Raw genomic sequence first — 54,887 nt, forward strand, 5'->3', positions numbered from 1 at the left:
AGCCGACGCAGCCGGCGCACAGCACCGCCGCGATGACCAGCCCGGCGACGGCCTTCCCGATCCGCTCGTCGGCCACCCGCCGCCCGCGCTGCGCGCCGAACAGCACGGCGTCGCGCATCCGGCGCCGCCGCACCGCGACGGACTCCAGCAACTGGCTGTCGTAGTCCTCAGCCGCCACCCCGGCCTCCCTTCTCCCTGTCGCCCCGCACGCTAGTACGCCCCCTCACGACGCCGAAACCGGTGGCACCGGTTCCGTCATGCTCCTGCCATGTTCGCAGCCGCGGATCACACCATGCCGCCGATCCGCCGGGCCGCCTCCAGGTGGTCGACGGCGGCCAGGCCCGCGGTCCCGGCCGGCAGGTCCACCGGCTCCCAGCGCAGGTCCGGGCGGAGCACTTCGCCGGCCCGGACGCCGTCTCCGAGCACCCGGCTCCGGAACAACGGCCCTTGGCCGTACTCGTCCTGGTGGTACGTGACGCGCCCTTCGCCCTCCAGCGCGTCGAGCACGGCCTCGTCGAGCACGCCGACGGGCCGGCTGCCGAGGTAGCCCGCGAGCTTACCCGGCCGGCACATCACGCCGACGAGGTCGATGAACACCCCGGAGCAGTCACGGCTGAAGGACCCGCCGCGCTCGTAGAACAGCACCAGCGGCTCGTACAGGTCCGGCAGCCCGGCCACCGCCTGCGGCGTCCGCTCCCCGAGCCCCGCCAGCCGCACGGCCCCGGCACAGGTCTCGCGGAGCTCGGCCCCAAGCAGCGTGCGCCGGAGCTCCTCCAGTTCGGCCGCCTGCGCGGGCGGCAGCCCGAAGCCGGGGTCCACGTACGCCGTGACGTCGTAGAACGGCCACGCCTCCTCGGCCCCGCAGGCGTTCGCCCACACGGCGGCCCGCCGCAGGTACTCCCACATCAGCACCCGCCGGGACCCGCAGCGCTCGAACGCGAGGTCCCACCGCATGTCCCAGTCCACGGCCCGCAGCCGCCCCAGCATCCGCGACGCCGACACCCTCAGCCCCTCCCCGACAGCTCCTGGAGCGCGTCCAGCGACGGCGCCCGCCGTACGACCGCTCCGACGGTGACTCCCGCCTCGATCCGCCCGAGGCAGCCCTCCAGCGCCTCCGACGCCCCCGCCCCGGCACTCCGCGCGGCCCGGAACCGCAGCAGCCAGGGCACGCCCGCCCCGAAGGCCGCGTCCCCCGCCGCGCCGCGCGGCTCGTAGCCGGCCGCGCCGTCGGCGGACGCCCAGAGGAACCCGAGGAGCCGCTCCCCGCACCGCACTTCGGCGTACCGGACCGGCTCCTCGGTGGTGCACTCGTAGTCCTCTTCCTCCCCGTATCCGCCGGGAAGGAGCTTCACGAGCCGTCTCCATCGGGCGGGGACCTCGAAGTTGTCCCAGGAGTCGTCGTACTCTGCGCCCTCCACCAGCAGATCGGCAAAGCCATCGGCCGTGGGCCTGGCGTGCCAGGTCGGGTCCCCGGGGTCGGTCTCCGAACCGGTCAGCTCGGAGATCTGCTTCAGCGCGGCGGCAAGCCGGGGCGCGTTCTCTGCGGCGACCTCCGGCTGCGGTCGCTCGCGGAGGTCCAAGGTCATCCAGGCATCCGCGTGAGCGGCCAGCACGAGCAGCACCGCACCCCTGCCCCAGACATGGACCCGGAGGACGAACAGCTTCTCGGCCCGCCGCCGGACGCCGGCCTCCATCCACTCACCGGGGAACCGGAGAGCCACCGTCAGGTGCTGGTCGGGCAGCAACCGCAGGCCCGACGCCTGCCCGGCCAGCACGTCGAGCGGCACGTCACGCCGCTCGAACAGCGGCCGCCCCATGGCCGACAGCTCACAGACCTCGACCGAGCCCGTACCCCCGTCGGCGACGAGCCCGAGGGAAGCCAGGACGTCCCTGACGTCCCCCACCAGCCCGAGGGCCCACGCCACCCCGCTCGCGGGAGCATCGAGCACGGGGGCGGGCTCCCAGAACCACTCCCCCACGGGTTCGGACGTAATCACAGGAAGGCCACGCGCGCCTCACTCAAGAAGAAAGCACCCTCACCTTCGCACCCTTGCTGTTCAGCCACGACTCCAAGTCGGCACCGGAGAGTTCCCGCCGGCCTTCGGCATCCACGACGACGGCCGGCCCGAAGACCGTGCCCGTGAGGCCGTCCACCACCGTCCGATCGTCGAGGACCACCTGCATGAAGGTCTGCGCCACCGACGCATCGCTCAGATCGGCGCCCCGCAGATCCACGGCGTCCAGCGACGCCTCCCGTGCGTCCACGTCGTACATCTCGACGCTCCCGAAGTCCGCACCGTCGAGCCTGGCACCGCGCAGCGAGGCCCCGTCCAGCTCGGCCTTCACCAGGGAGGCACCGGTGAGATCGGCTTCGTCGAGAACCGCAGCTTCGAGATGCGCGCGGTAGAGGTCCGCGCCCGGCATACGGGCTCCCCGCAGAACCGCCCCGCTCGCGACCGCACGGAGCACCCGGGGGTGGCTGCCAGAACCACCCCCGACGGCCCAGTCGTGATCACCCGTCTTCGCGACGCCATTCGCGGACGAGGTTGCCCTGCTCGTCCCAGACGCTCTCCTCCTTGAGGGAGTAGATGTCGTCGTCGAAGAACTTCCGCGACTTGAGAACACCGTTGGGATGCCATTCCAGGAACTCACCCAGAGCGGAACCATTGACGACGGTTCCCTTGAGCTTCTGCGCACCGTCCGGGTACCACATCTGCGACAACCCGTTCCGGACCCCGTCGAGGTACACGTCGAGGCAGACGATCTGTTCACCCTGATATTCGGCTACCTCCCCCGTGAACAACTCGTCCTGGTAGAGCATCCGATTTCCCATATCGATGTCGACATCGGGATCGTCAGCGTCGACGCGCCGCATCGAGCTCATCACGGAATCCAATTCTCGTCAGACGGCGGATACCCAGTGAACCGGCCGTGGGGCGACGGAACTCCGGGGAGCATATGGTAACAGTTCGAGCAGAAGGGAGCGCCCCTGCCGATAACGCCCGTCTCCCGGTCCTTCATGAACGGGAATTCCACGGACGCCCGGATTTCCTTGAGCACGCTCGCGTCGTCCGGCAGCCCGAGGCGGGTACGGGCCCACAGCAGCTCATTGGTGGCCTTCACTTCCGCATGACCGAGGGGCTGGTCCGGGTGCGGCTTGGTCGGAGCCATCTTCTCGTAAATCGCGCGGAGGGTGGGGTGAACCTTTTCCTTGGGAATCACGTTGTCCGGCCGGCCGTTGATTCCTTCGATCACGATTCCGGTCCGGGTGTCCATGACGGCACCCACACACGCACCTACATCGCCCTTGACGAATTGCTTGGCGTCCTTGGCATCCCGGTAAACCTGTGCCCTGGACTCGGCGAGCGAGTCGAGATACTGGTCAACGGGCTTGCCGTCAATGTGGGTGATCATGTCATCCACCACGGTGACCCGAGGGCTGTTCCGGTCGAACAGATCCAGCAGCTTCTCGCCGTGACCGGCCGGGTGCGTTCCATTCGCGTCCGGCAGGCGGGTTTCCGGAGAGATCGCATCAGCCGGGGTGCTCGCGGTTCCGTGCTCCCTCTGCCACGCCTCGTCACCGTGGCCCGGGTTGTCGGGAAGTCCGCCGCCCTGGTGCGGCACGGTCGGGCCGTCGCCGTGGCCGCCGCCACCCGTGGAAGGGCCGTCGCCGTGGCCGCCCGTGGAGGGCGTGTCCGTGTGGCCGCCGGTGGGGGTGGTGTCGGTGCCGCCGTGGCCGGGGGTCGTGCCGCCGGGTTCGGTGTGGCTGTTGTGCGGGAGGTTGTCGGCGGTGCCGCCGGGGGTGTGGGACGCGGTCCCGCCGGGGGTGTGGGTGGCGGTGCCGCCCGGGGTGTGGGAGGTGACGTCCGCCGTGTGGGCGCCGACACCGACCGGGACTTCCTGCTTCTTCGGGACCTCGGCCAGGGGGTGGTCGGGGCCCTTGGGGACCGAGGTGAGGTCCTGCTTCGGGAGGCCCTTGTGGTCCAGGAGCTGGTTCGTCGTCTTGTCGAAGTACTGCGGACGGCCCAGCGCGTCGTCCGGGAGACGGACCGTGTCCTCGGGGTGCGGGAACTTGATCCCCGGGGCGTCGGCCTTCGGGAGGTCCTTCCACACCACGTCGTCGATCTTCGGGAACGCCCCGTCGACCTTCCCCAGGTTCGCGAACAGGTCACCGATCTTCAGCTTCGCCAGGGAGCCGGCCTTGCCGATGTAGGTCATCGGGTCGATGATCCTGCCGGCCTTCCCGGCCACCGAGAGGACCTTCGCGATCCCGCCCGTCTTGGCCGCGGTGCCGGCGCCGCCGGTGAAGACGGTGGTCAGGACGTTGAAGGTGACCGCTCCCGCGGCGCGGGCGGGGTTCTTGCCCCACTCGTCCCAGGCGACCAGGGCCTTGCCGGTCTCCTTCATCGCCGTGCGGGAGTCCTTCAGCCAGCCCGGGAGCTGCTTGTCGTCCGCCGCCCAGAACGCGGCCCCGACACCCGGCATGGAAGTGATCACGAGGCCGGTGGCGAGTTTGGCCAGGCCCGTCCAGGCCTGGCCCGCGGCGTCCCAGCCGTCGACGCCGACCAGGGTGCCAAGGCCCCGGATGGTGCCCCAGATCCCGTCGACGATGATCCCGTCCCACACGAAGGACTTGACCCAGTAGCCGACCTCCCACGCCCGGTGGGTCTCCTCCAGCTGCGAACCCCACGGCAGGTCCTGGACCTTGTTCAGGTCATCGGCCTTGTAGCCGTACATGTTCGCGCCGTTGGAGCCGTCGTTCACGGTCAGCGGCGGGGCGCAGTACAGGGCGCGGATCTTGTTCGCGCAGGTGCGTTCGGCCGCCCAGAACGCCTCGGCGGCCGCGTTGACGTCGTGGATCAGATCGTTGTTCTCATCGATCTTCTTCCCGTCGTCCTTCCAGTGCTCGTCCCCGGCGATCTTGTTGGAGAACGTCGTCGCCTTCGCCTGGAGCGCCTTCAGACGCGCCACGATCGGGCGGGCCTCGGTGACGTACTCGCCCAGCGCCTTCGCCGCCGACTCGAGCTGGTCGGCGAAGAAATCACTGTCCGTCTTCACCGGCTTCGTCGTGGCGAACAGCTTCGCGGCCTCGGGAGCGGCATAGAACGCCGACAGGCCCTGGAACTCGCTGTCCACGTTCTCGCCGGCCGTGCGGAAGGTGCCCGCTGCCGCCGTGATCGCCGCGTGGTCCTGCTCCAACGCGTCCAGGTCACCCGTGAACTGCGGGATCGTGCACGGATTGATCGGTACGTGGTCGGTCACTTCTGACCCGCCCCCGGAAGCTCGACCTTCGGCTCCTTCAGAGCCTGGTTCTGCGCGTTCTGCGCCTGCTCGATGTTGCCCTGCACGTACGCCGTCGTCGCGTTGATGGCGCCGTTCAGCGAGGCCTCCGTGCGGGCGCCGATGAACGCGAGGCGGTACTCGTGGGCCTTCATGAGTTCACCCAGCGCGCCCGCGATCGGGCCCATTCCGCCGCCCTCGCCCGCGCTGCCGCCGCCCGGCGTGATGGTGCCCGCGTGCTTGGCGGCCTCCGGCAGCTCCGTCTGGAGCGACTTGCCCGCCTTCTGGAAGCCCTCCGCTGCCGTGATCGTCTTGTTGACGACCCCCTGCACGCCGGACGGTTTGATGTCCCAGTCCATGCCCTACCCCCGTGTCCTCGCGTCCTCGCGTTCCTCGTCCGGCGTCAGCCGATGTTGTCGACCGCCGCCTTGGCCTTCTGCAGCGTGGCCTGCGCGGTGGCGTCGTTCTGCTCCAGCGTGGTGCGGACGAGGCGGATGATGTCGCGCACCTCGTTCGCCGCCTTGTTCCAGCGGACTTCCTTGCCGTGGTACTCGTCGGAGACGCCGTCGGCCTGGAACTCGGCCATCGCGGCCTTCACCGCGTTGTCACGGTCGCCGAGCACCCGCTCCAGCTGGCCGATGATCCCGCCGAGTCCGCCCTGGACCTCGACGGAGGCGGCGATGTCGTACGAGGTGCGGTCCTGGTTCGCCATGTCTGTCAGTCCCCCGGGTGTCAGCGCGCGCCGAAGCGAGCGGCGTCGAAGTTCGCGGAGCCCATGTTCTGGTGGGCGTTGTCACCCTGCTCGTGGGCACCGGTGGTGAACGAGGTGTCCATCCCGGACTGACCGCCGAGGATGGCGCGCAGCGAGGCGTTCAGCTCGGCGGTGATCGCGTCGGAGCGCCGCTTGAAGGAGTCGAACGCCTGGCGTCCGACGCCGTTGAACTTGCCCTCCAGCGGGTCCGCCGCGGCGACCAGCAGCTTGATCAGCGTGCCGAGGTCGTCGCTGGAGCCGCTCGTGGCCTTGCCCAGTTCGGACAGCGTGGTGCTGCCCATGTCGAACTTCATTCACCCACCCCTGACGTGTTGTTCCGTCACTTGCGTGCGTACCTGTCTACCGAAGGGACGTTGCGAACACAAACACGGTTTCATCCAGCCTCGACGTCTGGCCGAAAATCGCCGTCGGCCGGTTCTCGTTGCCCGAGGACCTCCCGTACGTAGTCGTCCCCGGCTTCCCGGAGCCAGGATGCCAGGGCCTTGCCGGCCGGGCCCCGGCAGCGGGACACCGGGCCCGCGGCGTGCCGGAGGGCGCGACCGGAGGGCTCGTCGCCGAGCAGCGTCCGCAGCAGTTCCACGGCGAGTTCCTCGTCGACCAGGGTCACCGCTCCCGCGAGGCCGACGAGTTGGGTCTCCACGTCGAAGCGGTAGCGCTGCCCCGCCCGCATCCCGGCGAGGCCCCGTTCGACGGCGGCGCGGATCCCGGGCAGGCAGTCGCGTACGGACTCGGCGTCCAGGCAGTCGCCGAGCCGGTCGCCGAAGCCCTCGCGGTCGGCGAGGCCGACCAGGGCGCGCAGGGTCGCGGCGCGCAGCCGTGAGGTGCCCTTCTCCTCGGCCAAATCCCGGCTGCGCACGGCCGCTTCGCAGAAGTGGCCGTAGCTGTCGTCCTGCGAGAACCAGCGGTCGGTCGACCAGCCGTACCAGAAGGCGCCGCGGGGGTCGGTGGTCGCGGCCCGTACGACGGCCTCGTAGCCGGCGGGCTCGGCCCAGTGGACCAGGGCGATCAGGGCCAGGAGGCGTTCGCCGCAGGGCGCGGCGGGGTCGTCCAGGAGGGCGGTGAGCCCGGGGACGCGGTCGCGGTGGGCGGGATCGTCCTCGCCCTCCCAGATCACGTCGTACGGGTCGCCGGCGGGAGTGCCGTCGAAGCCGGTGCCGAGCAGCCGCTCGTAGGCCGTCGTCATGTCAGGTCATCCACCGGTCGGGGCGGGCCGCCGCGCGGGAGGTGCGGGAGCGGACCGCCTGGTCGTGCAGCAGGCCGGCGGCCTCGGCGGCGGGGCGCAGCCGGGCGGTGACGGTGGTGTTCGCGCCGGTGTCCACGTGGACGTCGGCCACCCCGCGGGCGCGCTCCCAAGGGCCTTGCGTGCGGCGCACGCTCTGTACCTTCGCATGCGGAACGATCTCCGTGCGCCGGCACAGGCGGCCCCGGCGGGCGGCGAAGACCTCGTCGGAGACGGCCAGGCCGTACCCCTTCCACCACACCGGCACCACCCACCGCGAGCCGGTGCGCGGGGAGGGGCTGAACTCCAGGCCCGCCGGGTCCGCGCCCGGCAGCACGCGGGCGATCAGGGCGTGGGCGGCCTCCCGGGTGGCCACGGGGACCAGCACCCCGTTCTTGGAGCCGGCCACGGCCAGCTCCACCCGGACCCAGCCGCGCCGCCGCCACAGCAGCGGCTCCACGATCCGTACGGCCTGCACCCGGCCCGGCGGGACCGTCTCGTGGGCCCGGTCCAGCAGCCCGTGGTCCAGGCGCAGCCCGTCGGGGGACTCGGCGACGGTCCAGTCGTACCCGGCGAGGAACCGGCCCGCGGTGCCGCTCCACGCGGCGCCGAGCAGCGGTACGAGGATGACCGCGGCCGCCCAGAGGCTGTCGCTGAGCCGCCAGACGACCACCGGCGCGACGAGCCCGCCGACGAGGGCGGCCCACACGTCGAGGCCGAGCAGCAGGGAGACCACCAGGTCACGGACGGACACGCGCAGCAGCACCCGCTCGGGGGCCTGGCCGACGGCGACGGCATCGGCGGGGGCGAAGCCGGCGGCGCGGGCCAGCAGCTCGGCGCGCAGGGCGACGGCCTCGCGTTCGTCGAGGAAGGCCAGCTCGTCCTTCGCCTCGGTGCCGATGACGTCGAGCCGGAGCTTGGCCACGCCGGCGACGCGGGCCAGCATCGGGCGGGTGACGTCCACGGCCTGGAGGCGGTCGAGGCGGATGTGGGCGGTGCGGCGGAAGACCAGGCCGGTGCGGATGCGCAGCTCGGTGTCGGTGACGGCGTAGTGGGTGAACCACCAGCCGAGGAAGCCGTACGTGCCGAAGACGAGGACCAGCCCGGCCAGGATGAGCACGCGCACGCCGGGGGTGAGGCCGCTGACCCACTGCTGGGCCCGCTCGCCCTGCTGGATCACCACACCGCCGAGGGCGGCCCCGGGCACCCACGCCCGCCGCAGCGGGGTCAGCACGTGCAGCCGCCGCTCCCCGCCGGGTGCGGGGGTGCCCCGGTCCGGGTCCCCCGCGGAGCGGCCCGTCACAGGCCTGCCGACCTTGCTTCGCCCAGGGCGGTCAGGCGGTCGCGGAGGCGTTCCGCCTCCGCGGGGGCCAGGCCCGGGATCTTGGCGTCCGTCGCCGCGGCCGCCGTGTGGAGCTGGACCGAGGCCAGGCCGAAGCGGCGCTCCAACGGGCCGGAGGTCACCTCCACCAGCTGCATCCGCCCGTACGGGACCACCGTCTCCTCCCGCCACAGCACCCCCCGGCTGATCAGCAGGTCGTCGGCCCGTTCCGCGTAGCGCCAGGACCGCCAGTTCCGCCCGATCAGCACCCAGCCCCAGACCAGGACCGCCGGCCAGAACGCCGCGAGGACCGCCCACCCGGGCCCGGCGGCCAGGCCCAGCGACACGGCGGTCACCACCGTGAGCGGAACCGTCCAGAGCACCAGCAGCAGCCGCCGGACCCCGCGCAGCCCGCCCGGCAGACCGACCCACTCCGGGCGGTCCGTCTCACCCCTCGTCCCCGTATCCATGCACCCACCCTAGGACTGAGACAATGCGGCCATGACGGAGACCACGGTCGGCATCGGCGGTGCGGCGGAGAGCACCGACATGGTGCTCAACATCGGACCCCAGCACCCTTCCACCCACGGCGTGCTGCGCCTGCGGCTCGTCCTGGACGGCGAGCGCATCGCCAGCGCCGAGCCGGTGGTCGGTTACATGCACCGGGGTGCCGAGAAGCTCTTCGAGGCGCGCGACTACCGGCAGATCGTGATGCTCGCGAACCGCCACGACTGGCTCTCCGCGTTCTCCAACGAGCTCGGTGTGGTCATGGCCGTCGAGCGGATGCTCGGCATGGAGGTGCCCGAGCGCGCGGTGTGGATGCGTACGCTCCTCGCCGAGCTGAACCGGGTCCTGAACCACCTGATGTTCCTCGGGTCGTACCCCCTCGAACTGGGCGGCATCACCCCGATCTTCCACGCGTTCCGCGAGCGCGAGGAGCTCCAGGCCGTCATGGAGGAGATCTCCGGCGGCCGCATGCACTACATGTTCAACCGGGTCGGCGGTCTCAAGGAGGATCTCCCGGCCGGCTGGCTCGGCCGGGCCCGCGCCGCCATCGCCGACGTCCGCACCCGCATGGACGTCTACGACAAGCTGGTCCACGGCAACGAGATCTTCCGGGCCCGCACCCGCGGCGTCGGCGTCCTGTCCGCCGAGGCGGTCCACGCCTACGGGGTGTCCGGCCCGATCGCGCGCGCCTCCGGCGTGGACTTCGACCTGCGCCGCGACGAGCCGTACCTGGCGTACGGCGAGCTGGCCGACGTGCTGAAGGTCGTCACCCGCACCGAGGGCGACTGCCTGGCCCGCTTCGAGGTGCTGCTCGACCAGACGCACAACGCCCTCGACCTGGCCGTGGCCTGCCTGGACCGGATGGCGGAGCTGCCGCCGGGGCCGGTCAACCAGCGGCTCCCGAAGGTGCTGAAGGCCCCCGAGGGCAGCACGTACGCCTGGACGGAGAACCCGCTCGGCATCAACGGCTACTACCTGGTCTCCAAGGGCGAGAAGACCCCGTACCGGCTGAAGCTGCGCAGCGCCTCCTTCAACAACATCCAGGCGCTGGCCGTGCTGCTGCCCGGGCAGCTGGTCGCGGACATGGTGTCGATCCTCGGCTCGCTCTTCTTCGTGGTCGGCGACATCGACAAGTAGGGCGGCCCGCCCCGGGGCGGGTCCGCGCGACCTGACAGGCCGGGGGAATTCCGCCCGGGCCGTGTCGGCGGGGCGTCCTAGGGTGCCCCCATGACCACTGGCACGTACCCGGACTACCTGCGCCGACTCGGGCTGACCGACCCCGGTGCCCCCTCGGCGGAGGGGCTGTTCGCGCTCCAGCGCGCCCATCTGGAGCGCATCCCCTACGACAACGTCGACATCCACCTCGGCCGGCCGCCCGGCATCGACCCCGGGCTGTCGGCGCGCCGGTTCGCCGAGGGGCGCGGCGGCTACTGCTTCCACCTCAACGGCGCCTTCGCCGCGCTGCTGGAGGACCTGGGCTACGACGTGACCCGCCACCTGTCCGGGGTCGAGGCCGAGGACGGGTCGCGGGTGGTCAACGGCCAGCACCTGACGCTGACCGTGCGCGTCGGCGGGGCGGCGTACTGGGTGGACGCCGGGCTTGGGGACGGCCCGTACGAGCCGCTCCCGCTGCGCGAGGGCTCGTACGAGCAGGGCGGCTTCCGCTACGCGCTGCGGCGGCTGGACCCGCTGGAGGGCGAGGGCCCCGGCTGGAGCTACCTGACCCCCGACAGCGGCATGCACCGGGTGAACTTCCGCGACGCCCCCGCGGAGATGGCCGACTTCGAGGAGGCGCACACCTGGCTGTCGACCTCCCCGGACTCCTCCTTCGTACGGACCTTCGCGCTGTTCCGGCGCGACGCGGACGGCGTGGACATCCTGCGCGGCCGCGTCCTGTCGCGCCGGTCGGGGGGCGGGAAGGTGACGGCCGAGCGGGAACTGGCCGGGCGGCGGGAGTTCTTCGAGGTGCTGGAGGGCGTCTTCGGGCGCCGGCTCGACGACCTGACGGGGGCGGACCGGGAGGTCCTGTGGGCCCGGGTGGACGAGGCGCACCGGGCCTGGCTCGCGTCCAGGGCGGAGAAGGCGGAGAAGGCGGAGGAGGAGGCCGCGGCCGTCTCCTGACGGCTTCGCTGTCGGTGCGGCAGGGCAGACTGGGGGCATGTCCCACTCCCCCCGACGGGCCTGCCCCTCCTGCGGCCGCGACTGCGCCGTGACGGCCGGCCGGATCGCCCGCCACGACCCGCCGGCCGGGCGCGGCCGGGGCGACCTGGTGTCCTGCCCCGGCTCCCGGGCCCGGGTGGTCCTCGGTGCCTCCGCCCCGACGCTGGACGGCTTCGTCCTCGGGCCGCATCCGGGCCAGTTGCCGCTGTTCTGAGCCGCCCCGGCCGCCGCCGTCTGGGTACGGGGCCCGGACGGACTGAGTACGCGTACGGATCCCCGGGCCGGCCCGCCGGGACAGGATGGCCGCATGACCTGGAGCCCTCAGCCCCCGACCGTCGCCGCGCCCCCGTCCGCGGGGGCGGGGCGCAGCCGCGTGCCCGCGGTGATCGCCGCCGCGCTGTTCGTGCCCGCGCTGGTGGCGGCGAAGATCCTGGTCCTGATGACGGAGAAGGGCGGCCGCTGCCTGATGTACGGCGGCTGCGCGCCGTTCCCCGGGGCCGTCTTCCTGGTGCTGTGCGGGGCGGCGGCGCTGGCGATGCTGCTCGCCCTGGCCGCGCCGGCGAGGCTCCGGGGCCCGGCACTGGCCGCCCAACTGGTGCTGGAGCCGTCCGCGGTGGCCCTGGTCCTCGCCTTCCCCTGACCCGGCCCGTCCCCGGGCCCGCCGTTTCGTGCACAGGCTGTGGACGATCCGTCCGGCCGGGCCCCCGGCGGGTGCCTAGGAGATCGCCGTGCGGAGGCGGACGACCTCGATGGGCTCGGTCTCGTCGTGGGCCGTGAGGTCGATGACCTGGCCTGCCGCGTCCTGCTCGGGGGTGGCCTCCGTGGCCTCCGGTTCGGCTGCGGCGCCCGCGGTCTCCGCCTCGTGGACGGCGAGGGCTTCGGCGCCGACCACGTCGGCGAGGTCCTCGTTCTGCACGGACTCGATCGCGGCGCGGGCCTGCGCGGCGTTCTTGGTGCCGAAGAAGTCGAAGCCGCCCTCGGCGCGGGAGGCGGTGCGGCGCTGGGCCGCGTACGGGGACACCGCGGCCGCCTGCCGGCGGGCCGGGACCGCCGCCGCCCGGTCGGGGGCGGGAACGGCGGGGCGGCTGTGCGCGGGCGCCGCGGCGGCAGCGGCGGCGGACCGTTCCTCCGCCTTGCGGGCCAGGGCCGCCATCGCGGCGTGGGCCCGGGCGTAGCCGACCGGGGTGGGCGCTCCGGCGCCGGTGCGCTCCTCGGAGACGGCGGGGAGCTCCTTGGGGCCGCCCGCCGGGGCGGAGGAGGCCTCCAGCTCCAGGAGCCGGCGCTTCTCCAGGGCGCTGGCGCGCTCGGTCTCGGCGGTGGCGTACCGGCGCAGCAGCGCGGCGTGCTCCCCGCGCAGGCCCGCCAGTTCGACGCGCTTGGCGCGCAGCTTGGCGTCGAGGCGGGCGCGCAGCAGGCGGGCCTCCTCGATGTCGGATTCGAGCTCGGCTATCCGCTCGTCCGTCTTCCACTCGTCCTTGACCCGTTCGCGGGCCAGCTCCGCCACCCGGCGGCCGGCCGCCCGGTCCCAGGAGCGCATGAGGACGGCACCGCCCACGCCCGCGGCCGCCGTGAGGGCCACGAGCAGGCGCAGTGCGAGGGGTTCCGCGAGGAGCCAGGCCGCACCGGCGCTGGCCACGGAAACCCCGGCGACGGCCGTCGGCGTGAGAAGTCGGTGCAGGGGCTCGGGATTGCGGTGGCGTCCACGGGGCATGGCCTGAAATTTACAGGGCGTGGACCGCGTGTGGGGTACCCGCCCGGCAATCCGTTTCCGGGCAGTTACCCCACCATTGGCCGTCAAAGACGTGACTACTGCTTCTTCAGGAGTCCCTTGGACTCCAGATAGGCCTTCGCCACGTCGGCCGGCTTCGCGCGTTCCGCGTCCACCTTGCGGTTCAGCTCGACGAGGTCGGCGGTGGTCAGGGCCTTGGTGAGGGCGTCGAGTGCGGTGGCGACCTCGGGGGCCCCGGCGTCCTTGGCGTTGACGACGGGCAGCACGTTGTCGGCGTTCTGGAGCTTCTTGTCGTCCTCCAGCAGGACCAGGCCGTAGGCGTCGAGGGTGGCGTCGGTGGTGGTGGTCAGCACCAGCTGGTCCACCCCGTCCTTGACGGCCTGCTTGGCCTGCGGGGTGCCGACTCCCTTGGGGTCAATACCGGAAACGGCGATTCCGTACGTCTTCTCCAGTCCGGGCGCGCAGAAGGGGCGGACGGCGCATTCGTCACCCGCCGCGATCTTCACCTTCAGGCCCGACTTTCCAAGATCGGAAAGGGACTTGAGGTTGTTCTTCTGCGCGAATTCCCTGCTGACGGCGAAGGCGTTCTGGTCGACCGCCGAGCCCGCCGGGAGGGCCTTGAGCCCGAGCGGCGCCGCGAGCTTCTCCAGCGCCGCGACCGTCGCCGCCGCGTCGCTGGAGGCGACCGGCTTCTCCTTGGGCGCGTTCGGACCGTTCACCTTGGCGTTCAGGAACTCCGCGAGCGTGGCCGCGTACTCCGGGACGACGTCGATCTCGCCCTTCTCCAGCGACGGCTCGTACAGCTCGCGGTTGTTGACCGTGGTGATCGAGGTGTCGTAGCCGGCGCCGCGCAGGACCTGGGCGTACAGCTCCGCCAGCACGTTGGACTCGGTGAAGCCCGCCGCGCCGACCACCAGCTTCCCCTTGCCGCCGCCGGCGGGGGCCGAGGCGGAACCGCCGTCCTTCGCCTTCTCCAGGCTCTCGCCGCCGCACGCGGCCAGCGAGACGGTCAGGGCCACCGCGCCCAGGGTCGCGCCGAGGATGCGCGTGGACTTGCTCATCATGCTCCTTAGGGATCGGTAAGAGGGAGGGACGGCGGCCGGCCGCGCCTCAGCGCGACGGGGCCCCCGGCAGCAGCCGGTCGGCCGCCACCAGCGCGCCCTCCACCACCAGGGCCAGCAGCGCCACCAGTACGGCGCCCGCCACCACCTGCGGGGTGTTGTACGTGTTGAAGCCGGCGGTGATGATCCGGCCCAGGCCCCCCTGGCCGACCATCGCCGCGATCGTGGCGGTGGCGACGACCTGCACGGCGGCCGAGCGCAGCCCGGTCATCACCAGGGGGCGTGCGAGGGGAAGTTCCACGCGCAGGAACAGCTGGCGGCCGGACATGCCCATCCCCCGGGCCGCCTCGACCACCGACCGGTCCACCTCGCGCATGCCGACGTACGCGTTGGTCAGCAGCGGCGGTACGGCGAACAGCACCAGCGCGGCGATGGTGGGCAGGTAGCCCGCGCTGCGCAGCGGCGAGACCATGAACAGGGCCAGCACGGCGAACACCGGCACGGCCCGCCCGGCGTTGGAGACGTTCACCGCGAGGGCACCGCCCTTGCCGACGTGGCCGAGCCAGAGCCCCACCGGCAGGGCCACCGCGCAGGCGACGGCCAGGGCGATCCCGCTCACGTAGACGTGCTCGCCGAGCCGGTGCCACACCCCCGCCTCGCCGGACCAGTTGGCCCCGTCGGCCAGCCAGTCCCAGGCCCGCGCCATCACGCCCACGCCCTCACGCCCCCTTCGCCTTCACGGCCGCCCCCGCGGCACGGCGGCCGGGCCGCGTCCACGGGGTCAGCAGCCGCTGCACGGCGAGCAGCAGCAGGTCGGCGACGAGCGCGAGCAGCACGCACAGCACGGACGCGGTGAGCACCTGGGCCTTGAAGGAGCTGTTCACGGCGGGGGCGATCAGGTTGCCCAGCCCGCCCTTGCCGACGATGGAGCCGACGGTGGTCAGCGCCACCGTCGACACGGTGGCGATCCGCACCCCGGCCAGCAGCGCGGGCAGCGCCAGGGGGAGTTCCACCTGCCACAGCAGCCGGCCCGGGCCGTAGCCCATGCCGCGCGCGGCCTCCCGTACGTCCTCGGGGACGGCCTCCAGGCCGGCCAGCACGTTGCGGACCAGGATGGTCAGCGAGTACAGCACCAGACCGGTCACCACGAGCGCCGCCGACAGCCCGAAGAAGGGCAGCAGCAGGGAGAACATGGCGAGGGAGGGGATCGTGTAGAGCAGGGTGGTCAGCCCCAGCACGGGGGCCGCCCAGCGGCGGCCGCGGCGGGCCAGCAGGGCGAGGGGGACGGCCACGGCGACGCCGACGAGCACCGACACGGCGGTGATCCAGACGTGTTCGACGGTGGCGTCGGTGAGCTCCCGGGAGCGCGAGGTGACGTATTCCCAGCAGATCCAGTCGTTCGCCACCAGGCAGCCCTGCCCGGCCAAGCCGCTCACCCCTTCCCCCCTCGTACGGACGTGCCGCACAGCGGCCTCCGGGCGACCATAACCCCCGGTGCCCGCGATGGCCGGAATTATTCGCACAGCCGCAACACTCCCCTGACGAACCCTTCGCCCATCCGGGCAGGCCCTTGGGGGAGGATGGCGGGGTGATCCGATTCGAGCGAGTGACCAAGCGCTACCCCGACGGGACGACGGCCGTCGAGGAGCTGTCCTTCGAGGTCGCGGAAGGCGAGCTGGTCACGCTGGTCGGCCCGTCCGGCTGCGGCAAGACGACCACGATGAAGATGGTCAACCGGCTGATCGAGCCGACCTCCGGCCGCATCCTGCTGAACGGCGAGGACATCGCCGCCGCCGACCCGGTCGAGCTGCGCCGCCGCATCGGCTACGTCATCCAGCAGGTCGGGCTGTTCCCGCACAAGACGGTCCTGGAGAACACGGCGACCGTGCCCCAGCTGATCGGCACCCCCAAGGCCAGGGCCCGCGCCCGCGCCGCCGAACTGCTCGAACTCGTGGGGCTGGATCCGGCCGTCCACGGGAGCCGCTACCCGCAGCAGCTGTCCGGCGGACAGCGCCAGCGCGTCGGCGTGGCCCGCGCCCTCGCCGCCGACCCGCCGGTACTGCTGATGGACGAGCCGTTCGGCGCGGTGGACCCGGTGGTCCGCGAACGGCTCCAGAACGAGTTCCTGACCCTCCAGAAGACCGTCCGCAAGACGATCCTGCTCGTCACGCACGACCTGGAGGAGGCCGTCCGGCTCGGCGACCGGATCGCCGTCTACGGACACGGCACCATCGAGCAGTTCGCCCGCCCGGCCGCCGTCCTCGCCGCGCCCGCCACCGAGTACGTCGCCTCCTTCGTCGGCGCCGACCGCGGCCTCAAGCGGCTCGCCGTCACCCCCGTCGGGGCGGCCGACCTCACCGACCCCGACGGCGGCCCCGGCCCCGCCGTCACGGTGCCCCTGGGGGCGTCACTGCGCGAGGCCCTCGCCGCCCTGCTCCAGGACGACTCCGGCCGCATCGGCGTCACCGACCCGGACTCCGGCGCGCTGGCCGGCGTACTCACCCCCGGCGGCGTCCACCGGGCCCTGCGCCGGGCCGGCCTCCAGGACTCCTGACCGAACCCGGACACGCGGAAGGGCCCGGCCGGAGCCGGGCCCTTCGGATGCGCGACGCGAGCACGGGCTCAGGCCTGGAGGCGGCCGCTCAGCCACACCAGCATCGGCGGGATCTCGCGGCGCCAGGTGTTGAAGTTGTGGCCGCCGCTGTCGAGGACGATCGAGGAGACCCGGTCCGGGCCCTTGACCAGCTTGATGAACTTGCGGGTGTCGTTCAGGTTGTCCTCGCCCTTCTCACTGGTCGTGACCAGGAAGGACGTACCCGCCGGCTTCTTGTCCTGCATGCTCTGCAGCACGTCCGCGCGGGCCTTCAGCTTGGCGTCGCCGTGGAACAGGTCACCGGTCGTCGCGTCGTCCGCCGCCTTGTAGTAGGCGGACAGGCCCACGCCGGCACCGAAGGTCTGCGGGTGGTGCGCGGCGATCTTCAGGGCGCAGTAGCCGCCCGTCGAGTTGCCGATGAAGCCCATGTTCTGCGGCTTCTTGCCCACCCGGAAGGTGGACTGGATCGCCTGCGGCAGGTCCTGCGCGAAGAACGTCTCGGTCTGCGGGCCACCGGGTATGTCCACGCACTCGGTGTCGCGCGGCGGCGCGATGGTCGGCCGCAGCATGACCAGGATCATCGGCTTCATCTTGCCCGCCTTGGCCTGCTTGAAGGCCGTCATCGGGTAGTTCAGCCCTTTGATCAGGTTCTCGGCGGTGCCCGGGTAGCCCGTCAGGACGATCGAGGCCGGAAAGTTCTGGTCCTTGTGCTGCGGCTGGAAGTACTCCGGCGGCAGCCACACGTAGCCGGGGCTCGTTATCTTCGACTTCTGCCCGGTTATGGCCACTTTCAGGATCTGCCCGCCGACCTGCGGCTTGCCCCCGCCGGGCACGTCCAGCTTCTGCTTGTCGAGGACCTTGATGTCCTTGCTGCTCATCGAGTGGTCGACGACCTTGCCGATGGACGTCTCCTGGCCGAACAGGTCCGCCCACGAGCCGTAGAAGAGGAACGACTTGTTCGCCGCGAGACCGACCGCCGAGAACAGCGCCAGCTGGGTCGCGAGCAGCAGGCCGATCCGGCCGAGAACCGCGCGCACGCCGCGCCCCGAGAGCTTCGGCCAGGCCCAGACCGTGACCGCGAACAGGGCCACGCCCGCGATGATGGCCAGGACCAGAACCGTATTACTGGTGAGACCCATGAGCAGTCAGTCGACTTTCTGATGGCAGGACCGGATTTTTCCGACGGAAGAGTGAACCCGCTCCCCGCCGATGTCGTCCTAGTGGACGCACCACACTCCGGAGGCTGTCACGGCCTTCGGCCACATGATCTCTCGCAGAGCAACGGGAAGCGATGTCTAGCAGGATAGATGGCGATAAGTCGGGACAGGTTCCGAGTACGGTCCGGCGAATCTTCCGCGGACCACGACCGGAGTCGGTGCCCGGTCTCGTAGGTACGGCCGTCATGATCGTCGGCCTTCTGGACATCGCGGCGGGCGTCTTCCCGCGATTCCGCCACAGCCGGATCCACGCGGTCACCGAGGTGCTGCCCGGCTCCCTGGGCCCCTTCGCCGCGGCCCTCTCCATCAGCGCGGGCGTGCTCATACTGCTCCTCGCGCACGGTCTCAAGCGCCGCAAGCGCCGCGCCTGGCGGGCCGCCGTCATCCTGCTGCCCGCCGGCGCCGTCTCCCAGTTCGCGTACCGCCACTCCGTCATCGGCGTGGTCATCTCCGCGGTGCTCCTCGCGCTGCTGGTCCGCCACCAGGGCGAGTTCAAGGCCCTTCCGGACCCGCGCAGCCGCTGGAAGGCCCTCGCCAACTTCGTCCTGATGAGCGCCGGCTCCATCGGCCTCGGCCTCGTCATCGTCAACGTGCACCCGGGCAAGGTCGTCGGCCGCCCCAGCCTGTACGAGCAGATCACCCACGTCGTCTACGGCCTCTTCGGCTTCGAGGGCCCCGTCGACTACGCCGGCCGGGTCTCCTGGACCGTCGGCTACTCCCTCGGCGCCCTCGGCATGCTGACCGCCGTCACCACCATCTACCTGGCCTTCCGCCCCGAGCACCCGGCCGCCCGCCTCACCCCCGCCGACGAGGACAAGCTGCGCGAGCTGCTCACCAAGCACGGCGGCCGCGACTCCCTCGGCCACTTCGCGCTCCGCCGCGACAAGGCCGTCGTCTTCTCCCCCAGCGGCAAGGCCGCCGTCACCTACCGCGTCATCTCCGGCGTCATGCTCGCCTCCGGCGACCCGGTCGGCGACGTCGAGGCCTGGCCCGGCGCCATCGAGCGGTTCATGGAGGAGGCCAAGGCCCACTCCTGGACCCCCGCCGTCGTCGGCTGCAGCGAGACCGGCGGCGAGGTCTGGACCCGCGAGACCGGCCTGGACGCCCTGGAACTCGGCGACGAGGCCATCGTCGACGTCAAAGACTTCTCCCTGGCCGGCCGCCCGATGCGCAACGTCCGCCAGATGGTCAAGCGCATCGAACGCAACGGCTACACCACCAAGGTCCGCCGGGTCAGCGAACTGAACGAGTTCGAGCTGTCCCAGATCCGCAAGGCGGCCGAGGCCTGGCGCGGCACCGATACCGAGCGCGGCTTCTCCATGGCGCTGGGCCGCATCGGCGACCCGGGCGACGGCGACTGCATCATCGCCACCGCGCACCGCGTCGAGGAGGGCGACACCAGCCCCTTCGGCGACCTCAAGGCCATCCAGCACTTCGTGCCGTGGGGCAAGGACGGCATGTCGCTGGAGATGATGCGCCGCGACCGCGCGGCCGACCCCGGCATGAACGAGCTGCTGATCGTCGCCTCCCTCCAGCAGGCCCCCGAGCTGAAGATCGAGAAGGTCTCCCTGAACTTCGCGATGTTCCGCGCGGCCCTCGCCCGCGGCGAGAAGATCGGCGCCGGACCGGTCCTGCGGGCCTGGCGCGGCCTGCTCGTCTTCCTCTCGCGCTGGTTCCAGATCGAGTCGCTGTACAAGTTCAACGAGAAGTTCCGCCCCCGCTGGGAGCCGCGCTTCATGGTCTACCGGCACCACCGCGACCTGCCGCGCATCGGCTTCGCCGTGATGCAGGCGGAGGGCTTCGTCACGCTGGCCCTCCCCCGCCTCTTCGCCAGCCGGCGCCCTCCCAAGCCGGTCCGCACCTGCGCCCACGCCGTCCACGAGGCCAAGGTCCCGGCCCAGCAGGACCGCGAGGTCCAAGCCGCGTAGCCCCTCCCGGGGGGTGGGGGACCCCTGCGGAGCTGGTCCCCTACCCGCCCTTCACCCTCCCCCAGACTCCGTCCGGGGGGACCCCCAGGCCTCACACGCCGGCGGGGCTGGAAGATCCAGCCCCGCCGGCGTTCGGCTGTTCCGGCGCCGCCGGCACCCTCAGCCTCGCCGGCGCTTGAGGCGCGGGGTCCGGGGCGGAGCCCCGGGAGGGGTCCGGGCGCAGCCCGGGGAACGGGCGAAGGGCGGGTAGGGGACCTCGCCCCGCGCAGCGGTACGCCCGGCCGCACACGCCCACCCGCCCCGGCCCCGTCAACGGCCCGGCCAACTAGGCTGGAGCCCATGAACAGCAACCTCGGGCCGGCCCCCAGGGGCATCGTCACAGGGCTGCCCGACTGGGACCGCTGCGCGGTCATGGGCGTCGTCAACGTCACCCCGGACTCCTTCTCCGACGGCGGCCGGTGGTTCGACACCACCGCAGCCGTCAAGCGCGGTCTCGAACTCGTCGCCCACGGCGCCGACCTCGTCGACGTCGGCGGGGAGTCCACCCGCCCCGGAGCCACCCGCGTCGACGCCGAGGAAGAGCTCCGCCGGGTCGTGCCCGTCGTGCGGGGCCTGGCCTCCGAGGGCGTCGTCGTCTCCGTCGACACCATGCGCGCCGCCGTCGCCGAACAGGCCGTCGCCGCCGGCGCCCGCCTCGTCAACGACGTCAGCGGCGGCCTCGCCGACCCCGGCATGATCCCCGCCGTCGCCGACGCCGGCGTGCCCTTCGTGGTCATGCACTGGCGCGGCTTCAGCGACAACATGAACAGCCTCGCCGTCTACGACGACGTCCTCGCCGAGGTCGGCGCCGAGCTCCGCGCCCGCATCGACGCCGTCGTCACCGGCGGCATCGCCCCCGAGCGGATCGTCGTCGACCCCGGCCTCGGCTTCGCCAAGAACGCCGAGCACGACCTGGCCCTCGTCGCCCGCCTCCCCGAGCTGCGCGCCCTCGGCTTCCCGCTGCTCGTCGCCGCCTCCCGCAAGCGCTTCCTCGGCCGGGTCCTCGCCGGCACCGCCGACACCGCCCCGCCGCCGGCCCGCGAGCGGGACGCCGCGACGGCCGCCGTCTCCGCCATCGCCGCGCACCAGGGCGCCTGGGCCGTACGGGTGCACGAGGTACGGGCGACCGCGGACGCGGTTCGGGTGGCCCGCGCCGTGGAAGGGGCTCTGTGACCCGCCCGACGCACACCCGCCGGACGTACAGGGAAGGGGCACGGTGAGCCGTACCGACATCGAAGCCGTCGAAGAGGCCAACACGGCGTTCTACGCGGCCATGGAGCAGGGGGACTTCGACACGCTGTCGGCGCTCTGGCTCGAGGACGAGATCTCCTGCGTCCACCCCGGGTGGCCGGTGCTCTCGGGGCGGGGCGAGGTGCTGCGCTCGTACGCGCTGATCATGTCCCACACCGAGTACATCCAGTTCTTCCTGACCGACACCAAGGTGGCCCTCATAGGTGACACCGCACTGGTGACGTGCACCGAGAACATCCTCAGCGGGGGCCCCTCCCAGGAGGCCGGCGAGCTGGGTCCGCTGGTCGGCCAGCTGGTCGTCGCCACGAATGTGTTCCGACGCACACCGGAGGGCTGGCGCCTCTGGTCCCACCACGGTTCTCCGGTGCTCACGGACTCCGATGACGAGGAAGAAGAGGGCTCCGACTGACCCCAAGGGCGGGGCCCCGGGTTCGTCGCAGGTAAATTCGAAGGTGGACGACGCCGACCGCACTCGGCGTAGGCCCATGGCCCCGGGGAGTCCCGGGACCGGAAGCACCTACGAAAGCAGGAGTGATTCGCGTGGATCGTGTCGCGCTGCGCGGCCTCAAGGCTCGCGGGCACCACGGCGTCTTCCCCCGGGAGCGCGAAGAGGGCCAGACCTTCATCGTCGACCTCGTGCTGCACCTGGACACCCGCCCGGCCGCGGCCGGCGACGACCTGGCCAAGACCGTGCACTACGGCGTCGTGGCCGAGGAGGTCGTGGACGTGGTCCAGGGCGAGCCCGTGGACCTGATCGAGACCCTCGCCGAGCGGATCGCCCAGCAGTGCCTCAAGCACGAGGCGGTGGCACAGGTGGAGGTCGTCGTCCACAAGCCGGACGCGCCGATCACCGTCCCCTTCGACGACGTGACCATCACGATCACCCGGAGCCGCGCATGAACAACGGACTGAACGCCCAGAGCGACCCCACCGTCCAGCCGGTGCCCGCCTCCGTCGTCGAGGCGGTCGACGCGGCGGACACCACCCTGTCCAACCCCAAGTGGGCCGTCGTCGCGCTCGGCGCGAACCTCGGCAACCGCCTGGACACCCTCCAGGGCGCCATCGACGCCCTCGGCGACACCCCGGGGCTGCGGGTCAAGGCCGTCTCCCCGGTCTACGAGACGGAGCCGTGGGGCGTCGAGCCCGGCTCGCAGCCCTCGTACCTGAACGCCGTCATCGCGCTGAAGACCACCCTGCCGCCCTCCTCCCTGCTGGAGCGGGCGCACGCGATCGAGGAGGCCTTCGACCGCGTCCGCGAGGAGCGCTGGGGGCCCCGCACGATCGACGTCGACATCGTGACGTACGCCGACGTGGTCTCCGACGACCCGGTCCTCACCCTGCCGCACCCCAGGGCGCACCTGCGGTCCTTCGTCCTGGCCCCCTGGCACGACATCGACCCCGAGGCCCAGCTGCCCGGCCGCGGCCCCGTCGCGGAACTGCTGGCCACGATCGGCCTCGCCGGTGTCACGGCACGCACCGACCTGGAACTCCGCCTGCCGGAGTAGCCGTTAGCGTGTTCAGGTAGCAGCGACTGAACAGGGGACGGGCAAGTGAAGCAACTGAGGCCGGCGGTCCTGGCGGGCATCTTCGCGATCGCCGGGGTGCTGTCCTGGGCGGGTGCCCGCCTGTGGAACGCGTACGGCACCCTGCCGGGCGTCCCACTGGCCGCACCGATCGTGCTGGCGGTGATCGCCGTCGTCCTGCTGGCGACGGCCCTGTCGATGCGCGCCCGCCTCAAGGCCCAGCGGGAGCGCCGCCCGGGGGCGAAGGGCGTGGAGCCGCTGATGGCGGCCCGGGCGGTGGTCTTCGGCCAGGCGAGCGCCCTCGTCGCCGCCCTCGTCGCGGGCATGTACGGCGGCGTGGGCGTCTTCCTGCTCACCGACGCGATGGACGTCCCGGCCCGCCGCGACCAGGCCTGGTACGCGGCCGGCTCGGTCATCGCCGGCGCGGCCGTGATCGCCGCCGCCCTCTTCCTGGAGCGCGTCCTGAGGCTCCCCGAGGACGACGACCCGCCCAAGGCCCCCGCCACGGCCTAGACGGGGTCCAGCCGCTGCCACAGGGGCGGGACCAGCGGTCCCAGGTCCTCCCAGTGGCAGACTTCCAGCGACACCATGAGGCCCTCGTCGGCGAAGAGCAGCGCCTCGCCGACGTATCCGCCGTCCGGGGACCGCAGGCACCGGCTCGCCACGATCGGGGCGGGCTCGGCGCCCGCCGCCGGCACGCCCCCCGGCCCGACCAGCAGGTACTGGCTGGGGCAGCCGCAGGTGCAGCCGGCCTTCATCCGGGTGTGCGGGATCTGGGCCCGGTAGCCGGGGGCATCCCCCGCCTCCCCGTCCAGCAGGATCTCCAGCGTGCGCCGGACGTCCTCGCTCAGCGGCTCCCAGCCGGCCTCCGCGGCCGCCCCCGGCTCCGGCACGGGGTCAGCGCGCCATGATCAGGCTCATGGCCTCGTTGCGGGTCGCGGGGTCGCGCAGCTGGCCGCGGACCGCCGAGGTGATGGTCTTCGCGCCGGGCTTGCGGACGCCGCGCATGGTCATGCACATGTGCTCGCACTCGATGACCACGATGCAGCCGCGGGGGTCGAGGATCTCCATCAGGGAGTCGGCGATCTGCGTGGTCAGCCGCTCCTGTACCTGGGGCCGGCGGGCGAAGACATCCACGAGGCGGGCCAGCTTGGACAGGCCGGTGATCTTGCCGTCGGTGGACGGGATGTATCCGACGTGCGCCACACCGTGGAACGGGACCAGGTGGTGTTCACAGCTCGACATGACCTCGATGTCCTTCACCAGGACCATCTCGTCGTGGCCGAGGTCGAAGGTCGTGGTCAGGACCTCTTCGGGCTTCTGGTAGAGGCCGGCGAATATCTCCTTGTACGCCCGCGCGACGCGCGCCGGGGTCTCCAGGAGGCCTTCGCGGTCCGGGTCCTCGCCGACCGCGATCAGGAGCTCGCGGACGGCCGCCTCGGCGCGCTTCTCGTCGAACTCGCCGATCGTGCCCTCGCCACCGGTCAGGGTCACTGGGTCGGTCATCTCATCCTCGTTCCTGTGCGCACGCGCGGCTTCGTACAAATGTGCCGCGCCCCCCAGGCTAGAACCTGGGGGGCGCGGCTTCCATTCCGGGTGGTCAGGCCTCGGGGCGGTCCTCCGGGGCCACCTCGATGCCCTTCTCCGTGGAGACGGGCGCCGCGGCTGCCGCCGAGGTGCCGTTCGCGGAGTTCGTCAGCTGGAGCTCCTTGGGAGAGAGCACCGGCGGACGGGTGGAGGGGGTACGGCGGGAGGAACCGGTCCACGCCGGGCGGGCCGGGCGCTTCACGATCGTGGAGAAGATCTCGGCGATCTCCTCCTTGCCCAGCGTCTCCTTCTCCAGCAGCGCGAGGACGAGGTTGTCCAGGACGTCCCGGTTCTCGACCAGGATCTCCCAGGCCTCGTTGTGCGCGGTCTCGATGAGCTTCTTGACCTCTTCGTCGACCAGCGCCGCGACCTCTTCCGAGTAGTCCCGCGGGTGCGACATCTCGCGGCCCAGGAACGGCTCGGTGTTGTCCCCGCCGAACTTGATCGCGCCGAGGCGCTCGGTCATGCCGTACTGGGTGACCATCGCGCGGGCCGTCGCCGTGGCCTTCTCGATGTCGTTCGCGGCGCCGGTGGTCGGGTCGTGGAAGACCAGTTCCTCCGCCGCGCGCCCGCCCAGCATGTAGGCGAGCTGGTCGAGCATCTCGTTGCGCGTGGTCGAGTACTTGTCCTCGTCGGGCAGGACCATGGTGTAGCCCAGGGCCCGGCCGCGGGACAGGATCGTGATCTTGTGGACCGGGTCGGAGTTCGGGGAGGCCGCCGCGACCAGGGCGTGTCCGCCCTCGTGGTACGCGGTGATCTTCTTTTCCTTGTCCGACATGATCCGGGTCCGCTTCTGCGGGCCCGCCACGACGCGGTCGATCGCCTCGTCCAGCATGTGGTTGTCGATCAGCTTCTTGTCCGAGCGGGCCGTGAGGAGCGCGGCCTCGTTGAGGACGTTGGAGAGATCGGCACCCGTGAAGCCGGGGGTGCGGCGGGCGACGGCCGAGAGGTCGACGTCCGGTGCGACCGGCTTGCCCTTCTGGTGGACCTTGAGGATCTCCAGACGGCCCTGCATGTCGGGGCGGTCGACCGCGATCTGCCGGTCGAAGCGGCCCGGGCGCAGCAGTGCCGGGTCGAGGATGTCGGGGCGGTTCGTGGCGGCGATCAGGATGACGCCGCCCTTCACGTCGAAGCCGTCCATCTCGACCAGGAGCTGGTTGAGGGTCTGCTCGCGCTCGTCGTGGCCGCCGCCGAGGCCCGCACCGCGGTGCCGGCCGACGGCGTCGATCTCGTCGACGAAGACGATCGCCGGCGCGTTGGCCTTGGCCTGCTCGAACAGGTCGCGGACGCGCGAGGCGCCGACGCCGACGAACATCTCGACGAAGTCGGAACCGGAGATCGAGTAGAAGGGGACACCGGCCTCGCCCGCGACGGCACGCGCGAGCAGGGTCTTGCCGGTGCCGGGCGGGCCGTAGAGCAGCACGCCCTTGGGGATCTTGGCGCCGACGGCCTGGAACTTCGCCGGCTCCTGGAGGAACTCCTTGATCTCGTGGAGTTCCTCGACGGCCTCGTCCGAGCCCGCGACGTCGGCGAACGTCGTCTTCGGGGTGTCCTTGGTGATGAGCTTCGCCTTGGACTTGCCGAAGTTCATGACCCGGGAGCCGCCGCCCTGCATCTGGTTCATCAGGAACAGGAAGACGACGACGATGAGGACGAAGGGCAGGAGCGAGAGCAGCACGCTCAGGAACGGGCTGGTCTTGTCCGGCGTGACGGAGTAGCCGTCGGGGATCTGACCGGCTTCGTACTTGCTCTGGAGGTTCTGGGCGAGCTGGACGCCCTGGTCCCCGATGTAGTTGGCCTGGAACTTGGTGCCGCTGTTGTTGCCGAGCTTCTGGCCCTTCTTCAGCTCGATCTTGATCATCTGGCTGTCACCGGTGGTCAGCTTGGCGCTGTCCACCTGGCCACTGTTGATCGCCTTGATGACCTCGCTGGTCTCCACCGACTTGTAGCCGCCGCCGGAGCCGACGACGTTCATCAACACGACCACGGCGAGGACGGCCAGCACGATCCACATGACCGGCCCACGGAAGTATCGCTTCACGTCCATCCATACGGGGTGCCGGGCACCCCGTCCCTCCTGCCCGTAGGTAAATGCTGCTGTGAGTAAAGACTGTTCTTCGGAATGTACCTCTGTATTGTCACCCGCGGCCTCAAGGGACGGCTGACAGACCCGCCTTCCCCTGCTCCAACGTCGGGAACCGCCCCCGGGTTCCCCCGGGGGCGCCGGCGGTGACGGCGTCCGCGAAGGACGCGGTCAGCCGCCGTAGACGTGCGGGGCGAGCGTGCCGACGAACGGCAGGTTGCGGTACTTCTCCGCGTAGTCGAGGCCGTAGCCGACGACGAACTCGTTCGGGATGTCGAAGCCGACCCACTCAACGTCGATCGCGACCTTCGCGGCCTCGGGCTTGCGCAGCAGCGTGACGACCTTGAGGGAGGCCGGCTGGCGGGAGCCGAGGTTCGACAGCAGCCAGGACAGGGTCAGGCCCGAGTCGATGATGTCCTCGACGATCAGGACGTGCTTGTCCTTGATGTCGGTGTCCAGGTCCTTGAGGATCCGCACCACGCCCGAGGACTGGGTCCCGGCGCCGTACGAGGACACCGCCATCCAGTCCATGGTGAGCGGGGTGGACAAGGCGCGCGCCAGGTCCGCCATCACCATGACGGCGCCCTTGAGCACGCCGACGATGAGCAGGTCCTTGCCCGCGTACTCCGCGTCGATCTTCGCGGCCAGCTCGGCCAGCTTCGCGTCGATCTCTTCCTTGGTGATGAGCACCGACTGGAGGTCGTTGCCCATGTCCTTCTCGTCCACCCGCATCACTTTCGTTGTCGGCCGGGGCTCCGGGGGGTGCCCCGGAGGACTCAGCCGTGTTTCAGCACCAATCAGCCCTGCCGGATGACAAGTCTGCCACCCTGCCGCTGGGCCTCGACGCGGCCGGGCAGGTTGATGGCGCCCTGGCCCCGCCATCCGGTGATGAGGCGGTCGACTTCCTCGATGTGGCGGGCGAAGAGCGAGCCGGCGGGGGAGCCGGCGGCGACCACGGCCCGGCGCAGCACGCGGCGGCGGACGGCCGGGGGCAGCGCGTAGAGCTTGGCGCACTCCAGGCGGCCGTCCTCGTCGCGCACGCCCGCCTCGGCGTCGGCGGCCCAGGCGTCGAGGGCGTCGGCGTCGTCGCGGGAGAGCTGGGCGGTGCGGGCGAGCGCTTCCACGACTCCCTTGCCGAGCGCCTTCTCCAGGGCGGGCAGTCCCTCGTGGCGCAGCCGGGAGCGGGTGTAGGCGGGGTCGAGGTTGTGCGGGTCGTCCCAGACGGGCAGGGACTGGACCATGCAGGCCTTGCGGGCCGTCTGCCGGTCGACCTGGAGGAAGGGCCGCCGGTAGCGGTTGGTGCGGCCGGGGCCGCCGGAGACTTCGGCCATGCCGGACAGGGAGCGGATGCCGGAGCCGCGGGCGAGGCCGAGCAGGACGGTTTCGGCCTGGTCGTCGCGGGTGTGGCCGAGCAGCACGGCGCAGGCCCCGAGCCGGTCGGCCGCCTCGTCGAGGGCGGCGTAGCGGGCGTCGCGGGCCGCGGCCTCGGGTCCGCCCTCGCGGCCGACGTGCACGGCGACGGACTCCACCGGGTCGAGGCGGAGCGCGGTCATGCGGCTCACGACCTCCGCGGCGCGCAGGTCGGAGCCGACCTGGAGGCCGTGGTCGACGGTGATGCCGCCCGCCCGGATGCCGAGCTTGGGTGCCTCGAAGGCGAGGGCGGAGGCGAGCGCCATGGAGTCCGCGCCGCCGGAGCAGGCGACGAGGACGAGGGGCTGGCCGCCCGCCCCGCGGGGGCGGGGGATGTCGGTGAGGTCGGTGAGGACGTCGTGGAGTACGCGGCGGACCGCCAGGCGTATCGCCGCGACCGCAGGATGGGGACCCATGTCCGGTGCCCTTCGTGGAGTTCGGATGCTCGGAGGCTTCGGGTGTTGCGCGGGGGAGATGCGGAATGTCACTCAGAGTGCGTCGATGGTGACAGAACCGAGCCGTTCCCCGAGCATCGCACGCCCTTCCACGGCTCACGGTCCCTCGGAAGGGTGATGCTGCTTCCCCCAGTGAGACACGTTTACGCCTCCTGCTTCACCTTTCTTCGCTCTGCGTGCCGCCCTTGCGGTGGACCCGGGCCACCCAGTCCGCGGGGCGGGCGATCTCGGCCTTGGTGGGGAGGGTGTTGGGCGAGGTCCACACCCGGTTGAAGCCGTCCATGCCGACCTGGCCGACGACGGCCCGTACGAAGCGCTCGCCGTCGCGGTACTGGCGCAGCTTGGCGTCAAGGCCGAGGACCTTGCGCAGGGCGGCGTCGAGGCGGCCGGCGCCGCTGGCCCGGCGCTGCTGGAACTTCTCGCGGATCTCGGCGACGGAGGGGACGACCTCGGGTCCGACGCCGTCCATGACGAAGTCGGCGTGGCCCTCCAGCAGGGACATGACGGCGGTGAGCCGGGCGAGGACCTCGCGCTGCTGGGGGGTCTGGACGAGTTCGACGAGGGAGGGGGCCTCGTCGCCGCGTTCGCCTTCGGCGCGGGCTCCGGCGAAGGACTGGACGGCCTCGCGGATCCGCTCCAGGACGGCGCCGGGTTCCAACTCGGTGGCGCCGAGGAAGGTCTGGATCTCGCCCTCCAGGTGGGCGCGCAGCCAGGGGACGGCGGTGAACTGGGTGCGGTGCGTCTCCTCGTGCAGGCAGACCCAGAGCCGGAAGTCGTGCGGGTGCACCCCCAGCTCGCGTTCGACGTGCACGATGTTCGGCGCGACGAGCAGCAGGCGGCCGCCGGTGGCGGCGCCGCCCGGCAGGTCGGGGCCGGCGGGCGCGAAGGTCTCGTACTGGCCGAGGACGCGGGAGGCCAGGAAGCTGAGCAGCATGCCCAGCTCGACGCCGGTGACCTTGCCGCCGACGGAGCCGATGACGGCGCCGCCGGGGGTGGCGGAGCGGCGGTCCTGCATCTTGCCGAGGAGGGGGCCGAGGAGTTCGCGGAAGCCCGCGACGTTGGCCTTGATCCAGCCGGCCCGGTCGACGACGAGGACGGGGGTGTCGGGGAGGGGGGAGCCCTCGGGGATCATCCGGGTGAACGCGCGCACGTGCTCCTCGGAGGTCCTGGCGTGCCGGCGGAGTTCCGCCACCACGGCCCGGGCCTCGTCGCGGCTGACTTCCGGACCCGGCCTGACCAGCCGGGTCGCGGTCGCCACCGCGAGGTTCCAGTCGACCATCTCCGCACCACCGATGCTCGTCATGCGTCAACCGTACGTGGACCGGCGCCGTTGGGGGTCCCCCCGGACGGAGTCTGGAGAGGATCCCCCCGTGGGTCAGGGGGTGGCGGCGACGGCGGCGGCCAGTTTGTCGAGGCCCTTCTCGGCAGCGGTCTTGTCGGGGGTGTTCGCGGCCAGGAAGGCGAAGGCGAGGAGCCGCCCGGACGGGGCGACGACGGTGCCGGCGAGGCCGTTCGCCACGGTGAGGGTGCCGGTCTTGGCCCGGACCAGGCCGGCCGCCGCGGAGTCGCCGGTGTTGCGGGCGCGCAGGGTTCCGGTGAAGCCGGCGACGGGCAGGCCGGTGAGGACCGGCCGCAGCTCGGGGTGGCGGGGGTCGGCGGCCTTGGCGAGGAGGGCCGTCAGGAGGCGGGTGCTGAGCCGGTCGGCCCGGTTGAGGCCGCTGCCGTCGGCGAAGCGGGCGCCCTTGAGGTCGAGGCCGAGGGAGGCCAGCTTCTCGGTGACGGCCTGCTCGCCGCCCTCGAAGCTGGCGGGCCGGCCGGCGGCGAGGGCGGTCTGGCGGGCGAGGGCCTCGGCGATGTCGTTGTCGCTGTTGGTCAGCATCCGCTCCACGAGCCCGGCGAGGGGGGTGGAGAGGGTGGTGGCCAGCGGCTGGGCCCCGGCGGGGGCCTTCGCCCTGGCGGGTTCGCCGCCCACCTTGATGCCGCGGTCGCGCAGCAGGGCGGCGAAGGAGCGGGCGGTGTCTCTGGAGGGGTCGTCGGAGCGGTCCACGGGCCCGGAGGTGGAGTCGTCGGGGCGGCCCTCGTCGGCGGTGAGGGCGGTGACGGGGGCGATGTTCTCGTCGCGGCCGATGGGGTGGCGGACGGGTCCGGTGTAGAGGGAGTCGTCGTAGCCGAGGGTCACGGTGTCGGTGCCGGCGGCCTTGAGGGCCTGGGCGGTGTCGGCGGCGAGGGCCACGAGGCTGCCGCCGGAGCCGGCGGGGCTCTTCTTCTTGGCGGTGAGGGACGGGTCGCCGCCGCCGACCAGGACGATCTCGCCGGGGCCGGCTCCGGGCGTCACGGTGGTCCGGATCCGGTGTTCGGGCCCGAGCGCGGCCAGGGCGGCGCTCGCGGTGGCGATCTTGATGGTGGAGGCCGGGGTCATGGGGTCGCCCGCCCCGGACTCGTAGAGCACCTGGCCCGTCGCGACGTCGATCACCGAGGCCCCGCGCGCGGTGCCGAGCGAGGGGTCGGCGAGCAGCGGGGTGAGGGCCCCGGCGAGCGCGGCGGCGCCGGTGTTCGGGCGCGGGGCGAGGGCGCCGAGTACCCCGGGGGCGCTGGGTGCGGCCTGCGGGAGGCCGCCGGCGGCGTGATCTGCACCACCCGTCCGGCTCCAGGAGGCAGCCCTGTCCCGCTCGGCCTTACGCTGGCCGGAGTCCCAAGGACCGGCGGTGGCGACCATCGCAGCCGACAGGGCGAGGCCGGCGACGGCCGACCCTGCGATGAGCTGCCACGTCTTGACCAATGGCACCTCGGACCAGCCCCTTTCGCGATCACACATATGCGTGAGGGACACTTAATCACTGCGTCTTGCCGCGAGCATGGCACCCCACCCGCAGGGCTGGGCCGGACGCGCGCGCATTTGAATCAAATGCCGTCTCGAAGCAGTCAAGCTTCGGCACTGGGCCGGAGCTGATCATGGAGGAGCAGGACGTGGAGTTCGACGTCACCATCGAGATCCCCAAGGGTTCGCGGAACAAGTACGAGGTGGACCACGAGACCGGCCGGATCCGTCTGGACCGTCGCCTCTTCACCTCGACCAGCTACCCGACGGACTACGGCTTCGTCGAGAACACCCTCGGCGAGGACGGCGACCCGCTGGACGCGCTGGTCATCCTGGACGAGCCCACCTTCCCGGGCTGCCTGATCAAGTGCCGCGCGATCGGCATGTTCAACATGACCGACGAGGCGGGCGGCGACGCCAAGCTGCTGTGCGTGCCGGCCTCCGACCCGCGCGTCGAGCACCTGCGCGACATCCACCACATCTCCGAGTTCGACCGCCTGGAGATCCAGCACTTCTTCGAGGTCTACAAGGACCTGGAGCCGGGCAAGTCCGTCGAGGGCGCGAACTGGGTCGGCCGCGCCGAGGCCGAGGCCGAGATCGAGGCCTCGTTCAAGCGCCTGGAGGCCCAGGGCGGCCACCACTAGGCTCCGCCGGTACTCCGGACCTCCCGCGGCGGGCGGCACCCCTCAGGTGCCGCCCGCCGCGGCGTTCCCGGCCCGCCCGGGGGCCCACCCGGCGCCGGCACGGGCTCGCTTCGCCACGGATGAAACGATTCCGCATACTGATACCGCCAGGTGATCAAGGGTGGGAGGATGCGTGGCGGAGGCCGAAGGAGCCGGTCCCGAGGACCGGAAGCCGAAGTCCGACGAGGCGCGCAGCGCGTTCACTCCGCCGCCCGGCATGGAGCCCGAGGTTCCGTTCGAGGACCAGCCCACGTCCGAGTTCGCCATGCCGGAGGGCGCCAGCCCGCCCCCCGCCGAGGCCGGGGGTTCCGCCTTCGCCGCCCCGGCCACCTACAGCGCGAGCCAGTCCCCGCCCGCCCACACCCCCCTCCCGGCCCCCGGCTTCCCCGCCTCCTCCCCCTGGCAGGACCGGATGCGCACGATGCTGCGCATGCCGGTGGACGTCCGGCCGGTCCCCGAGCCGGCCCAGCGGCAGAGCGAGTCCGGCCCCGCCGTGGGCCGCGTGCTCGACCTGACCCTGCGCATCGGCGAGCTGCTCCTCGCGGGCGGCGAGGGCGCCGAGGACGTGGAGGCCGCGATGTTCGCGGTGGCCCGCTCCTACGGGCTCGACCGCTGCGAGCCCACCGTCACCTTCACCCTGCTGTCCATCACCTACCAGCCCTCCCTGGTCGGCGACCCCGTCTCCGCGAACCGCACCGTGCGCCGCCGCGGCACCGACTACACCCGCCTGGCCGCCGTCTTCCGGCTGGTCGACGACATCAGCACGCCCGAGGTCGAGGTCTCCCTGGAGGAGGCCTACCGCCGGCTCGCCGTGATCCGGCGCAACCGCCACCCGTACCCGACCTGGGTGCTCACCGCCGCCGCCGGGCTGCTCGCGGGGGCCGCCTCCACGCTGGTCGGCGGCGGGGTGACCGTCTTCTTCTGCGCCGCCCTCGGCGCCGTCCTCGGCGACCGCCTGGCCTGGTACTTCGCCGACCGCGGGCTGCCCGAGTTCTACCAGTTCGTCGTCGCCGCGATGCCGCCGGCCGCCATCGGCGTGGCCCTGAAGATCGCCGAGTTCGACGTCCGCGCCTCCGCCGTGATCACCGGCGGGCTGTTCGCGCTGCTGCCCGGGCGGGCCCTGGTCGCCGCCGTGCAGGACGGGCTCACCGGCTTCTACATCACCGCCTCCGCCCGCCTGCTGGAGGTCATGTACCTCTTCATCGGGATCATCGTCGGCGTCCTCGCGGTGATCTACGTCGGCCTCCAGTTCGGGCCCTCGCCGAACCCGGACGAGGTGCTCCAGATCCCGCACCGCCCCGTGCTCCAGATCCTCGCCTCGATGGTCCTGGTGTTCACCTTCGCGATCCTGCTCCAGCAGGAGCGCTCCACGGTGTGGATCGTGACCCTCAACGGCGGGGTCGCCTGGGCGACCTTCGGCGCGCTGCGCGCCGCCGAGCTGCCGCCGGTGCCGTCCACGGCCATCGCCGCCGGCCTGGTCGGCCTGTTCGGCCAGCTCTTCTCGCGCTACCGGTTCGCCTCCGCCCTGCCGTACGTGACGGCCGCGATCGGGCCGCTGCTGCCGGGTTCGGCCACGTACTACGGGCTGCTCTCGATCGCCGAGAACCGGCTCGACAGGGGGCTCGCCTCGCTCACCAACGCCGCCGCCATCGCGCTCGCGATCGCGATCGGGGTGAACCTCGGCTCCGAGGGCTCACGGCTCTTCATGCGGATCCCGGGCGCGCGCACCGCGGCCAGGCGCCGGGCGGCGGCGAAGCGCACCCGCGGCTTCTGACGCCCTCCGGCGCCCCGCGGCCCCGGATGCGCGTACGCCCCGGGGACGGGGACGTCTCCGGGGCGTACGGGGTGGTTCCAGGGGCTCGGCAGGGCCGGGGCGCCCGGCGGGGCCTCAGCGCTTGGCGTGGCGGCCGCGCTGGCCGGGGGCCGGCGGCTGCTGCTGGTCCTGCTGCGGGTAGCCGGGCTGCGCCGGACCGGCGGCCGCCTCGGCCTTCTTGGTCTTGCGGGCCTTCAGCACCTCGAAGATCACCGGGATCACCGAGATCAGCACGATGCCGATGAAGATCGGCTCGACGTTCTTCTTAATGACCTCGAACTGGCCCAGCTGGTAGCCGAGGACGGTGACGCCCGCGCCCCAGAGGACACCGCCGATGATGTTGAAGGTCAGGAAGGTCCGGTACTTCATGGCGCTCGCCCCGGCCACCATGGGCGCGAACGTGCGGATGATCGGCACGAAACGGGCCAGCACGATGGCCTTGGGGCCGTGCTTCTCCATGAAGTCGTGCGCGGCGTCCAGGTTCTCCTTCTTGAAGACCTTGCTGTTCGGCCGGTTGAAGAGCTTCGGGCCGAAGAACTTGCCGAGCAGGTACCCCACCTGGTCGCCGAGGATCGCGGCGGCCGCGATCATCGTGCAGACCAGCCACAGCGGCTGGCTGATGTCGCCGCTGGCGACGAACAGGCCCGCCGTGAACAGCAGGGAGTCGCCGGGCAGGAACGCGAAGAAGCCCGATTCCGCGAAGACGATGACCAGGATGCCGATCAGGCCGAAGTGCCCGATCAGGTACTCCGGGGACAGCCACTCGGGGCCGAGGGCAAGCGTGTAGAGGGGTTCCACGTTTCCGGGCTCTCCTGGATCAGGGGGACGTCTGCGGTGGGGGACGAGACTTGGCAGGCGGTCTCAATTATGAACGCACACCGCCCCCACCGGGTTCCAGGGACCGGAGGGGGCGGGAGGCGTGGAGGTTCCGCTACGCCTTGCTACGGGCGGCTACGCGTTGCGCACGGCGTTCGCCGTGATCGCGTCCCGCAGGTGCTCGGCGACGCCGGGACCCATCGAGTCGTAGTACGCCTTGAAGCGCTCGTCCGCGACGTACATGTCACCGAGGCAGGTGTGCATCTCGTACGGGCAGTCGTAGTACCAGTGCCCGATGTGCAGCCGGTGCTCCTCGGCCATGGCCATGGCCGCCTCGCCGTCCGCCGGCTCGCCCGCCGCGACCAGCGCCGCGTACCGCACGCCCCAGTCGGCGGACTCCTCCTGGACGCGCTTCCAGTCGTCCTTCGTGTAGCCGGCGGCCCGGCGCTGCGACTCCGCGTAGGCCTCCGTGCCGCCCCAGCGCTCCTCGGCCTCCTGCGCGTACTGCTCGGGGTCCTTGTCGCCGAAGACCTCGAACCGTTCCTCGGGCGTGAGGTTGATGCCCATCTTGTTCGCCTCCATGGCGTGCTCAACGGCCTTGGCCATCTGCTGGAGCCGACCGATCCGCTCGGACAGGAGGGCGTGCTGCCGGCGCAGGTGCTCCCTCGGGTCCGCGTGCGGATCGTCCAGCAGGACCGCGACCTCGTCGAGCGGGAAGCCGAGCTCCCGGTAGAACAGGATCCGCTGCAGCCGGTCCAGGTCGGCGTCGTCGTAACGCCGGTGTCCCGCGCCGCTGCGGCCGCTCGGGGAGAGCAGCCCGATCTCGTCGTAGTGGTGCAGGGTGCGCACCGTGACTCCGGCGAAACCGGCGACCTGGCCCACGGAGTAGCCCATCGCCTTCCGCTCCTTCCGGTGGGGTACGCCCTCCACTGTGGTTCCTCACGCCGCGTGAGGTGCAAGCCCGTGTCCCGGGGAAAGCCGGGAAGCCGGGACCGCCGGGGTCAGCCCATCGCCTTGGTGCCGTCCAGGCTCTCGCGGATGATGTCCGCGTGACCCGCGTGCCGGGCGAACTCCTCGATCAGGTGCAGGAGCATCCAGCGCATGGAGACCTTGCCGTTCTCGGGGAACCACGGGGCCGGCGGCAGCGGGAACGTCTGGTCCAGGCTGGGCAGGTCGGCGACGAAGGCGGTCAGCTCCTCGGTCACCCCGTCCCAGAAGGCCTGGACCGCCGGAATCGTCTCCTCGCCGGTCAGCCGGAAGCCCTCGGAGTAGTCCTCGCGGGCGCCGGCGACCTCGTTGTCCCGCTGCTGCGCCATCCGGAGCCAGCCCAGCTCCACCTCGGCCACGTGCTTGAGCAGGCCGGACAGGGACAGCTCACTGGCGCTCGGGCGGCTGGCGGCCTGCTCCTCGGTCAGACCCGCGACCGCCTCGCGCACCGCCGCGCGCTGGGACTCGATGAAGGCGAGCAGGGTGCCGCGCTCGTCGCCCAGGACCTCACCGGAAATCTCCGCCATGACCATCCACCTCTTCGTCCCCTGTGCGGGGGCTCTCCCCGCTGACAAGGAACACGCTACGGAGCCTTGCGGTCAGGTTCTGTCCGCAACCCCGCTCTGGGTGGAAAAGGTCAGAAGCTCTGGGTGGAAAAGGTCAGAAGGGGAACTGGGTGCGGCCGTGCTGGACCGAGATCCACTTCTGGGTGGTGAAGGCCTCCACGGTGGCCTCACCGCCGAGCCGGCCCAGACCGGAGGCCTTCTCGCCGCCGAAGGCCGAGAGGGGCTCGTCCACGATGGTGGAGTCGTTGACGTGGAACATGCCGGTCTCGACCCGCCGGGCGAAGCGGACGCCCCGCTCCACGTCGCGGGTGTGCACCGCGCCGCTGAGCCCGTACGGGGTCGCGTTGGCCAGGCGTACGGCCTCCTCCTCCCCGTCGAAGACCACCAGCAGGGCGACCGGCCCGAAGATCTCCTGCCCCAGCAGCGGGGAGTCCTCGGGGAGGTCGGTGAGGACGGTCGGCTCGACCAGGTTGCCGCGCGTAGATCCCCGTACGAGCGCCCGTGCCCCGGACTCGACGGCGCGGTCCACGAGCGCGGTGAGCGCGTCCGCCTGGAAGGAGTTGATGAGCGGGCCGATGTGGGTGTCGGCCTCGCGGGGGTCCCCGGTCTTCAGGGCGCGCACGCGGGCGGTGAACTTCTCGGTGAACTCCTCGGCCACGCTCGCGTCGACGAGGATCCGGTTGGCGGCCATGCAGACCTGGCCCTGGAAGACGAAGCGGCTGAAGACGGCCGCGTCCACCGCGTAGTCGACGTCGGCGTCGTCGAGGACGACCAGGGCGCTGTTGCCGCTCAGCTCGAGGACCGTGCGCTTGAAGTGGCGCGCGGCGACCGAGCCGACGTGGCGGCCGGTGCGGTCGGAGCCGGCGAAGGAGATGACCTTGGGGACGGGGTGGGTCAGGATCGCGTCGCCTATCTCGGCGATGTCCGTGACCAGCACGTTCAGCAGTCCGGCCGGCAGGCCCGCGTCCTCGAAGATCTTGGCGATGATCCCGCCGCCGGCGACCGGGGCGTTCTGGTTGGGCTTGATCACGACCGCGTTGCCCAGCGCCAGCGCCGGGGCGACCGACTTCAGGGTCACCAGGAAGGGGAAGTTGAAGGGGCTGATCACCGCCACCACGCCGACCGGGAGGCGCTGGACCCGGTTCTCCTTGCCGGCGACGGGCGAGGGCAGGATGCGGCCGTCGGGGCGGACGGCGAGCTGGACCGCCTCGCGCAGGAACTCCATCGCGAGGTGGACCTCGTACTCGGCCTTGGGACGGGTCCCGCCGAGTTCGTCGATCATCGCCTCGACGATCTCCTTGTGGCGCTCCTCCGTGATCCGCAGGGCGCGCTCCAGGACGGTGCGTCTCGCGTAGGGTCCGGTGGCCGCCCAGTCGCGCTGGGCCCGCTCGGCGGCGCGGTAGGCCCGGTCGACCTGCTCGACGGTGGCCACGGTGACGGCCGCGAGCTTCTCCCCGTTGTAGGGGTTGACGTCGATGATGTCCCACGAACCGGTGCCGGCCAGCCATTCGCCGTCGATGTACTGGTGAGCCAGGTCGGTGAATATGGACATGCCATCCCTTACTGCGAGCGCGCACCCTTGCGCTGCACCGGAGACCGATCGGTCATCTTCATGCACTGATCAGACGTCATAGTACGTGCGGTTCAAGACAGTTGGAGGAGTCCGCGCAGGAGATCGCGGGTCTGTCCCGGATCCGGGCAGTCGGCCTGGAGCCGTTCCATCGCCCGCGCGTACTGGGCCACTTCTTCTTCTTTGTCCAGGTAGAGCGCGCTGGTCAGCTGTTCCAGATAGACGATGTCCTGGAGGTCGGACTCGGGGAAGCGCAGCAGGGTGAAGGCTCCGCTCTCTCCCGCGTGTCCGCCGAAGGAGAAAGGCATCACCTGGAGCCGCACGTTGGGCCGCTGGCTGATCTCGATGAGGTGTTCGAGCTGACCGCGCATCACGTCCCGGTCGCCGTAGGGGCGGCGCAGCGCGGCCTCGTCGAGGACGGCGTGGAAGACGGGGGCGTTCTCGGAGACCAGCACCTTCTGGCGCTCCAGGCGCAGCGCGACGCGGCGGTCGATCTCGGCGGCGCTCGCGCCGGGCATGCCGCGGCGCACGACGGCCTGGGCGTACGCCTCGGTCTGGAGCAGGCCGTGGACGAACTGGACCTCGTAGATGCGGATGAGGGAGGCCGCCCCCTCCAGTCCGATGTACGTCTGGAACCACCCGGGCAGCACGTCGCCGTAGCTGTGCCACCAGCCCGCCGCGTTCGCCTCTCGGACCAGGCCGAGCAGGGACTCCCGCTCGGCGCCGTCGGTGACCCCGTAGAGCGTCAGGAGGTCCTCCACGTCCCTGGCCTTGAAGCTCACCCTTCCCAACTCCAAGCGGCTGATCTTCGATTCGGATGCGCGGATCGAGTAGCCGGCCGCCTCACGGGTGATGCCGCGGGATTCTCGGAGTCGCCTGAGCTGTGAGCCCAGGAGGATGCGGCGCACCACAGAACCGCTGGCTTCTGCGGTCACTAGTACTGCCCTCCCCATCGCAATGGTGTGCGCGTGGTGTGCGCGTGCCTCGTCGGGACCCCCGTACCCCGGTGCCGCAGTCTGCCACCAAAACGCATCGGCCCGTACTCGTTCTGTAACGGAATCCGGCGTCCCGGAAAAGAAGTCCGTAAGTATGCGTAGGAAGAAATGAGCAAGAACCGTCACGTGAGTGGACGGGTCGGGCGCGTGCACGTGCATCTGCCCTTGCATCCGGCTTCGGCATTCGGAACGATGGTGCCGCGCACCTGCGTGCTCTTCGCGCCGGCGCGGGACCCACCCCGCAGTTCTCTTTGGACGGAGCCGCCCGCTTCGCCCGCGAATCCCGGGAGTGCCTCGCATGGGGACGAATGGATCGGTCATGCTCGAGCCGTTACGGCAGGGGCTGCCCCCGGTCGACCCCACGGCTGTCTCCGGTTCCGCCTCCTGCGCCCTGCCGGCCCGTTTCGACGCGGTGCGCGGCGCCCGCTCCTTCACCAGGTCGACCCTCTCCCAGTGGGACCTGGACAACCGCTTCGACGACGTCTCGCTCGTCGTCTCCGAACTCGTCACCAACGCCCTGCGCCACGCCCTGCCGGACGAGGCGCGGCCGTCCGGCGAACCGGAGGCGCCGGTACGGCTGCACCTGATGCGGTGGAGCACGCGGCTGGTGTGCGCGGTGCGGGACCCCAGCGAGGACCGGCCGGGCGGATCCTTCGCGCCCGAGCGCACCGACGAGAACTGCGACCTGGAGTCGGGGCGGGGGCTGTTCCTGGTGGACGCCTACAGCGACAGCTGGGGCTGGCACCCGCTCGCGGGGCGGCTGACCGGCAAGGTGGTCTGGGCGCTGTTCATGCTCCAGGACCCGCGCTCCGGGGCCTGAGCCGCCGCGCGCCACGCCCCCGGGGCGCTCTTTCGGACCACCGGCCGGGACCGATCACTGCGATCGGTCCCGGCCGGTGCACGTGCATGGCGTGATCTTTGCGCCGTTCCGTCAGCCGACCAGGTGGTCGAATTCGCCGTCCTTGACGCCCGCCAGCAGCGCCTCTATCTCGGCCGGCGTGTAGACGAGCGCCGGTCCGTCGGGAAAGCGCGAGTTGCGCATGGCGACATCGCCCCCGGGCAGTCTGGCGAACTCCACGCAGGATCCCTGCGAGTTGCTGTGTCTGCTCTTCTGCCAGGTCAGCTCGTACAGGGAAGTGAGTTCTGCAGCTGCCATCCCGTTGTACGCGTGGTCCACAGGAAGCCCCCGATAGCAGATGTCAACTGCACCGGATCATAGCTGTGTTCACCACCGCATGCATGGGCAGATGCACGTGCACGCGGGGTGTTCCGACCGTCACTGTTGATCACCATTGGTGGCGGTTCAGGACCCCGGCACTCCGTTTCACCGGCGCGGGGCCCTGGTCAGGGGCGCAGTGCCTCCGACGCCTCCTCGAGCGACTCCCGCAGCTGGCCGGCGGCCCCGCGCAGCACGCCCGGACCGGAGGCCTCCCAGTCCGCCAGCAGCTCGCGCACCCCGTCCCACCGCGGGACCCCGCCCTCCCGCACCGCCTTCGCCCCCGCCCCGGTCGCCTCCCGCACCGCCCGCGCCAGCTCCGCGGCCCCCGGCACCGGCTCGCCGTCGTGGTCGGGGAGGTGGGCCTCCAGCAGCATCGCGCCCCGGCCCAGCGCCGCCAGCGCGTCCCCCGCCCCCTCGGCGGCCGCCCGGGACAGGCCCCGGTGGCGCACCGGCTCACCCTCCGCCCGCGCGAGCGCCTCCTGCCAGGCGAGCCGGGCGTCCCGGACCTCCAGCAGCGCCTGACGCACGTCCGCGCGCCGGGCCCCGGCAGGGTCGGCGTACTGCTCGAGCACGGCCGCCGCGTACCGCCCGTCGGCGGCGAGCCAGTCGGCGAGGCGGGTGCGCAGCCGCGGGGTCTCCCAGGCCGGGTAGAGCGCGTACGCCAGCATCGCGAGGACCCCGCCGACGAGGGTGAGGGCGATCCGGTCGGGCACCGTCTGGTCCCAGCGGACGCCGCCCATGCCGAGCAGGAAGACCACGTACGCGGAGGCGAAGACCTGCGTGACGGCGTACCCGGTGCGCATCAGCACGTACATCAGGCCCGCGCTGACGACGGCCAGCAGCCCCGACAGGTACATGCCCGGCTGCGCCAGCTGCACCACCGCCGTGGCCGCGCCCACCCCCACGAGGGTGCCGCCGAAACGGGCGACGGCGCGGGACCAGGTCTGGGTGAAGTCGGGCCGCATCACCATCACCGAGGCCATCGGCGCCCAGTAGGCGTGCCCGAACGGCAGCGCGTGCCCCACGAGGTACCCCGCGCACGCCGCCGCCGTCACCCGCACGGCGTGCCGCAGCACGGGCGAGCCGGGCCGCAGCTCGGCCCGTACGGCCTTCAGCGCCAGCGGCACCAGGGCGGGCACGGTGGGCCGCAGCATGGCCTCGGCGGGGTCGGCGGTGCGCCCGGAGCCCGGTTCGGCCGTCTCCAGTACGTCGTCCAGCAGGGCGGCGAGCCTGCGCGCGGCCCGTAGCGGCGCGCCGGTGAACACCTCCGGCAGGTCGGGCGCCTTCAGCACGGCCAGCGCCGGCGCGGGCAGGCGTACGGGGTCCCCGTGGCGGATGGCGTGCGCGGCGGCGTCCAGCACCGCCCCGGCGGCGTCCAGCAGCTCCCGCACCCGGTCGCGGGCCGGCCCCTCGGCGGGGGCGCCGACGGCCGGGTCGGCGAGGGAGGCCAGCACGGGCCGGACCCGCTCCGCGAGCCCCCGGGCCCCGTGCAGCTCGGCGGGCCGCCGCCGGGCCTGCCGGACGGTGACGGCGGCCGCGTCGCGGGCCTTCATCAGCGGCTCGGGGTCGAAGGAGCTGACGGGGTCGTGCCGCAGCCGGCGGGCGTAGTCGGCCTCGGCGGCGAGGGCGTCGGCCAGGGCGTCGCGCCGGGCGCCCCAGCGGCGGACCGGGAACAGCACGATCAGCAGGGCCTGCACCACCCCGCCGGCGGCGATCATCGCGGCGTGCCCGGCCGCCTGCGGGACGGAGGTCGGCAGGGTGACGGTGACCAGCATGATCGCGACGTTGCCGGAGGCGATGATCCCGGCGGTGGGCCCGGCCGCCCACATCAGCCCCGCCGCGAAGGACCAGACGGCGAGCATCGGCAGGAACAGCCCGACGTCGGCGGACCCGACCAGGTACCCGGTGAAGGTGGAGACGGCCAGGGTCAGCCCGGAGGCGAGGGCGAGTACGGGACGCGGGCGCCAGCTCTGCTGGAAGGTGGCCACGGCCGCCATGAACGCCCCGAACGCGGAACTGGCCGCGGCGCCCGGCCCGAGGAGCGCCAGCCCGGCGGCGATGACGACCGCGAGCCCGACGGCGGCCCGGAGGGCGACGAGGGGCTCCAGGCGGGTCCGCTCGACCTTCATGCCCGCGCGCGCGGTGTCCCTCAGCGCGCGCAGCCAGCTCATGGCGTCGAGCGTAGCCTTTCGTACCGGCTTTTCAGGTTTCCTTCAGGTTTGCGGAGTACGGGGGCGCCCCTGTTCCATGGGCCGCACCCGCTACGCGAAAGGGGGGCACCCGATGCTCCGCAACGGCCTCGAACCCTGGCACCTGTTCATCGTCCTGGCGGTCGCCCTGCTGGTCTTCGGCTCGAAGAGGCTGCCGGACATGGCCCGTTCGCTGGGCAGGTCCGCCCGCATCCTCAAGTCGGAGGCCCGCGCCCTGCGCACGGAGGACACCCCCTAGGGCAGGGACGGGCGCCGCCCGCCGACGTGGGCGGCGTCGGCCGCCGCCGTGCCGTCCTCCCAGCCCGCGTGGTCGGTGGCGCCCCGCAGCCGGGTGGTCGTGGTCCGGGGGAACATCTCCTCGGCCCGCGCGCCGACCGCCACGTCCCGGGCGACCAGGGCGGGCAGGTAGTCGGGGGCCTCGGTGGCCGTGTGCTCGGCGGTCTCGGCGAGCCGGCGGCCGAGACGGCTGGCGTAGGCCAGCAGGAAGGACTGCCGGAAGGTCTTGGTCCGCTTGCGCCCGCCGGCCCGCTGGGCGGCCTCCGCCCGGGTCATGGCGGCCGTGCCCTGCACGAGCAGCGAGGTGTACAGCAGCTCGACGGCCTCCAGGTCGCTCTCGAAGCCCACGACGGTGGAGAACTCGAAGGCGCCGTTCCACACCGCACGGCAGCGGTTGGCGGTGGCCACCGCGTCCAGCAGCACCGCCTTGGCCTCCTCGTACGGGGGCTCGACCCCGATCCGGCAGGCGCCGGGCACCTGTGCCGGAGCACCGCCACGCACCGCGAGCAGCGCCTCGTCCACCGTGTGCCGGGCCATCAGCTCCTGCGCCTTGGCGCTGAGCGCCTCGGCCTCCTCGGGGTAGGTCGTCGCCTCGGCCTTCGCGAGCAGCGCCCGGATCCGCCCGAGCATGCGGGGCTCGATGTGCGCGTGCTCCGCGAGGTCCCCGGCGGGGTCCCCGGGCACCGGGCCCACCGGCTCGATGGACGGCAGCCGGACCAGCAGCCGGTACAGCTCCAGGACGGCGGTGGCCAGGGTGAACCGGTCCGCCCGCTCGCGGCGCGCGAGCCGCTCGGCGTACTCCTCGTCCGCCGGCCACCACACCTGCGCCGCGCCCCACCCCTCGGGCAGCCGGGCGTACCGGCGGGCCTCGGCGGCGATCACGTCCCCGGCGACGGCGAGGTGCACGGCGTCCAGGTCCCGGCGCACCAGCCGCAGCACGTCGGCGGGGCGCCACCCCCGCTCCCACGCCTGCCGTACGTACGCCTCCCCGCGCGCGAGCAGCTCCCGCCCGACCCCGCCCCAGGCCGCGCCGTCGGCGGCGAGCACGGACGCCCCGACGTCGAGCCCGGCGTCGTCCTGGGCGTAGAGGGCGGCCGCGAAGGCCCGGTCGACGGTCTCGGCACTCTGACTCACCCCTTCAGCTTTGCATGCCGTTCCCGACGCGGGTCGGGGCGGTTCCCGTGGCCGGGGCGGGTGGGCCCGTGCGGCCGGCTGTGCCGCTGCGCGGGCTGCTCCCCTCCCCGCCCTTCACCCGTTCTCGCCTCAGACGCCGACGGGGCTGGGGCGCTGGCGCTGCGCGCCGGGCGCGGCCCGGGGGCCGGCGCTGCGCGCCGGTGCGGGTCAGCGCACGGCGCTACCGCGCCCGCGCCTCAATCGCCGGCGGGGCTGATTTCAGCCCCGCCGGCGATTGAGGCGCGGGGGCCGGGGCGGAGTCCCGGGGAACGGGCGAAGGGCGGGGAGGGGCCGGCCCCGCGCAGCGGCGCGCCGACCCGCCCGGCCAGGGCACCGGCACTGTCAGACCCCGGTGGGACACTCGCACCCGTGAGCGACCACCCCACCACCCCCTGGGCCCTCGCCGAGACCGCCGGCGGCCAGTGGCACGCCACGCCCCTGCACCCCGGTGCGGAACGCGTCACCACCGCCACCCCCGCGGAGGCGGTCCGCTGCGCTCCCCCCGGCACCCGCTGGATCTGGCGGTCCACCGCCGCCGTGTACCCCCGCGTCCTCGCCGCCGGCACCCGCGTCGAGCGGTGCTACGACATCGAGGACGCCGAGCTGCTGCTCCTCGCCCACGAGGGCCGGTCCGGGGAACCCCGTTCGGCGGCGGCGGCCTGGGCGCGGCTCAACGACGCGCCCGTCCCGCCGGATCCCCCGCAGCGCGCCGCCGAGCCCGCGCGGGCCGCCGCGCAGGACTCGCTCTTCGACGTCGACCCCGGGGCCACCGCGCCGCTCCCCCTCGACGCCCTGCTCGCCGTGCACGCCGACCAGGCCCGCCGGATCGCCGCCACCGCGCACCCCGACCGGCTGCGCCTGCTCACCGCCTCCGAGTCGGCCGCGTTCCTCGTCGCCGCCGAGATGCACCGGGCGGGCCTGCCGTGGCGGGCCGACGTGCACCGGGCCCTGCTGACCGAGCTGCTGGGCGAGCGCTACGCCGGCGGCGGCGAGCCCCGCCGCCTCGCCGAACTCACCGACGAGATCTCCGCCGCCTTCGGCCGCCGGGTGCGCCCCGACCTGCCCGCGGACGTCATCAAGGCCTTCGCGCAGGCCGGGATCCGGCTCGGGTCCACCCGCCGCTGGGCGATCCAGGAGATCGACCACCCCGCCGTCGCCCCGCTGCTGGAGTACAAGAAGCTGTACCGGATCTACACCGCCCACGGCTGGTCCTGGCTGGCGGACTGGGTCCGGGACGGCCGCTTCCGCCCCGAGTTCATCCCCGGCGGCACCCTCACCGGCCGCTGGGTCACCAACGGCGGCGGGGCCCTGCAGATCCCCAAGGTGATCCGCCGCGCGGTCGTCGCCGACCCGGGGTGGCGGCTGGTCGTGGCCGACGCCGACCAGATGGAGCCCCGGGTGCTGGCCGCGATCTCCCGGGACCCGGCGTTCATGGAGGTGGCCGGGCGCCCCGAGGACCTGTACACGGCCGTGTCCCGCCAGGGCTTCTCCGGCGACCGGGACAAGGCCAAGATCGCGGTGCTGGGCGCGGTCTACGGCCAGACCTCCGGGGACGGCCTGAAGAACCTGGCCGCGCTGCGCCGCCGCTTCCCCCGCGCCGTCGCGTACGTGGACGACGCGGCCCGCGCCGGCGAGGAGGGGCGGCTCGTACGCACCTGGCTGGGCCGTACCTGCCCGCCGCCGGTCGGCGCCGCCGAGGCCGACGAGGCCGGGATCCCGCAGGAGCCGGGGCAGGAGCGCGCCGACTCCGAGGAGACCGGGTGGACCCCGTCCTACGCCTCCGCCAACACCCGCGCCCGCGGCCGGTTCACCCGCAACTTCGTCGTGCAGGGCAGCGCCGCCGACTGGGCCCTGCTGATGCTGGCGGCACTGCGGCAGGCCACCGCCGGGATGCGCGCGGAGCTGGTGTTCTTCCAGCACGACGAGGTGATCGTGCACTGTCCCGCCGAGGAGGCGGAGGCCGTCGTCGAGGCGGTGCGGGCCGCCGGGGACCGGGCGGGCCGGATCACCTTCGGGGACACCCCGGTCCGCTTCCCGTTCACCACGGCGGTGGTGGAGTGCTACGCCGACGCCAAGTGAGCCCGGCCCCGCCCCCGTCGGGGGCGGTCAGCGAGCGCCGGCGTCCTTCCAGTGCCGGTTCAGCGCGACCTCCCTGACCTGCTCCAGGGTGAGCGCGGGGGTGGCACGGCTCGCCGGGCCCGTCTGCTTGGGGGCGTTGTACGCGGAGACCGTGATCCGCCTCCCGTCGGGCCGCAGGGTGTCCACGGACCAGCGGACCACGCCCGGGGCGTTCTCGCCGGCCGGGCCCTGCGTCACCTTCGCGCGGACGCCGTCGGCCTGCGCGGTGGCGTCGGCGGGGAAGCCGGTGCCGCCCCTCTGGACGCGGAGTTCGACCAGGGAGCGGCCCTTGCCGTCGTCGAGGACGACGTAGCCGTAGCCGCCGTCGCCGCCCCTGTCGGCGACGGGGATCTCGGTGCCGCGCAGCAGGGTCGCCAGGAACATCTCCGCGTCCTCCTCGGGGCCCTTGGCGGAGCCGCCCTCGGCGGGTGCGGGCGGCAGGTCCTCCAGGGCCGGGCGCCACTTGTCCGACAGCACCAGGGCCTTCATCAGGTCCATGGCCAGCGGAGGTTCGGCGCGGGTGGGGCGGGCCTGCTTGCCCTGGGGCGCGTTGTACTCCGAGGCGTCGAGGAGGTGGCCCTGCGGGGTGGCGAGGGTGGCCCGCCAGTCCTTCACCGATCTGCGGGAGTCGTCGTAGTCGTAGGACTGGATGAGCAGGAGCCGGGAGCCGTCGGGCAGCTTCTCCTCCTTGCAGGAGTCGAAGGCCACGTTCTTGCGGTCGGGGCAGGTGGTCATCTCCCTGGCCATCGCGCCGGCCGGGTCGATCCGGGTGAGCAGGACGCCGATGCGCGCCTGTCCCTTCCCGTCGTCGAGGAGTCCCGCCGCCATGGGGGCCTGGTCGTCGGTGCCGCGGCTGTCGGACGGTGTGAACTGCCCGGCAGGGAGCAGGGACTTCAGGATCTGCGACATCTGCGCGGCGGTCACCGCCCCGGTGCCCGGCCGTTCCCGCGAGCCGTCCACCGGCGGCCGGGCCGGTCCCCGGCTGGGCAGGGCGGGTGCCGAGGCGGCCTCGCCCCGGCCGTCGCCCCCGATCAGGCCGCCCGTCCAGGCTCCGGCCGTACCGACCAGGGCCAGGGCCAGTACGGAGCCCCCGGCCACGGCGGCCCGGCGGCGGGCCACGAGCCGGCGGCCGCGCCGTTCGCCCGCCGCCGCCAGGGCCTGGGGGTCCGGCGTGAAGGCGGCACCCGCGCTCCGGAGGGCTTCGCCGAGCTCGTCTTCAAGGGGCATGGGGGGCATGCGGAACCAGACCTTCCACTTGGTGGGCGGGGAGAGGGACAGGGCGGGGGGGGGAGGACGGCGCCGGGGAGGGCGGCACCGGGGCCTCAGTGGCCCGCGAACTCGGCGAGGCTGCCGCCCAGCTGCCCCCGCAGCCGGGACAGCGCCCGGGAGGTCCGGGTCCGTACGGCCGCCGAGGTGACCTTCATCGCCTCGGCGGTCTCCTCGACGCTTCGGTCCTCCCAGTACCGCAGCACCAGCACCGCCCGGTCCTTGGGCGCCAGCCGCCCCAGCGCCTCCAGCAGCGTCAGCCGCAGCGCCGGATCCGTACCGCCCGCCACCGGCTGCGCGCCGCCCCGCGGCCCGTCGGCGCCGGGGAACTCCCCGAACGGGCGCTCCCCCGCCGAGCGGCGGCGCTGGTGCGTCAGGAAGACCCGGACCAGCACCGTCTGCGCGTACGCGGCCGGATTCTCGATGCGCGAGATCCGGCCCCACAGCAGGTACATCCGCCCCAAGGTCTCCTGTACGAGGTCCTCGGCGAGGTGGGTGTCCCCGCTGGCCAGCAGACAGGCCGACCGGTACAGATGACCCGACCGGCCCGCCGCGAACTCGCGGAACCCGTCTCTGCGACCCTGCCGCATGCACTCCCCCTCGCGTCCGTCTCACCCCATCGACGCGACGGCCCCCGGGAAATGTTTCAGCCGAGGTCGTGGAAGTACACGTGGAACTCCTCGCGCACGAAACCCTCGGACTCGTACAGCCCCTGCGCGACGAGGTTGTCGTACGCGGTCTCCAGCTGCACCCCCGCCACCCCGGCCTCCCGCGCCCGGCGCAGCACCTCGCGCAGCAGCGCCCGGCCCGCACCGGTACGGCGGCCGGCCGGGGCCACGTACAGGTCGTTGAGGATCCACGCCGTGCGCAGGGTGAGCGAGGAGAAGGCCTGGTAGACCTGCGCGAACCCGACGGTGCCGGGGATCCCCGGCGCGTCGGCGAGCAGGACCAGCGACTCCCCCCTGGCGATGCGCTCCGCGAGGAACTCCCGCGGAGCGCCGGCGTCCTCGACGCCCACCTCGTAGAAGTCGAGGTAGCCGCGGAAGAGTTCCGCGGCCGTGTCCAGGTCCGCCTCCCCCGCCACCCGGAGCACGACCCCGGAGCCCTCGTCCGTGACCGTGCCGCCCGCGCCGTCGCCGCCCTGGGTTTCCGCCTTGCCGAACATGCTTCTCTCCTCGATCCGTTCGCGCGCCGGCGTCCATTGTGCGCGGGCGCGGGGGAGCGGGGTCCGGGGGAAGGCGCGTCAGTGCCCGGTGACGGGCTGGGCCGGCAGGGAGAAGACGTGCCGCGGAGTGACGGTCCTGGTGATCGCCTCGCCGAACAGCGTGCTGGGCTCGTTGCCCTCGTGGGCGACGTCCGTGTTCAGCATGACCACCAGCGTCGCCCGCGACTGCGGGAGGTAGACCACCAGGTCCTGGTAGCCCGGCAGTGATCCGTTGTGCCCGATCCAGCCCTGGACGTCGAAGACGCCCAGGCCGTAGCCGGCGCCGGGCAGCGCCTCGACCACCTTCAGCCGCTGCGCCTGGGTGGCGGGGGTCAGCAGGGTGCCGGTGGCCAGGGTCTTCGCCCAGCTCCGCAGGTCGGGCAGGTCCGAGATCATCGCTCCGGCCGCCCAGCCCCAGGAGGGGTTCCAGTCGGTGGCTTCCTCGGTCTTCCCCGAGGCGGTCTGGTCGGTGTAGCCCTGCGCGTGCGGCTCCGGGAACCGCGCGTCCGTGGGGAAGAGGGTGTGGTGCAGCCCGGCGGGCCCGGCCACCCGCTCCTCGACGTACCGGTTCAGGGGGATCCCGCTCAGCTTCTCCACCACCAGCCCCAGCAGGATCGTGTTGGTGTTGCAGTAGTCGAACTCCGCGCCCGGCTCGAACAGCACCGGATGCCGGAAGGAGTACGACAGCAGCTCCTGCGGGGTGAAGGGGCGCCGGGGATCGGCCGTGAGGGCCTTGAAGAACCCCTCGTCCTCGGAGTAGTTGTAGAGCCCGCTGCGCATCCCGGCCAGTTCGCGCAGGGTGATCCGGTCGCCGTTCGGCACGCCCGCGACGTACTTCCCCACGGGGTCGTCCAGCCCGGCCCTTCCCGCGTCGACCAGCTGGAGCAGGGCGGTGACGGTGAAGGTCTTCGTCACGCTGCCGATCCGCTGGTTCACGTCGGCGCGCATCGACGCCCCGGTCGACTTGTCGGCGGTCCCGAAGGCCCGTACGTACTCCCCCTTGCCGGGGGCGGAGAGGGCGACGACCACGCCCGGGACCCCGGTCTCCTCGAGCACCTTCCGGACGGCCTCGTCCAGCCGGGCCGCCACGGCGGGCGTGAGCCGCGGGAACTCGTCGGACGCGGGAGCGCCGACGGCCACGGGCGCCGCGGGCACCGGGGCCTCCCAGGTGTAGCCGGCCCCGACGCCGACGGGGACCACCACCAGACCGACCGCGGCCGCCCCCACCGCCGCGCCGCGCCACCGCCGTCTCGTCATGCCCGGCCTCCCGCTGCCGTACGTCCCTCCACGCTAGTCCCGCCCCCGGCGCGCGGGCGACCGGGGGCGGGGGGCGGTGCGGGAGCGGGCGGCCGGGCGGACCCGGCGGCGGCCCGGTCAGGGGGCGGGCGCGACGGTGACCTCGGCCGTGAAGGCGGCCTCCCCCTCCTGGACGGCGTCGACCAGCAGGGTCCCCGGGGACGATCCGGGGGACGTGGCGGGCCGGGCCTCGATCAGGCAGGGCGAGTCGAACTCGACGTAGCGGTGGAAGGTGACGTCCATCGACGTCGGCAGCACCGGCTGCGCCGAGGGGTGCACGGCGTGGGCGGCCTGGCGGGCGGCTTCCAGCAGGACCATGCCGGGGACGTGGTCCACGGGGTGGTCGAAGAGGACGGGGTGGGCGGTGTCCACCCGCAGGGGCCAGCGGCCCGGGCCCTCCTCGCGGCCGAGCACGACGTCGCGTACGTTGTCGCGGCCCACCAGCGCCGGGGCGAGGGGTGCGACCGGGCCGGGCACGGCGGCGAACACCCGCCGGACGTCCGAGCGTTCGGCGCGCACCCGCCGGTAGACGGCGGGGGCGATGCAGCCGAAACGGGTGTCGGCGACGGCGATCTGGACGCCGTCGCGGAAGACGGCGATGTCGAGGGAGACCGCGGCGGGGATGCCCCTGCGGAGGCTGAACTCCGAGCAGGTGACGCGCAGTTCCAGTTCGGCGGGCGTCCAGCCGACGTGCAGCGCGTGCGGGTTGAGGGCGTAGCCGAACCGCGACCAGCTCAGCTGGTGGCCGAGCGGGGTCCCGTACGCGGTGTGCAGCAGCAGCGGAAAGGTCTGGCGCACGGTCTCGCAGAGCATCAGCGGATCGTGCAGCCCCGCCGTGGCGGTGTAGAAGCTGTGGCTGCGCGGCCACTGGGCGGTGATGGTGAAGTCGTGGGTACCGGTGCGCCGCCAGCCCGTGAGGAAGACCTCGCAGTGGGCGGCGCGGTGGACGTATTCCCTGGGCACCGTGGTGGTCAGCGCCGGCGCTCCGGCGGATATCGGCCCATGGGCGGTGACGAGCATGTTCCCCCTTGCGTGCACTTGCGTGCGTGTGCGGCCCCCGCGCTGACGGTCGACGGCGGCCACTCCGTAAAATAGAGAATGTTCGTTTTGTTTGTCGAGTGGCTGGTGGTGTGATCCATGGCGGGGTTGAAGCAGGACCGTGCGTTGAGGACGCGGGAGGCGATCCTGCGCGCCGCGGCCGAGACGTTCGACGAACTCGGCTTCCACGGCGCGAGCATCAGCATGATCATGGGGCGGGCCGGGGTCACCCAGGGCGGCATGTACTTCCACTTCGCCTCGAAGGTGGAGCTCGCCCGGGCCGTCATGCTCGCCCAGGGGGACTACGTACAGCTCCCGCCGGGCGAGGACGGCCTCCAGCGGCTGATCGACATCACCTTCCACGTGGGCCGGGAGCTCCAGGAGAACGTCCTGTTCCGGGCCGGCGTGCGGCTCGCCGTCGAGCAGGGCGAGTTCGGGCTCCAGGACGACACGGCCTACCAGCAGTGGGTGGAGCAGTTCCACGCCCTGCTCGTCGTGGCGCGGGAGCGGGGCGAGCTGCTGGCGGGGGTGGACGAGCGGGAGTTCGCGCAGGTCCTGGTCGGCGCGTACAGCGGCACGCAGCTGTTCTCGCAGATCGCGACGGGGCGCGTGGACCTGCTGGAACGGGTCGCCGCGCTGTGGAAGTACTTCCTGCCGTGCATCGCCACGCCGCAGACGCTGGCCCAGCTGCGCGCCACCCCCCGGTGAGCCCGCTGCGGGTGGTGCTCACCGGCGCGACGGGCTTCATCGGGGCGGCGGTGCTCCGGGAGCTGGACCGCCGGCCGGACGTGTCCGTGCGGGCCGTCGGGCGGCGGCGGCCGCCGGGGGCGGGCGCGGCCGGAGGGGCCGAGTGGGTGCGGGCGGACCTCGCGCGGCCGGGGTCCGTGGCCGGGGTGTGCGAGGGCGCGGACGTACTGGTGCACCTGGCCGGGGTGGTGGGCGCGGACGAGGCGCTGTGCGAGGCGGTCAACGTCCGTGGCACGGCCGCCCTGATGGCCGAGGCCGTCCGGGCCGGGACCGGCCGGGTGGTCCACCTGTCCACGGCCGCGGTGTACGGGCCCGGGCCGCACCGGGGCGCCGCCGTCGGCGAGCTGGAGCCGGCTCCGGTGTCGGCCACCAGCCGGACCCGGCTGGCCGGGGAGGCGTACGCCCTGGCGGCGGGAGCCGTCGTCCTGCGGCCCGGCCTGGTGCTGGGCGCCGGGGACCGGTGGGTGGTCCCGGCCCTCGCCGAGCTCGTGGAGCGGGTGCCCGGGCGGTGGGACGGCGGCCGGGGCCTGCTCAGCGCGGTCGACGTCGGCGACCTGGCCCGGCTCCTCACCGCCCTCGCGGTCCTGCCGGGGGACGGCGGGGCGACGGCCGGGCGGGTGTTCCACGCCGGCCATCCCGTGCCCGTGCGCAGCGGCGAGCTGCTGGCGGAGCTCGCGGAGCTGGGGGTGCTGCCGCGGGTGCGCGCCGACCTGGCGTGGGAGGAGTGCCTGCGCCTGCTGCGGGCCGCGCCGGGGGCCGTGAGCGAGCGGCAGTTCGCCCTGCTGGCGCGGGACCACTGGTACCGCAGCGACGAGGTGTGGCCCCTGGCCGCCTGCCCCCCGGGCCCGGGCCCCCTGGCCCGGCTGGCAGCGGCGGCGCCCTGGTACCGCGAAGCCGTGGGGCGGCCCGCGGCGGCGGCCTAGCCGGGGCCTATGCCGTCCAGGACGAGGAGCCAGATGGCCTCCAGCTGGTCCAGGGCGGCGCCCTGCCCGTCCGGGTACGCGCCGCGCAGGGTGGCCTCGGCGCCCCAGAGCAGGTGCGCGACCAGGGCCGTCACGCCCGCCGGGTCGGCGGGGGCGTGCAGTTCGCCCCGGTCGTGGGCCTCCTGGGCCAGCCCCGCCACCGCGGGGTGCCACAGGGTGGTCCAGTCCTCGACGTCGGGCAGTTCCCGGGCCAGGTGGGCGCTCGCGCGCACGGTGACGTCGTCCCGCAGCAGGCGGGCAAGCTCCAGCAGCAGGCTCCCGAGGTCGTCCAGGGCCTTCCCGCCGCCGCGGCGGCCGGCCGCGTCTTCGAGCGCCGACCGCACCGCCGAGCACCCCTCCTCCGCGACGGCTTCGGCGAGTTCGGCCTTGCTGTCGAAGTGGAAGGTGACGGCGCCCATGGAGACGCCGGCGACCTGACTGATGGCCTTCAGCGACGTGCCGCCGTATCCGGCGCGGTAGAACTCCGAGGCGGCCGCCCGCACCGCGGCGTTGCGCGTCCGGACCGCCCTCTCCTGCTTCACCATGTCTCTCCGATGTCGCCGCACCCGGACGAGCCGCGCGTGGACGCCGGACACGGGTGCCGTGAGCGCGGTGCCGTGCGCGGGTGGATTGCGCGGGTGCTGTGCGTGGGTGCTGTGCGTGGGTGCTGTGCGTACGTACGTGGATGTCGTGCGCCGGCGGTCACCCCCGCGCCGCCCGCGGTGGCCAGCCTGCGAAACACCGGGCCGTCCGGCAAGGCCTAGTTGCCAAAAACGCGCCGGATTCGGGGCGGATCTCGAACCACGAGACACCTGACGCCCCGTCAGCACGCCCCCTCCGGCCGACTTGCCGAAGTAGTCCGCCGGTGTGGATCAAGCCTGGAAAAAAACAGAACGTTCGCTATTGTTTTTGCATGATCTCAGTGTTCGCCGAGGCCACCTTCGGCAGCCTCCGCCGGACCGACCAGCGCCGATGGGCCGAGGTGTACCTGCGCGGGCTGCTCGGCACGTCCGGCAAGAAGACGGTGCGGCGGCTCGCCGCCGCCGTATCGGACCGGGAGACGGCCTTCCAGTCACTCCACCAGTTCGTCAACGCCAGCCCCTGGGACTGGGAACCGGTCCGCCGGGAGCTCACGCGCTGGGCGGAGGAGCACACCGCTCCCCGCGCCTGGGTGCTCGACGACGTGGTCCTGCGCAAGCGCGGCGACCACTCGTGCGGAGTGCACCGCCGCTACAGCCCGGCCGACGGACGTTCCGTCAACGGCCAGGTCGGCACCGGAATGTTCCTGGCCGGCGACCACGGGGCCCTGCCGGTCGACTGGTCGCTGTACCTGCCCGAGTGCTGGATCGCGGACCCCGCCCGCAGGCGCCGGGTCCGCATCCCCGACGGCATCGGCCACCGCTCCGCCGAGGAGCAGGCACTCGGCCTCGTGGACGCGCTGGCCGCGGCCACCCGGCTGCCCGCCGTCCCGGTCGTGGCCGACGCGTCCTCGCGCCCCGGCGCGGAGGCGTTCGTCCGCGGCCTCGCCCGCCGCGGCCACGACTTCGTGGTGGCGGTCCCCGGCCACCTGCCCCTCGCCCGCGCCACGACGGCGCTGTCGGGGCCCGTGCGCGCGGACCAGGAGCGGCCCGCGTACCGCGCCTTCGCCACCCGCGGCCGCGCCGGCCGGCCCGCCGAGCGCACCTGGATCACCAACATGCCGCACGCCCGGACCGAGGAACTGCTCGCGCTGACCCGGACCCTGGGCCTGGCACGGGAGGCCGTGCGGTACATGGAGAGCGATCTCGGGCTCGGCGACTTCGAGGGCCGCTCGTTCCCCGGCTGGCACCACCACATGACGCTCGTCTCGGCCGCCTACGCGTACAGCAGGCGGGCCCAGGCGGACCTCCCGCACCACCTCGCCGCCCTTCCCGCGGCGGCGTAGACCGACCACCGCAGACCACCGCACACCCCTTCCGAAAGGGAAACCCATGGATTCCGCCACCACGTACGACGCCCTGGCCGATGTCTACGACCTGATGTACCCGCCCGCCTCGCCGGACATATCGGACGCCGTCGCCTTCATCGCCGACCTGGCCCCGGAGGGCGGCCGCGTCCTCGAACTCGGCGTGGGCAACGGCCGCATCGCCATCCCGCTCGCCGAGCGCGGCCTGACGGTGCACGGCATCGACGGCTCCGAGCAGATGCTGGAGAAGCTCGCGGCACGCGACCCCGAGGGGAAGGTCACCACCACGGCCGCCGACTTCACCACCGGCGGCACCGGCGAACAGTTCGACGTGGTGTTCATCGCCCTCAACACCTTCTTCGCCCCGACCACGGCCGAGGCCCAGGTCCAGTGCATGCGGCGGATGCGCGAGCAGCTGGCGCCCGGCGGCCGCGTGGTCATCGAGGCGTTCGAACCGCGCGCCTTCCACCAGCAGGAGGGCGAGAAGACCAGCACCCGCTACCTCTCCCCCACCTCCGTGATGGTCGACAGCACGCACGTCATGCGCGACCGGCAGCTGATCCTCGTCATCCACACCGTCGTCGACGGCGGGGTGCCGCGCCCCACCCAGGAGGTCATCCGCTACGCCTGGCCCACCGAGATCGACCTCATGGCGCGCCTCGCCGGCCTGCGGCTGGTGGAACGCCTCGGCGGCTGGCGGGGCGAGTCCTTCGACGCGAACAGCCACCGCCACGTCTCCGTGTACGAGGCCTTCGAAGACCCGAAGTAGGCACCGCACATGAAGGCGACCCGGAAGGCGACGCGCAAGGCCGCTCCGATCAGGAGCCTGCTCCGGCTGACCGACGTCAGCCGCAGTTACGGGGACCGCAGCGTACTGCGCGCGGTCACCATGGAGCTGGCGTCGGCGCGGTGCACCGTACTGGTGGGGGACAACGGATCGGGGAAGTCCACCCTCCTGCGGCTGGCGTGCGGCCGCGAGCAGCCCACGTCGGGCGAAGTCCGCTTCGACGGCGAGCCCCTGCACGAGGACTCCCCCCGCACCCGCGCCCG

At 72.7% G+C, this 54,887-nt stretch carries 58 protein-coding genes and 1 pseudogene (2 of these 59 running past the window's edge); 21 read left to right on the forward strand and 38 right to left on the reverse strand.

Annotated features, from left to right (window positions below; translation table 11 throughout):
• The 12 genes from D1J60_RS15695 to D1J60_RS15750 form a co-directional block, all read right to left on the reverse strand.
• Positions 1–118: the 5' portion of a hypothetical protein gene (locus D1J60_RS15695; RefSeq protein WP_050779875.1), read on the reverse strand. The gene continues 65 nt to the left of window position 1, outside the view; only the first 118 of its 183 coding nucleotides appear in the window; the start codon lies at positions 116–118; the stop codon falls past the left edge of the window.
• 167 nt (positions 119–285) lie between these two features.
• Positions 286–1,002, reverse strand: a complete 717-nt coding sequence (locus D1J60_RS15700) for a hypothetical protein (RefSeq protein WP_125821518.1) — start codon at positions 1,000–1,002, stop codon at positions 286–288.
• Between the two features lie 2 nt (positions 1,003–1,004).
• Positions 1,005–1,949, reverse strand: coding sequence for a hypothetical protein (locus D1J60_RS15705; protein ID WP_241253284.1), 945 nt, complete (start codon positions 1,947–1,949; stop codon positions 1,005–1,007).
• 70 nt (positions 1,950–2,019) lie between these two features.
• Positions 2,020–2,625: a pentapeptide repeat-containing protein gene (locus D1J60_RS15710; protein ID WP_277607499.1), complete on the reverse strand. Its 606-nt coding sequence runs from the start codon at positions 2,623–2,625 to the stop codon at positions 2,020–2,022.
• Positions 2,513–2,884, reverse strand: a complete 372-nt coding sequence (locus D1J60_RS15715; protein ID WP_125603524.1) for a hypothetical protein — start codon at positions 2,882–2,884, stop codon at positions 2,513–2,515. Before D1J60_RS15715 ends, D1J60_RS15710 begins: the two co-directional genes overlap by 113 nt.
• On the reverse strand, positions 2,884–5,262 hold the full coding sequence (locus D1J60_RS15720; RefSeq protein WP_125821521.1) for a YwqJ-related putative deaminase: 2,379 nt from the start codon (positions 5,260–5,262) through the stop codon (positions 2,884–2,886). Before D1J60_RS15720 ends, D1J60_RS15715 begins: the two co-directional genes overlap by 1 nt.
• Positions 5,259–5,639 carry a DUF6507 family protein gene (locus tag D1J60_RS15725; RefSeq protein ID WP_125595598.1) on the reverse strand — a complete coding sequence of 127 codons (381 nt, stop codon included), beginning with the start codon at positions 5,637–5,639 and terminating at the stop codon, positions 5,259–5,261. Before D1J60_RS15725 ends, D1J60_RS15720 begins: the two co-directional genes overlap by 4 nt.
• Positions 5,640–5,683: 44 nt before the next feature.
• Positions 5,684–5,992, reverse strand: a complete 309-nt coding sequence (locus D1J60_RS15730) for a pore-forming ESAT-6 family protein (protein WP_007264848.1) — start codon at positions 5,990–5,992, stop codon at positions 5,684–5,686.
• Between the two features lie 20 nt (positions 5,993–6,012).
• Positions 6,013–6,345 carry a hypothetical protein gene (locus D1J60_RS15735; RefSeq protein ID WP_125595597.1) on the reverse strand — a complete coding sequence of 111 codons (333 nt, stop codon included), beginning with the start codon at positions 6,343–6,345 and terminating at the stop codon, positions 6,013–6,015.
• An 80-nt stretch (positions 6,346–6,425) separates the two neighbouring features.
• Positions 6,426–7,235 carry a hypothetical protein gene (locus tag D1J60_RS15740; RefSeq protein WP_125821522.1) on the reverse strand — a complete coding sequence of 270 codons (810 nt, stop codon included), beginning with the start codon at positions 7,233–7,235 and terminating at the stop codon, positions 6,426–6,428.
• Position 7,236: 1 nt separating this feature from the next.
• Positions 7,237–8,574 carry a PH domain-containing protein gene (locus D1J60_RS15745; RefSeq protein WP_125821523.1) on the reverse strand — a complete coding sequence of 446 codons (1,338 nt, stop codon included), beginning with the start codon at positions 8,572–8,574 and terminating at the stop codon, positions 7,237–7,239.
• Positions 8,571–9,062, reverse strand: a complete 492-nt coding sequence (locus tag D1J60_RS15750; RefSeq protein WP_125595594.1) for a PH domain-containing protein — start codon at positions 9,060–9,062, stop codon at positions 8,571–8,573. Before D1J60_RS15750 ends, D1J60_RS15745 begins: the two co-directional genes overlap by 4 nt.
• Positions 9,063–9,093: 31 nt before the next feature.
• On the opposite strand from D1J60_RS15750, the gene D1J60_RS15755 reads away from it, so the two are divergent.
• From D1J60_RS15755 to D1J60_RS15770, 4 genes are all read left to right on the forward strand, one after another.
• Positions 9,094–10,236, forward strand: a complete 1,143-nt coding sequence (locus D1J60_RS15755; RefSeq protein ID WP_007264853.1) for an NADH-quinone oxidoreductase subunit D — start codon at positions 9,094–9,096, stop codon at positions 10,234–10,236.
• Between the two features lie 90 nt (positions 10,237–10,326).
• Positions 10,327–11,220 carry an arylamine N-acetyltransferase gene (locus D1J60_RS15760; RefSeq protein WP_125821524.1) on the forward strand — a complete coding sequence of 298 codons (894 nt, stop codon included), beginning with the start codon at positions 10,327–10,329 and terminating at the stop codon, positions 11,218–11,220.
• 37 nt (positions 11,221–11,257) lie between these two features.
• Positions 11,258–11,473: a hypothetical protein gene (locus tag D1J60_RS15765; RefSeq protein WP_125595591.1), complete on the forward strand. Its 216-nt coding sequence runs from the start codon at positions 11,258–11,260 to the stop codon at positions 11,471–11,473.
• 93 nt (positions 11,474–11,566) lie between these two features.
• A complete protein-coding gene (locus tag D1J60_RS15770) occupies positions 11,567–11,899 on the forward strand; it encodes a hypothetical protein (RefSeq protein ID WP_125821525.1) in 333 nt (110 codons plus the stop codon).
• Positions 11,900–11,974: 75 nt separating this feature from the next.
• On the opposite strand, the gene D1J60_RS15775 is transcribed toward D1J60_RS15770, so the two are convergent.
• The 4 genes from D1J60_RS15775 to D1J60_RS15790 form a co-directional block, all read right to left on the reverse strand.
• Entirely contained in the window at positions 11,975–12,970 is a 996-nt protein-coding gene (locus tag D1J60_RS15775) for a hypothetical protein (RefSeq protein ID WP_125821526.1), read from the reverse strand.
• Between the two features lie 95 nt (positions 12,971–13,065).
• Entirely contained in the window at positions 13,066–14,049 is a 984-nt protein-coding gene (locus D1J60_RS15780) for an ABC transporter substrate-binding protein (protein ID WP_125821527.1), read from the reverse strand.
• Between the two features lie 49 nt (positions 14,050–14,098).
• Positions 14,099–14,764, reverse strand: coding sequence for an ABC transporter permease (locus tag D1J60_RS15785; protein ID WP_125595586.1), 666 nt, complete (start codon positions 14,762–14,764; stop codon positions 14,099–14,101).
• 4 nt (positions 14,765–14,768) lie between these two features.
• Positions 14,769–15,476, reverse strand: a complete 708-nt coding sequence (locus D1J60_RS15790) for an ABC transporter permease (protein WP_125595599.1) — start codon at positions 15,474–15,476, stop codon at positions 14,769–14,771.
• Positions 15,477–15,637: 161 nt separating this feature from the next.
• On the opposite strand from D1J60_RS15790, the gene D1J60_RS15795 reads away from it, so the two are divergent.
• Complete coding sequence (locus D1J60_RS15795; protein WP_125821528.1) at positions 15,638–16,603, forward strand: ATP-binding cassette domain-containing protein; 966 nt, start codon at positions 15,638–15,640, stop codon at positions 16,601–16,603.
• A 68-nt stretch (positions 16,604–16,671) separates the two neighbouring features.
• Here D1J60_RS15795 and D1J60_RS15800 read toward each other — a convergent pair whose 3' ends face one another.
• Positions 16,672–17,781 carry an alpha/beta hydrolase-fold protein gene (locus D1J60_RS15800; protein ID WP_125595584.1) on the reverse strand — a complete coding sequence of 370 codons (1,110 nt, stop codon included), beginning with the start codon at positions 17,779–17,781 and terminating at the stop codon, positions 16,672–16,674.
• A gap of 152 nt (positions 17,782–17,933) precedes the next feature.
• Here D1J60_RS15800 and D1J60_RS15805 point away from each other — a divergent pair, with 152 nt between their 5' ends.
• From D1J60_RS15805 to D1J60_RS15830, 6 genes are all read left to right on the forward strand, one after another.
• Positions 17,934–19,787 (forward strand): phosphatidylglycerol lysyltransferase domain-containing protein, encoded by a 1,854-nt coding sequence (locus D1J60_RS15805; protein ID WP_125595583.1) that lies wholly within the window; start codon positions 17,934–17,936, stop codon positions 19,785–19,787.
• A 339-nt stretch (positions 19,788–20,126) separates the two neighbouring features.
• Complete coding sequence (gene folP / locus D1J60_RS15810; RefSeq protein WP_125821529.1) at positions 20,127–20,999, forward strand: dihydropteroate synthase; 873 nt, start codon at positions 20,127–20,129, stop codon at positions 20,997–20,999.
• 43 nt (positions 21,000–21,042) lie between these two features.
• Positions 21,043–21,486, forward strand: coding sequence for a nuclear transport factor 2 family protein (locus D1J60_RS15815; protein WP_125595581.1), 444 nt, complete (start codon positions 21,043–21,045; stop codon positions 21,484–21,486).
• Between the two features lie 131 nt (positions 21,487–21,617).
• The gene (folB, locus tag D1J60_RS15820; protein ID WP_030010912.1) at positions 21,618–21,977 is read left to right on the forward strand and encodes a dihydroneopterin aldolase; all 360 of its coding nucleotides are present in this window, start codon (positions 21,618–21,620) and stop codon (positions 21,975–21,977) included.
• Positions 21,974–22,582 carry a 2-amino-4-hydroxy-6-hydroxymethyldihydropteridine diphosphokinase gene (gene folK / locus D1J60_RS15825; protein WP_125595580.1) on the forward strand — a complete coding sequence of 203 codons (609 nt, stop codon included), beginning with the start codon at positions 21,974–21,976 and terminating at the stop codon, positions 22,580–22,582. The genes folB and folK overlap by 4 nt, the downstream gene beginning before the upstream one ends.
• 45 nt (positions 22,583–22,627) lie before the next feature.
• A complete protein-coding gene (locus D1J60_RS15830; RefSeq protein ID WP_125595579.1) occupies positions 22,628–23,113 on the forward strand; it encodes a DUF3180 domain-containing protein in 486 nt (161 codons plus the stop codon).
• Here D1J60_RS15830 and D1J60_RS15835 read toward each other — a convergent pair.
• From D1J60_RS15835 to dacB, 7 genes are all read right to left on the reverse strand, one after another.
• The gene (locus tag D1J60_RS15835) at positions 23,110–23,493 is read right to left on the reverse strand and encodes a hypothetical protein (protein WP_125821530.1); all 384 of its coding nucleotides are present in this window, start codon (positions 23,491–23,493) and stop codon (positions 23,110–23,112) included. The two genes, D1J60_RS15830 and D1J60_RS15835, sit on opposite strands and share 4 nt — an antisense overlap.
• Positions 23,494–23,497: 4 nt before the next feature.
• Positions 23,498–24,106 carry a GTP cyclohydrolase I FolE gene (gene folE / locus D1J60_RS15840; RefSeq protein WP_007264872.1) on the reverse strand — a complete coding sequence of 203 codons (609 nt, stop codon included), beginning with the start codon at positions 24,104–24,106 and terminating at the stop codon, positions 23,498–23,500.
• A 94-nt stretch (positions 24,107–24,200) separates the two neighbouring features.
• Entirely contained in the window at positions 24,201–26,234 is a 2,034-nt protein-coding gene (gene ftsH, locus D1J60_RS15845; protein ID WP_007264873.1) for an ATP-dependent zinc metalloprotease FtsH, read from the reverse strand.
• Positions 26,235–26,441: 207 nt separating this feature from the next.
• Positions 26,442–27,002: a hypoxanthine phosphoribosyltransferase gene (gene hpt / locus D1J60_RS15850; RefSeq protein ID WP_007264874.1), complete on the reverse strand. Its 561-nt coding sequence runs from the start codon at positions 27,000–27,002 to the stop codon at positions 26,442–26,444.
• Positions 27,003–27,067: 65 nt separating this feature from the next.
• Complete coding sequence (gene tilS / locus D1J60_RS15855) at positions 27,068–28,096, reverse strand: tRNA lysidine(34) synthetase TilS (RefSeq protein WP_125595577.1); 1,029 nt, start codon at positions 28,094–28,096, stop codon at positions 27,068–27,070.
• Between the two features lie 196 nt (positions 28,097–28,292).
• Entirely contained in the window at positions 28,293–29,438 is a 1,146-nt protein-coding gene (locus D1J60_RS15860) for a zinc-dependent metalloprotease (RefSeq protein WP_125821531.1), read from the reverse strand.
• Between the two features lie 72 nt (positions 29,439–29,510).
• Positions 29,511–30,950: a D-alanyl-D-alanine carboxypeptidase/D-alanyl-D-alanine-endopeptidase gene (gene dacB / locus D1J60_RS15865; RefSeq protein ID WP_241253285.1), complete on the reverse strand. Its 1,440-nt coding sequence runs from the start codon at positions 30,948–30,950 to the stop codon at positions 29,511–29,513.
• A 152-nt stretch (positions 30,951–31,102) separates the two neighbouring features.
• Here dacB and D1J60_RS15870 point away from each other — a divergent pair, with 152 nt between their 5' ends.
• Positions 31,103–31,597: an inorganic diphosphatase gene (locus D1J60_RS15870; RefSeq protein WP_045946146.1), complete on the forward strand. Its 495-nt coding sequence runs from the start codon at positions 31,103–31,105 to the stop codon at positions 31,595–31,597.
• A 172-nt stretch (positions 31,598–31,769) separates the two neighbouring features.
• Positions 31,770–33,410, forward strand: coding sequence for a threonine/serine exporter family protein (locus D1J60_RS15875; protein WP_241253286.1), 1,641 nt, complete (start codon positions 31,770–31,772; stop codon positions 33,408–33,410).
• A 183-nt stretch (positions 33,411–33,593) separates the two neighbouring features.
• Here D1J60_RS15875 and D1J60_RS15880 read toward each other — a convergent pair.
• The 5 genes and pseudogenes from D1J60_RS15880 to D1J60_RS15900 form a co-directional block, all read right to left on the reverse strand.
• Positions 33,594–34,247 (reverse strand): annotated as a pseudogene (locus D1J60_RS15880) (VTT domain-containing protein); the annotation flags it as partial.
• 153 nt (positions 34,248–34,400) lie between these two features.
• Positions 34,401–35,159 (reverse strand): MerR family transcriptional regulator, encoded by a 759-nt coding sequence (locus tag D1J60_RS15885; RefSeq protein WP_125821533.1) that lies wholly within the window; start codon positions 35,157–35,159, stop codon positions 34,401–34,403.
• Between the two features lie 107 nt (positions 35,160–35,266).
• Positions 35,267–35,785 (reverse strand): DinB family protein, encoded by a 519-nt coding sequence (locus tag D1J60_RS15890; protein WP_125821534.1) that lies wholly within the window; start codon positions 35,783–35,785, stop codon positions 35,267–35,269.
• Between the two features lie 127 nt (positions 35,786–35,912).
• Complete coding sequence (locus D1J60_RS15895; protein WP_125821535.1) at positions 35,913–37,370, reverse strand: aldehyde dehydrogenase family protein; 1,458 nt, start codon at positions 37,368–37,370, stop codon at positions 35,913–35,915.
• Positions 37,371–37,462: 92 nt separating this feature from the next.
• The gene (locus tag D1J60_RS15900; protein WP_125602646.1) at positions 37,463–38,341 is read right to left on the reverse strand and encodes a helix-turn-helix transcriptional regulator; all 879 of its coding nucleotides are present in this window, start codon (positions 38,339–38,341) and stop codon (positions 37,463–37,465) included.
• A 340-nt stretch (positions 38,342–38,681) separates the two neighbouring features.
• Between D1J60_RS15900 and D1J60_RS15905 the strand changes: the two genes are divergently transcribed.
• Entirely contained in the window at positions 38,682–39,203 is a 522-nt protein-coding gene (locus tag D1J60_RS15905) for an ATP-binding protein (RefSeq protein WP_125602648.1), read from the forward strand.
• A gap of 111 nt (positions 39,204–39,314) precedes the next feature.
• Here the strand turns inward: D1J60_RS15905 and D1J60_RS15910 are convergent, their stop codons facing one another.
• A complete protein-coding gene (locus D1J60_RS15910; protein WP_007264886.1) occupies positions 39,315–39,560 on the reverse strand; it encodes a DUF397 domain-containing protein in 246 nt (81 codons plus the stop codon).
• Between the two features lie 167 nt (positions 39,561–39,727).
• Positions 39,728–41,773, reverse strand: a complete 2,046-nt coding sequence (locus tag D1J60_RS15915; RefSeq protein WP_125821536.1) for an FUSC family protein — start codon at positions 41,771–41,773, stop codon at positions 39,728–39,730.
• A 112-nt stretch (positions 41,774–41,885) separates the two neighbouring features.
• Here D1J60_RS15915 and tatA point away from each other — a divergent pair, with 112 nt between their 5' ends.
• A complete protein-coding gene (gene tatA, locus D1J60_RS15920; RefSeq protein ID WP_125821537.1) occupies positions 41,886–42,050 on the forward strand; it encodes a Sec-independent protein translocase subunit TatA in 165 nt (54 codons plus the stop codon).
• Here tatA and D1J60_RS15925 read toward each other — a convergent pair.
• Positions 42,047–43,222 (reverse strand): DUF2786 domain-containing protein, encoded by a 1,176-nt coding sequence (locus D1J60_RS15925; protein ID WP_125602654.1) that lies wholly within the window; start codon positions 43,220–43,222, stop codon positions 42,047–42,049. The two genes, tatA and D1J60_RS15925, sit on opposite strands and share 4 nt — an antisense overlap.
• 408 nt (positions 43,223–43,630) lie before the next feature.
• On the opposite strand from D1J60_RS15925, the gene D1J60_RS15935 reads away from it, so the two are divergent.
• Positions 43,631–45,340, forward strand: coding sequence for a bifunctional 3'-5' exonuclease/DNA polymerase (locus tag D1J60_RS15935; RefSeq protein ID WP_125821538.1), 1,710 nt, complete (start codon positions 43,631–43,633; stop codon positions 45,338–45,340).
• Between the two features lie 27 nt (positions 45,341–45,367).
• Here D1J60_RS15935 and D1J60_RS15940 read toward each other — a convergent pair whose 3' ends face one another.
• The 5 genes from D1J60_RS15940 to D1J60_RS15960 form a co-directional block, all read right to left on the reverse strand.
• Entirely contained in the window at positions 45,368–46,606 is a 1,239-nt protein-coding gene (locus D1J60_RS15940) for a hypothetical protein (RefSeq protein WP_125821539.1), read from the reverse strand.
• 95 nt (positions 46,607–46,701) lie between these two features.
• Entirely contained in the window at positions 46,702–47,235 is a 534-nt protein-coding gene (locus D1J60_RS15945) for a SigE family RNA polymerase sigma factor (RefSeq protein WP_125821540.1), read from the reverse strand.
• Positions 47,236–47,291: 56 nt separating this feature from the next.
• The gene (locus tag D1J60_RS15950; protein ID WP_241253287.1) at positions 47,292–47,810 is read right to left on the reverse strand and encodes a GNAT family N-acetyltransferase; all 519 of its coding nucleotides are present in this window, start codon (positions 47,808–47,810) and stop codon (positions 47,292–47,294) included.
• Between the two features lie 78 nt (positions 47,811–47,888).
• Positions 47,889–49,106: a serine hydrolase domain-containing protein gene (locus tag D1J60_RS15955; protein WP_125821541.1), complete on the reverse strand. Its 1,218-nt coding sequence runs from the start codon at positions 49,104–49,106 to the stop codon at positions 47,889–47,891.
• 117 nt (positions 49,107–49,223) lie between these two features.
• A complete protein-coding gene (locus D1J60_RS15960) occupies positions 49,224–50,165 on the reverse strand; it encodes a ScbA/BarX family gamma-butyrolactone biosynthesis protein (RefSeq protein ID WP_241253288.1) in 942 nt (313 codons plus the stop codon).
• Between the two features lie 117 nt (positions 50,166–50,282).
• Here D1J60_RS15960 and D1J60_RS15965 point away from each other — a divergent pair, with 117 nt between their 5' ends.
• Entirely contained in the window at positions 50,283–50,891 is a 609-nt protein-coding gene (locus D1J60_RS15965; RefSeq protein WP_125600364.1) for a ScbR family autoregulator-binding transcription factor, read from the forward strand.
• A complete protein-coding gene (locus tag D1J60_RS15970; protein ID WP_241253289.1) occupies positions 50,888–51,853 on the forward strand; it encodes an NAD(P)-dependent oxidoreductase in 966 nt (321 codons plus the stop codon). Before D1J60_RS15965 ends, D1J60_RS15970 begins: the two co-directional genes overlap by 4 nt.
• Here D1J60_RS15970 and D1J60_RS15975 read toward each other — a convergent pair.
• Positions 51,850–52,437 (reverse strand): TetR/AcrR family transcriptional regulator, encoded by a 588-nt coding sequence (locus D1J60_RS15975; protein WP_125821543.1) that lies wholly within the window; start codon positions 52,435–52,437, stop codon positions 51,850–51,852. The genes D1J60_RS15970 and D1J60_RS15975 overlap by 4 nt on opposite strands.
• A 368-nt stretch (positions 52,438–52,805) precedes the next feature.
• On the opposite strand from D1J60_RS15975, the gene D1J60_RS15980 reads away from it, so the two are divergent.
• The 3 genes in view from D1J60_RS15980 to D1J60_RS15990 are tightly spaced (at most 46 nt apart) and all read left to right on the forward strand, a layout consistent with a single transcriptional unit that may run on beyond the window.
• Positions 52,806–53,816 (forward strand): transposase, encoded by a 1,011-nt coding sequence (locus tag D1J60_RS15980; protein ID WP_125821544.1) that lies wholly within the window; start codon positions 52,806–52,808, stop codon positions 53,814–53,816.
• Positions 53,817–53,862: 46 nt separating this feature from the next.
• The gene (locus tag D1J60_RS15985; RefSeq protein WP_125600355.1) at positions 53,863–54,606 is read left to right on the forward strand and encodes a class I SAM-dependent methyltransferase; all 744 of its coding nucleotides are present in this window, start codon (positions 53,863–53,865) and stop codon (positions 54,604–54,606) included.
• 9 nt (positions 54,607–54,615) lie between these two features.
• On the forward strand, positions 54,616–54,887 hold the 5' portion of the coding sequence (locus D1J60_RS15990) for an ABC transporter ATP-binding protein (protein ID WP_125821545.1). The gene runs 433 nt beyond the window's last position; only the first 272 of its 705 coding nucleotides appear in the window; its start codon is at positions 54,616–54,618; its stop codon lies off the right edge, out of view.

The sequence above is a fragment of the Streptomyces sp. W1SF4 genome (genome assembly GCF_003950035.1).
In the GTDB taxonomy this organism is placed as follows: domain Bacteria; phylum Actinomycetota; class Actinomycetes; order Streptomycetales; family Streptomycetaceae; genus Streptomyces; species Streptomyces racemochromogenes.

Bases quoted from the DNA above. Each gene is read 5' to 3' on its own strand.
- D1J60_RS15955 (WP_125821541.1), bottom strand. From the start codon at position 49,106: ATGACGAGACGGCGGTGGCGCGGCGCGGCGGTGGGGGCGGCCGCGGTC.
- D1J60_RS15780 (WP_125821527.1), bottom strand. From the start codon at position 14,049: ATGAGCAAGTCCACGCGCATCCTCGGCGCGACCCTGGGCGCGGTGGCC.
- D1J60_RS15730 (WP_007264848.1), bottom strand. From the start codon at position 5,992: ATGGCGAACCAGGACCGCACCTCGTACGACATCGCCGCCTCCGTCGAG.
- D1J60_RS15905 (WP_125602648.1), top strand. From the start codon at position 38,682: ATGGGGACGAATGGATCGGTCATGCTCGAGCCGTTACGGCAGGGGCTG.
- D1J60_RS15775 (WP_125821526.1), bottom strand. From the start codon at position 12,970: ATGCCCCGTGGACGCCACCGCAATCCCGAGCCCCTGCACCGACTTCTC.
- folP (WP_125821529.1), top strand. From the start codon at position 20,127: ATGAACAGCAACCTCGGGCCGGCCCCCAGGGGCATCGTCACAGGGCTG.
- D1J60_RS15770 (WP_125821525.1), top strand. From the start codon at position 11,567: ATGACCTGGAGCCCTCAGCCCCCGACCGTCGCCGCGCCCCCGTCCGCG.
- D1J60_RS15980 (WP_125821544.1), top strand. From the start codon at position 52,806: ATGATCTCAGTGTTCGCCGAGGCCACCTTCGGCAGCCTCCGCCGGACC.
- D1J60_RS15940 (WP_125821539.1), bottom strand. From the start codon at position 46,606: ATGCCCCTTGAAGACGAGCTCGGCGAAGCCCTCCGGAGCGCGGGTGCC.
- folK (WP_125595580.1), top strand. From the start codon at position 21,974: ATGAACAACGGACTGAACGCCCAGAGCGACCCCACCGTCCAGCCGGTG.
- D1J60_RS15760 (WP_125821524.1), top strand. From the start codon at position 10,327: ATGACCACTGGCACGTACCCGGACTACCTGCGCCGACTCGGGCTGACC.
- D1J60_RS15960 (WP_241253288.1), bottom strand. From the start codon at position 50,165: ATGCTCGTCACCGCCCATGGGCCGATATCCGCCGGAGCGCCGGCGCTG.
- D1J60_RS15735 (WP_125595597.1), bottom strand. From the start codon at position 6,345: ATGAAGTTCGACATGGGCAGCACCACGCTGTCCGAACTGGGCAAGGCC.
- D1J60_RS15860 (WP_125821531.1), bottom strand. From the start codon at position 29,438: ATGACGAGCATCGGTGGTGCGGAGATGGTCGACTGGAACCTCGCGGTG.
- D1J60_RS15950 (WP_241253287.1), bottom strand. From the start codon at position 47,810: ATGTTCGGCAAGGCGGAAACCCAGGGCGGCGACGGCGCGGGCGGCACG.
- D1J60_RS15800 (WP_125595584.1), bottom strand. From the start codon at position 17,781: ATGGGTCTCACCAGTAATACGGTTCTGGTCCTGGCCATCATCGCGGGC.
- hpt (WP_007264874.1), bottom strand. From the start codon at position 27,002: ATGCGGGTGGACGAGAAGGACATGGGCAACGACCTCCAGTCGGTGCTC.
- D1J60_RS15750 (WP_125595594.1), bottom strand. From the start codon at position 9,062: ATGGATACGGGGACGAGGGGTGAGACGGACCGCCCGGAGTGGGTCGGT.
- D1J60_RS15715 (WP_125603524.1), bottom strand. From the start codon at position 2,884: ATGAGCTCGATGCGGCGCGTCGACGCTGACGATCCCGATGTCGACATC.
- D1J60_RS15805 (WP_125595583.1), top strand. From the start codon at position 17,934: ATGTCTAGCAGGATAGATGGCGATAAGTCGGGACAGGTTCCGAGTACG.
- D1J60_RS15915 (WP_125821536.1), bottom strand. From the start codon at position 41,773: ATGAGCTGGCTGCGCGCGCTGAGGGACACCGCGCGCGCGGGCATGAAG.
- folE (WP_007264872.1), bottom strand. From the start codon at position 24,106: ATGACCGACCCAGTGACCCTGACCGGTGGCGAGGGCACGATCGGCGAG.
- tilS (WP_125595577.1), bottom strand. From the start codon at position 28,096: ATGGGTCCCCATCCTGCGGTCGCGGCGATACGCCTGGCGGTCCGCCGC.
- D1J60_RS15740 (WP_125821522.1), bottom strand. From the start codon at position 7,235: ATGACGACGGCCTACGAGCGGCTGCTCGGCACCGGCTTCGACGGCACT.
- D1J60_RS15895 (WP_125821535.1), bottom strand. From the start codon at position 37,370: ATGTCCATATTCACCGACCTGGCTCACCAGTACATCGACGGCGAATGG.
- dacB (WP_241253285.1), bottom strand. From the start codon at position 30,950: ATGTGTGATCGCGAAAGGGGCTGGTCCGAGGTGCCATTGGTCAAGACG.
- D1J60_RS15945 (WP_125821540.1), bottom strand. From the start codon at position 47,235: ATGCGGCAGGGTCGCAGAGACGGGTTCCGCGAGTTCGCGGCGGGCCGG.
- D1J60_RS15885 (WP_125821533.1), bottom strand. From the start codon at position 35,159: ATGGGCTACTCCGTGGGCCAGGTCGCCGGTTTCGCCGGAGTCACGGTG.
- D1J60_RS15755 (WP_007264853.1), top strand. From the start codon at position 9,094: ATGACGGAGACCACGGTCGGCATCGGCGGTGCGGCGGAGAGCACCGAC.
- D1J60_RS15900 (WP_125602646.1), bottom strand. From the start codon at position 38,341: ATGGGGAGGGCAGTACTAGTGACCGCAGAAGCCAGCGGTTCTGTGGTG.
- D1J60_RS15985 (WP_125600355.1), top strand. From the start codon at position 53,863: ATGGATTCCGCCACCACGTACGACGCCCTGGCCGATGTCTACGACCTG.
- tatA (WP_125821537.1), top strand. From the start codon at position 41,886: ATGCTCCGCAACGGCCTCGAACCCTGGCACCTGTTCATCGTCCTGGCG.
- D1J60_RS15765 (WP_125595591.1), top strand. From the start codon at position 11,258: ATGTCCCACTCCCCCCGACGGGCCTGCCCCTCCTGCGGCCGCGACTGC.
- D1J60_RS15890 (WP_125821534.1), bottom strand. From the start codon at position 35,785: ATGGTCATGGCGGAGATTTCCGGTGAGGTCCTGGGCGACGAGCGCGGC.
- ftsH (WP_007264873.1), bottom strand. From the start codon at position 26,234: ATGGACGTGAAGCGATACTTCCGTGGGCCGGTCATGTGGATCGTGCTG.
- D1J60_RS15725 (WP_125595598.1), bottom strand. From the start codon at position 5,639: ATGGACTGGGACATCAAACCGTCCGGCGTGCAGGGGGTCGTCAACAAG.
- D1J60_RS15975 (WP_125821543.1), bottom strand. From the start codon at position 52,437: ATGGTGAAGCAGGAGAGGGCGGTCCGGACGCGCAACGCCGCGGTGCGG.
- D1J60_RS15965 (WP_125600364.1), top strand. From the start codon at position 50,283: ATGGCGGGGTTGAAGCAGGACCGTGCGTTGAGGACGCGGGAGGCGATC.